Origin of the sequence: Lacicoccus alkaliphilus DSM 16010 (genome assembly GCF_900142805.1) — a bacterium.
Lineage (GTDB): Bacteria > Bacillota > Bacilli > Staphylococcales > Salinicoccaceae > Lacicoccus > Lacicoccus alkaliphilus.
Genome location: NZ_FRCF01000002.1, coordinates 841,860 through 899,530, shown reverse-complemented (window position 1 = coordinate 899,530; position 57,671 = coordinate 841,860). Strand labels below are relative to the sequence as shown.

Sequence of the window (57,671 nt, the reverse complement as noted above, 5' to 3'; positions counted from 1 at the left end):
GAAGCGGATCCCGATGTTGATTATCTGCCTCAGCTGATACATGTGAAAGATGACCTGCCGAGAAGCTATGCCGACGGATGCCACCAGCACGTGGAGAAGTCGGATGTCATCCAGTGTGAATACGGGGAGACGGAAAATCCGGACCGGACGATCGCCCTGGTCGGAGGTTCCCACAGCACCCACTGGCTGCCTGCTCTGGAAGTCTATGCACAGGAAAGCAACACGAGAATAGTGAATTACACCAAGAGCGTCTGCAGGTTCTCTGCCGAGTCTTACTTGATGACCACACCCGCTGCCCAGAGGACATGCGAAGAGTGGGTCGGGAATGTGACGAAGGAATTGGTGGAGGAGCAACCGGATCTTGTGTTCACGACGGCCGATGCCACAGAATGGGAGGGTCTTCCTGAAGGCTATGCAGAGAAATGGGCCGAGCTTGAAGAAGAAGGTGTGAAGGTTTTCGCCATCAAGGATAATCCAAGGGTCGAATATGACATCCCCGGCTGTGTAGAGCAATACGGCGAGGACAACGAAGGCTGTTATCTGGAAAATGATCTCGAAGACTTCACGGACGAGATCGATCAGCTCGATCTGAGCAACGTCTACTATGCCGATTTGACCGATAAATTCTGTGAAGACGATGTCTGTAAACCCATCATCGGCAATGTCCTCGTGTACAGGGATGACCATCATATCACGAAGACCTACTCGGAAACGCTCGCGCCGTTTGTGGGCGAGGAGATTGAGAAAGCGCTGGAGTATTTTGAGGAGTGAGAGATTGTTTTTGTTGTGGATTTCAGTTTAAATTCTCTGCAGACCGTAAGGCTGCAGGGGATTTTTTTCAGTGGGCTGTATCATGTAAAATTTTGCGTCTTCGTTATGTATTCTTGTATGATCCCACATAGTTTATTAAAAAAACTAAATATAACAAATGTTTTCAATTTGAACATTGCTTTTAAATATAATTAGTTGTACCATTAAACTATTAAAATTACAGGAGTTTTTGAATATGATGAGATATTATATAGTTTTTGTAAGCGTCTTCATATTGTTTCTCGGCGCTTGCACCGACAGTACGGCGGGGGATGCGGACAGGCATGATATCACGCTTGCGCACAACCATGCGACAGACCATCCGGTCCATGCGTCTTTAGAGCACTTCAAGGAAGAAGTCGAAACCAATTCCGACGGTGACATGCAGGTCACAATCTACGCCAATGAGCAGCTCGGCAGCGAGAGGGAAGTGATCGAGCTGACGCAGACGGGTGCGGTGGATGCGACGAAGGTCAGTGCTGCAGCACTGGAAAGTTTCCGTCCGGAGTATTCGATCTTCAACCTGCCTTATCTGTTTGAGTCAGAGGACGAATTCAAAGAGAAGATGAATGATCCGGAAATTGCGAACGTCCTTTATCAGTCTTCAGAAGACATCGGGTTCGTCGGCTTGACTTACTTCGATGCCGGCATGCGCAGCCTGTACACCGCTGACCGTGTGGTCGAGAGTACGGATGATATGGCAGGCCTCAAGGTGCGTGTTCAGCCGAGTGCTGCGAGCGTCAATATGATCGAGGCACTCGGAGGTACGGCGACGCCGATGGGCTACGGTGAAGTCTATACTGCACTGCAGTCGGGCATCATCGATGCTGCAGAGAACAACTTGACTTCACTTGTGAGCAGCCGTCACGGTGAAGTGGCGGATTACTGGATCTATACCGAGCACACGGTCGTACCGGATATGTTCATCATGAACAAGGCACTTCTCGATGAGATGTCGGATGAACACCGTGAAATCATCTATGACGCGTCGGATTCTGCGAACGAATTCCACGAAGTGGTGTGGGCTGAGGCGACGCGTGAAGCGGAAGACGTCGCCCAGAATGAAATGGGTGTCGAGTTCAGGGAAGTCGACAAGTCCTCATTCATCGAAGCATCCCAACCGCTTCACGAAGAGATGAAGCAGGATGAAACGATGGCACCGATCTATGAAATGTTCAGGGGGGAAGATGATGAAGCAAATTAAACTGACCGTGGACAAAGTGATCCTCGGTTTTGCGAGTATCGCGATCGTTGCCATGACGCTCCTTGCGGTGTGGCAGGTCATCGCGAGATACATACTGAACGACCCGAGTACGCTCAGTGAAGAGATCATCAGATACACCCTGATCTGGTTCACGCTGCTCGGTGCCGCCTATGTATTCGGACAGAATAAGCATATTACGATTTTATTCATACGTGAAAAGTTCCCATGGAAAGTGCAGCTGTTCCTGACATACCTGGCGCAGTTCGCCGTGCTTCTGACAGCGATCGTCGTCTTCATCTACGGCGGCATCAGGATAACGATGCTGACGATCCCGCAGATTGCGCCGGCGACGGGCATCTCCATGGGCTTCGTCTACTCGGCACTCCCCGTGTCGGGCGTGATCATTTTATTCTATACCGTATATAACATCATGACGATCGAGCGCACCGCGATGACAGAAGAAGAGGATGTGACAAGCGTATGAGTACAACCGTATTGGCAGGCATCATGATTTTCGGGCTGCTGCTCCTATTCCTCGTGATCGGGTTTCCGATCGCGATCGCCATCCTGCTCAGTTCATTGTTCACGCTGATGCTCATACTGCCGTTTGATACGACGGTGCTGACCGGGGCCCAGCGCCTCGTCACCGAAATGGACAGCTTCACGATGCTTGCGATCCCTTTATTCGTCCTGGCCGGGATCATCATGAACAACGGCGGCATCGCCTTCCGCTTGATCAACTTCGCAAAAGTGCTCGTCGGCAGGATGCCGGGATCGCTTGCGCACACGAATGTCGTCGGCAACATGCTCTTCGGTTCGATTGCGGGCTCGAGTGTGGCATCTGCTGCGGCGATGGGGCGCATCATGGGGCCGATGCAGACCAACAGCGGATATGATAAGAAGTATTCCGCTGCCGTCAATATCGCCTCCGCGCCGGCCGGCCTGATCATCCCGCCGACGACGATACTCATCGTCTACTCGCTCGTGAGCGGCGGGACGTCCATCGCGGCGCTCTTCATCGCAGGCTACATACCGGGCATACTGTGGGGCCTCACGACGATGATCATCGCCTACATTTATGCAAAGAAATATAAATACCCGGTGGCGGATCGGATTTCATGGCGGGATAAGGGCTTCCTCACGATCGAAGCCATTCCGAGCCTCTTTCTGATCATCATTGTGATCGGCGGCATTGTTGCCGGGATATTCACGGCGACCGAAGGTGCGGCGATCGCCGTCATCTACGCGACCGTCCTGTCCATCATCTATAAGAGCCTGAAGTTCAAAGACTTCCCGCTGATCATGAAGGAGACGGTGGAGATCACCGGCATGATCCTGCTTCTGATCACGGCATCCGGCCTGTTCTCGCTCGTCATGTCCTATACGGGACTGCCGGCGGCGATGAGCGAAGGGCTGCTCGGCATCACGGAAAACCCGATATTCATCCTGCTGCTGATGACGGTCTTCCTGCTCGCCATCGGCACATTCATGGACATCACGCCGGCGGTGCTGATCTTCACGCCGATATTCCTGCCGATCGCGATGGATATGGGCATCGACCCGATCCACTTCGGCATCATCATGACGTTCAACCTGTGCATCGGCAACATCACCCCGCCAGTCGGCTCGGCACTCTTCGTCGGAGCGAGTGTCGCAAACATCCGGGTGGAGAAGGTGATTCCGATGCTGCTGCCTTTCTTCATCGCATTGATCATCATGCTGCTGGTCATCACATTCGTACCCTGGTTCAGCATGTTCTTACCGAACCTGCTGGGCCTCAGCTGATATAAATGACAATTAGGAGAGATACAATGATAGATAAGGATTTCCTGCTCACGACAGAGACGGCGAAATGGTTATACCACGATGTGGCCAAAGACATGCCGATCATCGACTACCATAATCATCTGGATCCGAAAGAAATTTATGAAAATGAAAACTATGCCTCCATCACCGACGTATGGCTCGGCGGCGACCATTACAAATGGCGCGCCATGCGGGCGGCAGGCATCGAAGAGGAGAAGATCACGGGCGATGCGGATGAAAAGGAGAAGTTCGACGCATTCGCCGAGACACTGCCCAAGCTCTTCGGCAACCAGCTGCTGCACTGGACGCAGCTCGAGCTGAAGCACTTTTTCGGCATTGATGAATTCCTTTCCCCGAAAACGGCGGACGGCATTTTTGAGCAGACGAACCGGATGCTTTCGGATGAGGACATGAAGCCGAGAAGCATCCTGAAGCACTTGAATGTCGAGTTCCTCGGTACGACGGACGATCCTGCGGATGACTTGAAGTACCACAAGCTGCTTGCGGAAGACGAGACGTTCGATGTGAAGGTCTCGCCATCATTCCGTCCGGATAAGGCATTGGCGATCGATGCGGAAGATTATGGTGAATGGCTTGGTAAGTTGGCGTCTGCGTCGGGTGTGGACGTGGACAGTTACGAGCAGTTTCTGGAGGCGCTGGATAAGCGGCTTGAATACTTCGATGCCCATGGCTGCCGGGCGTCCGACCACGGCATCAATGAGATGTTTTATGAGGCAGCGTCGATTGATGAGGCGGCTGTTATATTTGAAAAAGTGCTCGGCGGCGGTGCCGTGAGTGAGAAGGAAGTCGCACAGTTCAAGACGTATACGCTCGTGCATCTTGCGAAGCGGTATCATGCATACGGCTGGGCGATGCAGCTGCATATCGGGCCGCTCAGGAACAACAACTCAAGGATGTTCAAGCGCACCGGTCCGGACAGCGGATTCGATTCCATCAATGACGGACTGGTAGCACAGCCTTTGAGCCGGTTCCTCGATGCGGTCGACAAAACCGATGAACTGCCGAAGACGATTTTGTACACATTGAACCCGAGGGACAACATCATCATGGCGACGATGGCAGGCAACTTCCAGTCCGGCGGGGTGGAAGGCAAAGTGCAGTTCGGCACCGCATGGTGGTTCAACGACAACCATGACGGCATGATGGACCAGATGAAGACGCTCGCGAATGCCGGTGCATTCAAGACATTCATCGGCATGCTGACGGATTCCAGGAGCATGCTGAGCTTCGTGCGCCACGAATACTTCAGAAGGATACTCTGTGAGCTGCTCGGGCAGTGGGTGGAGCAGGGCATGATCCCCAGCGATGAGGATCTTTTGAAAGCGTATGTGGAAGACATCTGCTATTTAAATGCGAAAAATTACTTCGGCCTGGAAGGCTGAGGAGGAGAGATATCAATGGAAATGAGCTTCAGATGGTACGGCAACGACGACCCTGTGACACTTGAATATATACGCCAGATCCCGCAGATGAAAGGGATCGTCTCGGCAATCTATGACATTCCTGCAGGGGAAGTGTGGCCGTATGAAGAGATCTTGAAATTGAGGGATCAGATCGCGACACATGGCATGAAGTTGAATGTCATCGAATCGGTCCCGGTGCATGAGGACATCAAGATGGGGCGCGGACGGCGCGACGAACTGATTGAAAACTACAAGGAGACGATCCGCAACTTGTCGAAAGCGGGCATCAAGACGGTTTGTTATAACTTCATGCCGGTCTTCGACTGGACGCGCACCGAGCTTGCCGCACCTTTGGACGATGGATCGAATTCACTGAAATATGACGAAGCGACGGTCAAAAACATCGACCCGCTGAGCGGCGAACTGACATTGCCGGGGTGGGACCTGTCCTATCAGACGGATGACTTGAAGGAAATCATCGATGCCTATCAGGAAATCAGTGAAGAACAACTGTTTGAAAACCTGGTCTACTTCCTTGAACGGATCATTCCGGTGGCTGAAGAGGAAGACGTGCTGATGGCCATCCATCCGGACGATCCGCCATGGGGCATCTTCGGACTGCCGCGCATCATCACGGGTGCTAGAGCTTTACGTCAGCTGTTTGAAGCGGTACCGAGCAGGCATAACGGCATCACGTTCTGCACCGGTTCCTACGGTGCAAGCCCGGATAATGACCTGTTTGAAATCATCGAACTCGCTAAAGAGCGCATCCATTTCGTCCATGCAAGGAACGTGAAATGGACGGGGGACTTATCCTTCCAGGAAACATCGCATTCCATCCATGACGGGTCGCTCGATATGGTGGGCATCGTTGATGCGCTGATTCAGGCGGGCGTTGACGCACCGATCCGTCCGGACCACGGCCGCATGATCTGGGGCGAGACGGGACGTCCGGGCTACGGTCTTTACGACCGTGCACTCGGTGCCGCTTACCTCAACGGCATCATCGATACAGTGAACAAGGCGGAATGATTAAAAATCCCTCCCTGCATATGCAGGGAGGGTTCACTTATTCAGCGGTAGGCATTGAGGTTCAGGTGGTTCACATCCAGGAACTTCGCAAGCGGCACGAGTGCTGCGCCGAGCGCACTGGAATGCTCGCCGAGCGGGGAGATGAGTATTTCCTCATAGTCGATGAATGATGAAGAGAGAGTGGGCTTCAAGTCATCCAGCAGCTCCGGGTACTGCGTGAATATGCGGCTGTTGATGACGAGTTTCCTCGGGTTGAATATGTTGATGATGTTATTCAGTCCGACCGCGAGGTCAGAAATGTAGTCTTTGATGACTGCTTTCGTCTTCTGATCCGCCATCAAGGAAGCGTAGGTCGGATGGTCATGCAGGCTGATGTTGTGATCTGCAAGTGCCTGCTTCAACACCTCATCGGAAGCATACTGTTCGAAGCATCCTTTATTGCCGCACCGGCATTCGGCACCGTTTTTCCGGATGATCATATGACCGACTTCACCCGCATAGCCGGTGAAGCCGCGGAAGACTTCATCGTTTAGGAGTATGCCGAGTCCGATGCCGCTTTGAAGCGTCACCGAGAACAGGTTCGACTGGTAGTCCGTAAAGGACTTTTCGGCAAGGACGGTCATATTCGCATTGTTGTCGACATACACGGGTACTTGATAAGTGTTTTTGAGCATGTCGATCAGCGGGGACAGTTCAAACTGTGTCGGCGGGGCATAGAGCAGTTCATGGTTTTCATTCACAATGCCATGCAGGCTGATGCCGATCCCGGCGAGCCGGTTCGGGGTATAGACCGAATTGTACTCCTTGATGATCGGACCGAGTATTTCCGGCAGTCGTGATGCGAGCTCGTCGGTGCGCCGGATGTCGAAGTCGAATATGTTGTTGTAGATCGTCATCCCCTTAAGGTTGATCAGGACGATGCGTATATGGCCGCGGTCGATATCGATGCCGATGGTGTATGTACTCATTGGATTCAGTTCAAGGTTGATCGGCCGGCGCCCCGGATGCGGGTAGTTCTCCACCGGTTTCTCGATGACGAGGGACTGGTTGATCAGGGAACTGACCTGGGAGGAGACCGTCGCCTTGTTGAGACCGGTGCGTTTTGCGATGTTCACCCGGGAGATCGACCTGCTGCGGATGATATCTTCCAGCACAAGCCGACGGTTCATGGATTTAATGTAGTTTGCATCACCTGTTACCATTGAAGGCACCTCATTTTAGTATGGTTATTGAACTAATTCTACCAAACAGAAGCACAGTGGACAAACTCATAATGAATTACAGGAGGAATAATATGAATATCAATACACAGATAGACTTGAGCGGCAAAGTAGCCGTCGTTACAGGCGGCGGCGGGGTCATCGGGTCTTATTTCTGCAGGGCACTTGCGGCAGCGGGGGCGAAAGTCGCGGTACTCGGCCGGACGCTCGAGACGTGTGAGAGTGTCGCTGAAGAGATTAAGAGCTCGGGCGGGGAAGCGATCGCCGTCAGCTGTGACGTGACGGATAAGTCATCGGTCGAAGCGGCACGTGCGACGATCAATGATGCGCTCGGCACATGCGATATACTTGTCAACGGTGCGGGCGGCAACCATCCTTCCGCCTCGACGGAAGACGAGTACCTGGATCTCGATAAACTCGATGACCCGGATGTGAAGAACTTCTTCGCACTCGACACCGACGGCATCGACTTCGTCTTCAAGCTGAACTTCCTCGGCACGCTGATCCCTTCCCAGATTTTCGGGAAAGATATGGCAACGAAAGAACATGCAACGGTCATCAATATTTCATCGATGAATGCGTTCACGCCGCTCACTAAAATACCGGCATACAGCGGGGCGAAATCGTCGGTGACGAACTTCACCCAGTGGCTGAGCGTCTATATGTCGAAAACGGGCGTCCGGGTGAACGGGATCGCGCCGGGCTTCCTTGCGACGAAGCAGAATAAAGACCTCCTCTTCGACCAGGACGGCAACCTCACCGACCGCAGCCATAAGATCATCGGTGCGACGCCGATGGGCCGCTTCGGCGAACCGGAGGAACTGCTCGGCACACTGCTTTACCTGGCGGACGAGAAAGCTTCAGGATTCGTCACGGGCATCACGATACCGGTGGACGGCGGATTCTCCGCTTATTCCGGTGTTTAATTGCAAATGAAGAACTCCCTTCAAAACGATGAGGGGAGTCTTTTTATTGTCTATAAAGTTTTACCGCTTCACTTCACTCGTTGCATCCAGCACGGTGTGCATGCCGGAGATGTCCTCGGTCAGGAAGTCGCCGCTGATCGTATGTTTGTAGAGCATGTTGCCGAGCGCATTTTTAATGGTTTCTTCGTGGCTTAGATTGTTCATCAGGCCGTGGATGATGCCTGCTGTGTATGCATCTCCGGTGCCGATTCGATCCAGGATGTCCACTTCGTAGGATTCCGTTTCAGTGATTCCGCCGTCCGTGTACATCATCCCTTTGATGATGTTTTTATTGGAATGGATGACCGTGCGCTGGGTGAAGGCGATGTGTTTGATCTTATAATGATTGCTGATCTTCTCGAGTATCGGCTTGAGGGTATCAGCATCCGGATTGCGTTCAAGGCCGTCCTTGATGTCTGTGCCGTCCTCGATCAGTTCCAGCGGTTCATAGCCGAATATGACATCGCAGTAATGGATGAACTGGGGCATCGTGCGTCTGGCTTCCTCGAAACTCCAGAGATTCCCCCTGAAGTTCAGGTCGGCACTGACGGTCATGCCCTTACTTTTAGCTGCCTTCAATGCCTCCAGCAGTATCGCCTGCAGCTCGAGGTTGAGTGCAGGGGTGATGCCGCTGAAATGAAACCAGTCGCGGCCTTCGAAGATGCTTTCGAAATCGTAATCTTCAATGCTGGACTGTTCGAAGCTCGAGTACTTCCTGTCGTAGATGACGGCGGAAGGGCGGAGGTTGAACCCCTGCTCGAGGAAGTATGTCCCCATGCGTGCACCCTGCATGTTGATGTGCTCGGTGTTGATGTTGTTGCTTTTGAGCAGGGACACTGTACGCTGGCCGAACCCGTTGTCCGGCAGGGCAGTGATCATTGAGGTGTCGATGTCTGAAGCGGCGAGACTCATGGCAACATTCATCTCGCTGCCGCCGATATTGATGTTGAACTGATTGGCGGTTTTGAAGGTGGCGGAAGTCTCCGTGCTCAACCGCATCATGATTTCACCGAAAGTAATGAATTTCATGTCTATTCTCCTTCCGTCAATTCCTGGTATCTTGCGACGAAGCTCTCCGTATTTTCTTTGACGACTTCAGGGTTTGAACCGTCATAGCCTTTTGCGAGGGCGCTGCCGATGCCGATCGCAAACGCGCCGTTCGCCATCCATTCGGACATGTTTTCTTTATTGACACCACCCGACGGCATAAGGTTTGCGTGCGGAATCGGCCCTTTGATGTCCTTGATGAATGAAGCGCCGAGCACCCCGCCCGGGAAGATTTTGATGACGTCCACACCGGATTTCATCGCAGCAGTGATTTCCGTCGCCGTGGCACAGCCCGGCAGGTAAGGGATCTGATTCAAGTTGCACAGTTCGGAGACTTCCGCATCGAAGTGCGGGCTCACGACATAGCGGGCGCCGCTGCGGATCGCTGCATCGGCGGTGCCGACGGACATGACCGTGCCTGCACCGACGCATATGCCTGGTTGTTCTGCGAAGTGCTCGATGAGTTCGCCCGCCTTCGGTGTCGTGTAGGTGATTTCAATATTCTTGATGCCGCCTTCGATGATGCCTTCAATCATTTTGACGGTATCGTCGAAACCCTGGCCCCTGACGACCGCAATGAGGTAATTCTCTTTGATCTGTTTCAATATTTCATATTTCTTCATAAATTCCACTCCTTAAAATTAATCATCTTGACGATATACACAAGAGAGTATACATTTGAATTACTACTAAAACGATTTACTAAAACGTTTTATCATTTAGGAGCATTATAACATGAAAAGAATCACTATCAAAGATGTCGCAGAGCATGCCGGCGTCTCCACCAGTACGGTTTCCCAGTACATCAACGGGCGGTACAGCTATATGGGGGAGGAGACGAAAAGAAGGATTGAGGCGTCGGTGCGGGAGCTCGGGTACCGGCCGAACTTCATGGCGCGCAATCTGAAGAAGCGGTCCACCCGGACAATCGGCATCATCGTCTCGAACATCCTACATCATTTCGCCGTGTCCGTGACCCGAAAGATTGAAGACGACTGCGATGCTGACGGCTACAGCCTTATCATATGCAACGCGGACGATGACCCGGTGAAAGAAGAAAAGTACATCAACAATCTGCTTGAGAAGCAGGTCGACGGTTTGATTATCATGCCGACTGAAGGGAATGATGCGCTATACAGAAAACTCGCCGAGCAGAAATTCCCGGTCGTCTTCATCGACCGTTTTATGGAAGGCGTGTATATACCTTCTTTTAAATTGGATAACCGGCATGCAGTGGGAATCGCTTATGATTATCTGACCAGACAGAAAGTTCAAAACTACTATTATATCGGTGCCTCCAATGCCATGGACATCACCCCGCGCACCGAGCGTCTTGAGACTTTCAAGAAGCTCGCACCCAAAGGGAAAGTCATTACGGGTGAAAATGAAGAATTGTACAACCGTATAGAGGAAGAATTCATAGTCGGACGGTCGAACGGCATCATACTCGCCAATGACTTCGCTTTGATGACCTTTTTGGAGTATGCGAAGCAGCAGGAGTTGGATTTGGTTGAATCGAACAAAATGATCGCAATAGACGACCTCCCCCTTGCCGGTGTTTATAATCCGGGCCTTCCGACCATCGCCCAGCCGATTGAGGCGATAGCTCAAAACGCCTATCGTCAGTTGATGGGAGTTATTGAAGGCGAGAGTGGTGCTGCGAAGATGGTGAATAATTTTAAGGGGAAGATTGTCGAGCGGTGAGAAGTTTGTTTATTTGTGAAAGGTTGTTTGATGGTATTCTGTTTCTTGCTTTGGTGTTTTCAGTACATTTTCTCCGGCTCCTTTTCAAATAAAGAATAAAAATTTCATGAAAATGACTGAGTAATGAATACTTATTTTGAACAACGTGGTATAATGACTTCAAATAGAAATGAATTATTACACTTATATCAATCTATTACACAATGATGATTTTCCGCTCTCCCAATTATTTGTGTCTATGGCATCAATGATGCCATACCGATATAAACTTCTGAGACCTGTCAAAAATACTTGAACCGCTTCGAAGTGTTTATCTACATAACAGGGGATGGAGGGGGAGTAATGGATTTATATAAAGTGCCGGAAAGGAAATTCAGGCCGGAGATTGAAGGGGTACGGGCGGTTGCTGCGATCCTGATTGCGATCTACCACATATGGCTCGGCAATGTCTCCGGCGGCGTGGATGTGTTTTTCGTCGTTTCAGGATTTTTGATCACCGCATCTTTACTCGGTATGTATGAACGCACAGGCAGCATCGATGTCACCGGCTATCTGCTGAAGCTCGGGAAGCGGCTGTTTCCAACCGCTTTTACGGTATTATTGTTCATTCTGATTATGAGCTTTTTATGGTTGCCGCAGTCCCAATGGAGCGATACGCTCAGGGAAATACTGGCGGCGATGTTCTACGTTGAAAACTGGATGCTTGCCTTCAACTCGGTCGATTATCTGGCGCAGAACAACGTGGCGAGCCCGGTCCAGCATTTCTGGGCGATGAGTACACAGTTCCAGTTTTATATCATCTGGACGGCGGTGCTGCTCATTGCGGTCTTCATCGCAAAGCGGCTGAAGATTGCGCCCCGCAAGTCATTATTCATCATATTGATCACGATGTTCATCGCATCCTTCGGCTACTCGGTCTATATTACCACCGTCAATCAGCCCTGGGCATATTTTGATACTTTCGCAAGGGTGTGGGAATTTGCGACCGGGGGGATTTTATTCCTGATCATCGGCAACATCGTTTTGAATAAATCGATGAGCTTCATCTTCGGATGGATCGGTTTCATCGGACTCGTCAGCTGCGGATTGATACTTCAGGTGTCCACCGTCTTCCCGGGGTATGCAGCGTTGTGGCCGGTGGCCTCGGCGGTGCTGATACTGCTGGCGGGGAATAATGGCGGTAAACTCAGTGTGTATCAAATACTCGGTTCAAAGCCTTTAGTGAAATTCGGCAGTATATCATATGGTTTTTATTTGTGGCACTGGCCTTTGCTGATACTGTACTACAACATTACAGGAAATGCGTCCGCATCGATAGTGGACGGGGTCTCGATCATTTTGATTGCGGTTGTGCTTTCATATCTCACCACCCATATCGTCGAAAAGCCGATCAGGGACAGGAAGGTGATGTCCAAGCCCAAAACTGCATTGGTGCTCGTCGGCATCGCCTCCCCAATCATCATTTTATCGGGTGTGTGGAATCACCATATCAATGAACTGCAAAACGGTGTCGCGAGTGCAGCCTACAGTGATCCCGGCGATCATCCAGGCGCAATGGTGTTTGCCCCCGGCGTCGAAGCGGATCCCGATGTTGACTATATGCCTCAGCTGATGCATGTGAAGGATGACCTGCCGAGAAGCTATGCCGACGGATGCCACCAGCACGTGGAGAAGTCGGATGTCATCCAGTGTGAATACGGGGAGACGGAAAACCCGGACCGGACGATTGCCCTGGTCGGCGGTTCCCACAGTACGCACTGGCTGCCTGCCTTGGAAGTCTATGCGGAGGAGAACGATGTGAAGATCTTGAATTACACGAAGAGCGTCTGCAGGTTCTCTGCCGAGGCATACCTGATGACCACGCCCGCTGCCCAGAGGACTTGCGAGGAGTGGGTCGGGAACGTGACGAAAGAATTGGTAGAGGAGCAACCGGATCTTGTGTTCACGACCGCGGATGCCACAGAATGGGACGGTCTCCCTGAAGGGTATGCAGAGAAATGGGCCGGGCTTGAAGAAGAAGGTGTGAATGTTTTCGCCATCAAAGACAATCCAAGGGCCGAATATGACATCCCCGGCTGTGTAGAGCAATACGGCGAGGACAACGAAGGCTGTTATATGGAAAATGATCTCGAAGACCTCACGGAAGAGATCGATCAACTGAATCTGAGCAACGTCTATTACGCCGACCTGACCGATAAATTCTGTGAAGGCGACGTGTGCAAGCCGATCATCGGCAACGTCCTGGTCTACAGGGATGACCACCATATCACGAAGACCTACTCGGAGACGCTCGCGCCGTTCGTGGGTGAGGAGATTGAGAAGGCGCTCGAATACTTTGAGGAGTGAGGAATTGGAACGAAGTGCGGGGCGGTGCATGTATGAATACAGCGCCCCGTTTTTGGTGTTCTCATTTATAACAAGTCTTCCCGGACCATCTTCAATATATCGCTGTCCGCTTTAAGGATGTCCGGCTCTGCACGGGCGGCAATGTCTTCTGCGGCGCTCTGTGCTTCAGAGATTTTCAACTGCTCGTCGATGGTCAGAATCTTCCTGTCCTCCATGACGACTTTCCCGTCGATGATGACGGTCTCGACTTCATCCCCGCGTGCGGAATAGACGAGGTTCGGGACGATGTTCCGTATGGGTTTGGTGAGCACAGGGAAGAAAGTCGGAGCGGTGAGATCGATCAGTATGATATCCGCCTTCTTGCCGGGCTTAAGGCTTCCGGTCTCATCCCCGAGACCCATGACTTTCGCCGCTTCAATCGTCGCCATCCGGAGTGACTGTGTGGCATTGAACACGCGCGAATCTTCATATTTGACCTTATTCAATATCGCTGCGAATTTCATTTCGTTGAACATGTTGTTGCTGTTGTTGCCGGGTGCCTGGTCGGAACCGAGGCACGCACTGCCGCCGGCATCGAGGAACTGCTGGACAGGCGGGACGAGCCCGTCGATGATGCCGATGCTCCCGGCGCAGTAGACCATACCGGCACCGCTCCGTGCGACACGCTCAGTTTCCGCCTGTGTCGCCTCGGTGAGGTGGACCGCAATCAGCCGCTCATCAAGGAAGCCGTGCTCATCCAGAAATTCAATGCTCCGCTTCCCGTACCGCTTGACCATCTGATCGATCTCCCGGTCACCCTGCGCAACGTGCATATGCATCTGCGTATCCAGTCTTTCTGCATGGTCTTTTATTTCACCCAGCAGTTCAAGGCTCATCATATCCGGGCCGTGGGGACCGAGGATGACGCTGATGCGTCCATCTTCTACGTTATGGTGATTGTCATACAGCGTGAGATTACGGTTCAATTTCTCTTCGCCGATGGACGGGTTGAACGGGTAGAGCTCGCCGACCGGGAGGTCACCCAGGTTGGCCGGGATTTCATTGACCATTTCAGCCACCCTTGCACGGGCACCGATCTGTTTGTAGTTGTCCACGATCAAATCCATCCTGCCGTCATAGTCGCAGAACGTCGTCGTCCCGGCACGGATGCCCTCAATGATGTTGACCATCGAACCTTTGACGGCCTCCTCCGGACGGAGATGCTTCTGGAATGGCCACAGACCTTTCTGCATCCAGTCCGACATATCCTGCGCCACACCCCTGAAAATGCTGAGGCCGGTATGGATATGCGCATCAATCAGGCCCGGCATGATCAGCTTGCCCGCGGCATCGATGTACCTTTCCGCCGTATGGTTCTCCATAATCTCTTTTGAAGTACCGACCGCTTCGATCCGGTTGTGTCTGATGGCAACGGCACCGTCTTCGATATAACCCACACCCTTACCTTCCATCGTCAGCATATGACCGCCATGGATGATGATATCGACTTTCATTTGAATCCCCCCCCTAATGATTTGAATGTACGTTTTGGGCATGCAAAACACCTTCGATTGTATACTGGGTTCATTGTATCATTTCGAAGGTGTTTCATATTGTCTTATGCAGTCAGTTTACATATGTTTATTATGCCTGTGCAGCTTTAGGTTTGTACTCTTCATCGATGATCAGGACAGGTTTGACGGTCTTACCGGAAGCGGAGTCCTGACTCGCCTGGTTGATGTCTTCAAACTTGTAGAACTCGATGAGTTTATCGAACGGGAAGCGGTTTGCCCTGTGGAGTTCGACGAGCTGCTTGATCGTCAGCTGCGGGATGGTGTTGCCCATCAGTACACCGATGATCGAACGGTTGGAAACTGAAAGCTCGGTCAGCACGTTCAGTTCGAGGTCACCTTTCTGGACGGCGATCGGTGCGATGACGCCTTCTTTCGCTAGCAGTGAGATGGCCGTCTTGATGACGGGCACAACACCCGTCGTATCCACGATATAGTTGATGCCCTGGTTGCCGGTGAGCTGATTGACTTCTTCCTCAATATCCTGGGTCTTGCTGTTGATGACATGCGTCGCACCGAGTTCGCGTGCAAGTTCAAGGCGGTCATCATGGATGTCGATGCCGATTACTTTCGTGCATCCTGCGATCTTACCGGCCATGAGTGCCGCCATGCCGACGGCGCCAGTACCAAAGACTGCGATGGTGGATCCTGCTTCAGGTTTCAAACCGTTGAACACCGTGCCTGCACCTGTCATGAAGCCGCACCCGAGCGGGCCGACAAGCCTCAAGTCCACATCGTCATCGACGACTGTGACATTCTCCTGTTTGACGATGGAATATGTGCTGAAAGCGGAGTGCATGTACGAATTGATTTTGGTGCCGTCTGGCTTCTCGAAGTAATATGTACCTTCCGAGCGCTTGCCGTCGAGATTCAGTGAGGCGAAGGAGTTACAAGACGCAGGCTTCCCTGTCAGACAGTGATTACAGTGTCCGCAATATTTATAGGACAGGACGACCTGATCCCCCGCTTTGATGTTCTTCACATAACTGCCGACTTCTTCGACGATGCCCGCGCCTTCATGCCCGAGTATCGCCGGCAGCGGGTGGGGCAGCTCCCCCGTACGTGCGACTTCATCCGAGTGGCATATGCCGGACGCCACCATCTTCACCCTGATCTCATCATCCTGGATCTCGCTGAGTTTCACTGTTTCAATCTCGTAGTCTTCACCTGTGCCGTTGACCAACGCTGATTTGATTTCCATTTGTTCTTCTCCTTTGATGTTTTATTTGGTTGTTAAACCTTCTGACACTATAGTGTAATCGTTTACATTAGTGTTGATTTTATAATAGTCTGAAAATTAAAAAATGTCAAGAGAGGCTTTCAAAAACTGGTTACATGGACTTTTATTAAATTGACACTATTGTATATTGTTAGTCAACGTGGGTATTTAATATCCATTCACTTCATTTTTAAATGTTTGTGTAATTTCAGATGAAGAGCTTTCTTATTTGAATTATGAGATATTTGAACGAATTTAAAAAAGACGATCCTTGCTCAATCTTTCGTTGGGCCAGCAGTGTAGAGTTTCACTCACCGAATGTATAGGGTGAGGCGGACTGATGAAAAGATATAGTCTTATGAAAATACATATGCATCTTTTGTATAATGATGTCATATTAAGTTTGCACCTAATCAGTAATGTAGTGACTTATTAACTCCTAAGTGCATAAATGAAATTAAATTTATGCACTTGGAAAACTTCATTGTTTATTCACACAAAGGTTAAAAAAGTATATTGTAGCACCTTATTTATAATATGAATTCTAGATAAGTATTTCTCCTCTCCAGCCAATCGACTGAGAAATTCCATTGGCTGTATTAATAAGCAACTGGGCATTTTCAAGCATCGTTCTATTTTTAGATAATAGACTTGTTGCAGTACTGATGCTCACAGCTCCAAAAATTCTTCCTGTATGATCAAATATAGGAGCGCCGATGCTTGTGACACCATCAACAACATCTTCTTCACTCTGAGAAAAACCTTTCTCTCTTATTTCCTTAATCATATTTAAATAAAAATCATTTTCCCTTTTATTATAAAAATCTAAATTATCATTTGAGGAAAGTGAATGTTCTATTGATTCATCGTCTAAATAAGCTAATATTGCTCTTGGAGCAGCTCCTATATAAAGTGGCCATTGATCGCCAACCTTCATTAACAGTATTTGCACATCATGTCCTTCAACTCTCTCAACACATAATGATTTATTATTATTTAAAACACATAGATAGGAAGAAGCGCGTGTTTTATCGGTTAAATCCTTTAAATAAGGGAGAGCTTTTTCCCCAATATTTATCCTTTCTTTTACTCTTGTTCCAAGTTGAAGAAGACGGTGACCCAGATAGTATTTCCGTGATATCTCATTAAATTCAACTATATTATCTAATAAAAAAGTCTCAAGAATTCTATAACAAGTTGCTTTATTTATACCGGTACCCTTAGATATATCCGTCAGACCAATTTCAGTATTCGATTTCTCTAAAAAGGTAATGATTTTTATGGCTTTCTCTAAAACAGCGACAGACTTAAAACTACCATTAGGACTTTGATTATTCATGCTGAACGCCCCTTTCAATATATTCAGATAATTCATTGACAAAACTATTATACCAAGTTACCATAAGGATACAATAAAATACAAACCAATGGTTCACATAATGAACCAATAATCTACTCATGTACACAAAGTGCTTCAAAATGTCCAGCTACATGTCATTTTTTACTCTTTGTAAAAATTTTAACCGTATTTTAGTAAGCGCTTTCTTTGAAGTTATTATTGATAGGCGTCTAATTATATAACAATTTTCCAGAATATCCAGCAATAAAATACTTCAAACGGTCGAATAAATAAGTATTGCTGTGAGGGTCTGGACAAGACTGAAATGTGATATCACAGTACAAAATATTAATAATTTCATCGAGATATTCCAAAATTAATGTTATTGGTAAGATGAGGTACAACTGAGCAGTATGCAAAGAACTGAGTTGCGTAACCTGAGTTAAAGATATTGAGATGTGTTTGTTGAAGTTACCAGATAACCAGATGCTTGAGCCGCTAGAATTTAAAGGAATAAAGAGAGCATCAGATTCAACAGAAGCAAAAAGTTATGGGAGTGGTCACTTATGCTGTAATGTCACTATTTTAGAAAAACATTTTAATGAAGTGAAGCATGGCGTTTCTTACAAATGTGGTTGTTGCTATCACTCATGATGTTGATAAAGGGAAGAAAGTTGTTTAAATGTTAGGTCCCGATTATTATATCATCGAATCCGTAGAATAGTTACATTTGTAATTTAGTTAAATTAAATACTGTTTCCAAATCAGGAGGTTAAAAAATGGTGAATAATCTAGAAGAAACTATATATTCAAATCAACAAATGAAAAAGATGTTGACTGATATGATGCTGATTAGAAGTTTTGAAGAGGCTGTAGAAAAGTTATTTCAAGAAGGTAAAATCCCTGGAACGATGCATCTCTGTATCGGACAAGAAGCAACAGCAGTAGGTGCATGTGCAGCTCTTACAGATGAGGATAAAATCACAAGTACTCATCGGGGTCATGGTCATAGCATCGCAAAAGGAGCTGAAATTAAGCCAATGATGGCCGAACTGTTAGGTAAGGCGACCGGTTACGGTAAAGGTAAAGGAGGTTCTATGCATATTGCTGATTTAACTATTGGGAACCTGGGAGCTAATGGAATTGTAGCTGCAGGATTACCTATAGGAACGGGTGCTGCTCTTGCATCTCAGATGAAGAAAAAAGGGTATGTTGTTTTATGTTTTTTTGGAGACGGAGCCGCAAATGAAGGAGCCTTTCATGAAGCACTGAACTTAGCTTCTATATGGAATCTGCCTGTAGTATTTTTCTGTGAAAATAATCAATATGGGATGTCTGGCCCGGTGAAAGAAATGGTGAATATTGAACATATTTCAGATAGAGCCAAGTCTTATGGCATCCCTGGATTTACTATAAATGGAAATGACGTTATTGAAGTGGCAAAAGCTACACAAGAAGCAGTCGACCGTGCCAGAAGTGGAGAAGGTCCAACATTAATAGAAGCAGAAACATATAGATGGCGTGGCCATTCAAGAAGCGATGCTAGAAAATATCGTACAAGAGAAGAAGAAAAGGACTGGAGAAATACTAAGGATCCAATTTCTAAATTTAAGGAGAGGTTAATAGAAGAAAGTATTCTTACCGAGAAGGAATTTTTAGAAATTCAAAAGACCATAGATACTGAAATTCATGAAGCAGTATCATTTGCGGAAGAGAGTCCTGAGCCTAGTTTGGATACATTGGAAGTAGACATTTATGTTTGATAAGGAGGAGAGGTAATTGAGAGAGATTACATATGCCAATGCTATAAAAGAAGCCATGGTCCAAGAAATGCGATCTAATGAAGATGTTTTTATTTTGGGTGAAGATATCGGCGTCTTTGGAGGCGCTTTCGGAGTGACGAGTGGTATGCTGGATGAATTTGGACCAGAAAGGGTAAGAAACACTCCTATTTCTGAATCTGCAATCAGCGGATGTGCGGTCGGAGCTGCAATGATGGGAATGAGGCCAATACTAGAACTTCAATTCTCTGACTTTGTCATGATTGCGCTTGATAACATTGTTAACCAAGCTGCAAAAATGCGATATATGTTTGGCGGCAAAACCCATGTTCCGATGGTTGTCCGTTTGCCAAGTGGATCGGGCTTAGGAATGGCAGCTCAACACTCCCAAAGCTTAGAAGCTTGGATGGCACATGTACCAGGTTTAATTGTTATACAGCCTTCAACCCCCTATGATGCAAAAGGTTTAATGAAAACTGCAATAAATAATGATAATCCAGTTATTTTTTATGAGCATAAAGGATTATATAATTCCAAATCAGATGTTCCTGAAGATGAATACGATATTCCCTTAGGTGTTGCGGATGTGAAAAAGGAGGGTGAGGACCTGACAGTTATTGCAACAGGTATTATGGTGCAGCGCTCATTACAAGCTGCTGAACAATTAGAAAAAGAAGGTATCAGCATTGAAGTGATCGATCCGAGGACCTTAGTTCCATTGGACAAAGAAACTATCATTGAATCTGTTATAAAAACTAACCGTGCTTTAGTTGTTTACGAGGCGGTTGAACGTAGTGGTTATGGTGCTGAAATTGCTAGTTTAATCGGTGAAAGCGAAGCCTTTGATTTTTTAGATGCGCCAATCAGCCGTCTTGGAGGCATTGCAACACCAATTCCCTATAACCCATCATTAGAAAAAGCTGCTGTTCCACAAGTGGAAGATATTATTGAAAAAGTAAAATCAATAGTACAAAAATAAAGGGGGTTATATATTTTGGCGGAAAAGCTATTGTTACCAAAAATGGGCGCAACAATGGAAGAAGGTACGATAGAAAATTGGTTGTTGGAAGAAGGGGACAAGGTAGAGGAAGGGGACGCTGTAGTTGAAGTGGCAACGGACAAGGTTACTATAGAAGTTGAAGCTGAAAACGATGGGGTTTTACTTAAAAAATTGTACGCTCCGGGAGACACTGTCCCTGTTCAACAAGCTATCGCCTTCATAGGTGATGAAGGAGAGGATGTGAGTGATCTTTTAGAAGACATTGAAAGTGAAGCATCTGCAGAGAGTGATGCTTCACAATCTGTAGCTGAAAGACCTGTTTCAGAACAAGTGAAAGAAGATATAATTGACTCAACATCAGGAGTGGAAGGGTCTGGATCTATAAGAAGAACTCCAATTGCCCGTCGACTAGCCCAACAAAATAACTTAAGTTTAGAAGATATCACTGGCAGTGGACCCATGGGACGTATTCAAAAAATAGATGTGGAAAGCCACCTTGAGAAATCTGAACAAAAAATCACACCACTTGCACAAAAAATGTCCTCTGATTACGAAGTTGAACTTTCTAAGGTTTCCGGTTCTGGAGCAAACGGTAAAATTATAAAAGATGATATTGTTTCAGCGGAAAGGGAATTGAATACCGCTAAATTGGATACATCTAAGCGAGTTCCTTTTAAGGGCATACGTAAAGTGATAGCTTCACGGATGTCTGAAAGTTTTTATACAGCACCACATGTTACGATGACTTCAGAAATTGATATGACGGAAGCTGTAGAATTGCGTAAAAAATTATTACCAGTCATAGAAGAATCAGAAAAAGTACGACTATCTTATAATGAAATTATTATAAAAGCCACAGCATCTGCTTTAGCACAAAATACAAATATTAATGTTTCTTTAGAAGATGAAAAAGAAATTGTCTATCATCAGGAGATCAACATTGGATTTGCAGTATCTGTACAGGAAGGATTAGTGGTCCCCGTCCTCCGTGAAGTGGATCAGAAAGGCCTTGGCAGATTGACAAAAGAAGCAAAAGCGATTGCTGAAAAAGCGAAAGAAGGCGTAATCACGTCAGAAGAACTAGAAGGAAGCACTTTTACTATTAGTAACTTGGGAATGTTTGCAGTCGATGGGTTTTCTCCAATCATCAATATGCCTAATGCTGCAATCTTGGGTGTTGGTCGTATCCAAGAGAAGCCAATTATTGTTGAGGGTCAAGTGGAAATCCGATCTATGATGACATTAAGTTTATCCTTTGACCACCGTATAATTAATGGTGCACCAGCTGCTCAGTTTTTAACAGACTTAAAAGGAGTCCTTGAAAATCCTTACAAATTAATGATATAGGGAGTTAAGCTTATGACGGTATATGACGTAATAATTGTAGGAGGAGGACCAGGTGGATATGTTGCTGCTGTTAGAGCTGCCAAACTTGGAAAAAAAGTAGCACTTGTAGAAGCAGATTTGCTTGGTGGAGCTTGTTTGAACAAAGGCTGCATTCCTTCTAAGACTTTACTGAATTATGCAGAAGTGATTGAGCAAGTTGATATAGCTAGAAGTTGGGGTATTAATTCAGGTTCCCTCATGCTCGATTATAAAAGGATGCTTGAGAGGAAAGATGAAATAGTTCAAACTCTGCGTAATGGAGTAGAAAGTTTACTTCATAACAATAAGGTAGATATTTATAACGGAATTGCTGAGGTTACTTCTGGACACCAAGTGGTCGTTGATGAAGATACGGAATTAAAAGGGGAAAAAATAATCATTGCTTCAGGGAGTCGACCAAGCATTCCTCCTGTAAACGGATTGGAACAGATTGATTATCATACAACAGATTCAATTTTTGAAATGAACTACATTCCAGATTCAATTGTCATAGTGGGCGGCGGTGTAATAGGAACTGAAATTGCTGATATGTTCTCATCTTTTGGTACGAAGGTCACAATTATTGAGTTAAATGAAAGAATAATACCTACAGAAGATGAAAGCGCTTCAAATCATCTTCTGAAAGCATTGAGAAAAAAAGGTGTAAAGATTTTGTTGAAACACCAAGTCAACGAGGTGAGCCAAGACACTTCGAATAAAAAGTTAGTGATATCAGATGACAGTGGGAAAACAATCACCCTCACTGCAGATGAATTGTTAATTGCAACAGGACGTTCACCCAACACAGATTTAATAAAACAACTTGAATTAGATATGAATGGTCATTTTATTAAAACAAATGAATATTTAGAAACTAGTATAAAAGGGATTTTTGCAATAGGAGATGTAATTGGAAACTATCAGTTGGCACATGTGGCTAGCAGTGAGGCATTGACTGCAGTTGCGAACCTTGATAAGCCACAAATAAAGGCTAACTACTCAGTCATACCAAGATGTATTTATACATCCCCTCAAGTCGCCACAGTAGGAATGATTGAAGGAGAATTAAGAAAAAGAAACATTAAATACAGGGTCTATACCTTTAATTTTGACAGAAATGGAATGGCTTTAGTTACAGGTAAAACCGAGGGATTTTCAAAAATTATGATCGACGAAAAGTATGGTGAGATACTGGGTGTTGTGATGGTTGGAGACCATGCCACTGAGATTATCAGTCAATCATCCTCTTATATGTATTTAGAAGGCACAATTGACGAGTTGGCAAAGATGATTCAACCGCATCCCTCACTATCTGAAGTGTTGATGGAATCTGCAAATTCACTTATTGGTAAAGGTATTCATTCAAATTAAATCACTCACTAAACAATTTTAAATGCTTACTTTAATAGATAGAAGTTGAAGACCCTCTTCGTAATAAGGTTGAAGTGAACATTCTAGAGGAGGAATATCTTTAAAGAATCAGTAATCTGTGCGAAGCGAATTATCTCAATATTCAGATGAAAGTTGGTTGGATTGATGTTTGACATAGAAGGGAAAAAAGTAATTCTTACAGGAGGTGTAAAAGGGATAGGGCTTTCTATAGTAGAAGCTTTCTATAATGCAGGAACGGAAATTGCAGTGATAGATGTCAGCGATGATATATACAGTATTCATGAAGCACTTAATAATGATGGTAGCAGATTGCATTATATACAAACTGATTTGACCAATTCGGATTTATTAAAGGAAGCTTATGAAACCGCATTAGCCAGGTTGGATGGGAAAGTGGATATTCTTATAAACAATGCTGGGATGATACTCAGGAAACCTGCAATGGAATTTCCTTTAGATGTATGGCATAAAATCTACGATTTAAATGTAACATCCCTTTTTGAACTATCAAGGTTGGCAGCCGTGAATATGATAAAACAAAGATCTGGAAAGATAATAAATATGGCTTCAATTGCAGCAGTGGCAGGTTCATATAATAATGCCCCATATTCCGCAAGTAAAGGAGCGGTTTTACAATTGACCAAATCTTTATCTAATGAATGGGCTGAATATGGTATTCAAGTAAATGCTATTGCTCCTGGAGTAATAAAGACAGAGATGAATCAAGAGGTCATGGATGACCCAGAAAGACTAGCTCAATTTAATGATAGAATTCCTGCAAAAAGATTGGGAACACCCGAAGAGGTCGCTGGAACAGCACTGTTTCTAGCCTCGTCAGCATCAGATTATATCACAGGTGCCTTAATACCTGTAGATGGTGGTTTTTTAGGCAGATGAATGAAAACCTTACACTAATGAGGGCTTCATGCATAACAGTAATTAAGTAATCAATCGACCATCCAATATATGTAATTGCATCTGATGTCATTCCTTATAATCATAAAACATGATCGATGAGCGAAACAAATGCTTTAAGGTATGAGTGAAATTTGATCTCCCGCTAGAGTCTGACGAGAACACATGGTCATTAAGGTGTTATAAGAATTAACTTAAGAACCTGGGCTTTTTCTTATTAAAGGGGGTGAACTTACTGTAAGGCCGTCTCAATATTCTGAGAAACTTTAAATTTAAATTAAAAATAGCAGGAGGTATACTTATGAATTTATCTAAGAAAAATTTACTGTCATTACTTTTCCTTGGAACCCTGATACTCGCAGCGTGTGGTAATGGAGATGAGAATGAAGGCGAAGATTCTGCAGCCGAGTCAGATTCTAACGGCGAGTCAGTTGAGATAAGAATGGCAAACCTGGTTAGTGAAACGAATTATCAAAATCAAGGTGCCCTTATGTTAAATGATGAATTTGAAGAAGCCAGTGATGGGGATATTACAATGGAAATTCACTCTGGTGCGTCACTTGCTACTAGTGACGAAGCTCTAATTGATCTTTTAGAGAGTGGATCTATAGAAATGACATCAGTTTCAGCTTATTCGGTGGCAAGTCCGACAGGAATTGACGGGTTTGCAATATTCGATGTTCCTTATTTGTTTGATGACCGTGAAGAATATTATGAGTTAGTAGATGGTGAATATGGTGAAGAGTTAATTTCGTCAGTTGAGGAGAATGAGAACCTGAATAATGTTAAAGTATTAGGGTTTTTAGACCAGGGTTTTTATGGGGTGCTTAGTGCAAATGATGCTATCGAAGAACCTGAAGATATGCAAGGCTTAACAATTAGAAGTTCCCCGGCACCCCTGCAATTGTCAACCCTTGAAGCTCTGGGAGCCAATCCAACTCCTTTAGCGTATGGTGAAATCTACACTGGACTTCAACAAGGTACTATTGAAGGTGTGTCAACATCAACTCCACTATTTTACGCTGATAACTTTCATGAAGCGGCTGATCATGTAACATTAACTAATCAGATTATACTTGCTCATGTGTTGTTGGTTAATGAAGACTTTTATGATGGGCTTTCTGAGGAGAATAGAGAAACCTTTGACCAGGTGACTGAAGAATATCTGGCATTCTATAGAGATTATATCCTTGATGTAGAAGCTGAAACACTAGAAGGTTTTGAAGAAGAAGGTATAGAGATTGTTGAGCTAACTTCTGAGCAGAGAGAAAGATTTGAAGAAGAAACTGATACTGTTATCGAAGAGAATATGGAGATAGTTGGACAGGAAAATTATGATCGTGCATTAGAGCTATTAGGAAAGCAATAGAGTAAGCACATTAACAGTGAGCATTATACTTTATTGGATGATAATTCATAATCGATTGTAAGGGCTTTGTTAGAAGAGCTGCCCGATAAGTAGGGGAGCTCTTCTAATTAATAATATGTTGGAGCAATTATTGTGCATATTCTAAGCAATTTGATTAAGTGTGAGGTGATTCTTTGAAGAAAACAACTAAAAAACCTATAGAAGCGTACGTCAGTTTACTACTATTAGCGGTGATGACGGTTATTATGTTTGCAGAAGTAATAGCAAGATATATTTTCAATTCCTCCATATCCTGGTCATCAGAATTGGTGCGTTATTTATTTATTTGGTTCATTTTTATCAGTGCAAGTTATGCTGTGGTGGAGAAAGCACATATTAGAATTGAGTCCATCCCAATGATTATACCTACTAAAATCAGACCATATACTAATTTAATTGGTAAATTTATATGGGCTTCTTTATCAATATTTGTAGCATATATAGGCTTACAATATTCACTTACCGTTTGGAACAGTACATCGCCTGCTTTGCAATGGTCGATGGGACTAATGTATTTAGGAATCCCAATTGGATATTTTTTAATGACGTTGAGACTTATAAAGCAACTGATAGTTGAAATACGTAGTTTAAAGTCAAGTAACTTATAATTTTTGTAAAGAGGTGATATTTTCATGACTACTCTTTTGATTATAGTAATTTTAGTATTTTTAGTTGCATTGATACTGAATATTCCAATCGCATTTACCTTGGTATTCGCTGGATTTGCTGTACTGATATATAGTGGTGGCGTTCCATTATCTTTCTTTATACAAACTAGTTTTGGAGCTAGTGATTCATTTCCTCTTTTGGCAATCCCATTTTTTATTTTAGCTGGTGAAATTATGAGTACAGGCGGGATAGCCAAGAGATTAATAGATTTTGTCCGGAGTTTGGTCGGTTCACTTACCGGCGGAATTGGCATGATAACAATCATTACCAGTTTCATTTTCGCAGCAATATCTGGTTCAGGAGCAGCTACTGTTGCCGCTATAGGCGGAATTATGATTCCTTACATGGTGAAATACGGGTATCCTAAACCATATGCTGCAACCTTATCAGCGAATGCCGGAGCGCTTGGACCTATCATTCCCCCAAGTATCGTATTTATTATATACGGCGTAATGGCTGGTGTATCTATAGGTGACTTGTTCATTGCTGGTATTATCCCCGGTATGTTATTGGCGGTTTTTTTATTAATTATAAACTATGTGTATAATAAAAAGGAAAAATTTGAAGAGAACTTTAAGCCTTTGAAAGAGGAGATCAAAACTACCGAAGAAGATGTAGAAGTAGTGGTAGAGAATGTTGAGGTGGCTGACGAGAACGTTGATGTAGTCGTAGAGAAAAGAAGCTTTTGGTCTTCTTTGAATGAGGCGAAGTATGCCTTGCTGGCTCCAATCATTATACTTGGTGGTATTTATGGAGGCATAGTCACTCCAACTGAAGCAGCTGTAATAGCTGTTGTGTATAGTTTGCTGGTAAGCGTGGTTATTTATAGAGAGTTATCTCTCACACAGCTTTCAGAAGTATTCATGAGAGCATCTTTAACATCTGGAATAATAATGATTTTTGTTGGTACTGCATCATTCTTTGGTCGTATGCTTGCTTTAGACCAAGTACCTCTGGCACTTGCCAATTCCCTTGCGAGTGTGACTACGAATACTATTATAATCATGTTACTTATAAATGTATTTCTTCTGCTCGTTGGTATGTTCATGGAAACGGTGGCAGCAATCTTGCTGTTTGTACCATTACTATTGCCTATCGTCATACCTCTAGGAGTGGATCCAGTTCATTTCGGTATAATAGTTTGTGTTAATTTAGCATTAGGATTAGTTACACCGCCATTTGGCTTAAACCTTTTTATCGCATCAGATATCGCTGACATTAGTTTTGAACGGACGTTTAAATATTTTATACCGTTTTTCAGCGTATTACTTTTAGCGTTACTATTGATAACTTTTATCCCACAATTAAGTTTATTCTTGCCAAATCTAATGGCAGATTAGATTTAATAGAATTTCTTCAAGAGTATTTATTTAATTTTATATGACAAAATGTAAGCCCAAAGTATAGAATATTAGTGTTATAAATTGACTTGAGAACTCTTCACAAGTCCTTTATACATATATTTATTGGATTTATATCGAAAGGAGGAGGATGATAATTGGAAGATATATTAATCCTCAACTCTTACTCTCTTTCGCAATCTAATTGCATCAATTTACGATAAATATCAATTGAATGGATAGCCATTAAATCAATAATGATAAATCGCAATCTTATGATGATCTTTTCCCCTCATTTCGAGAGAAGGTATCCAAGCTTTGAGCCTGGATATCTTTATTATGTGAATTTGGGATAGTATCACCTTGTTCGACGTGATAGACTATCCATTTTCCACTCCATGACCTCATTTTAAATACTCCAGGTTCAGCATATTTAAAAGTGAATGTCGATTATTCAATTTTTAAGTATTATTTGTAGAAGATCTTCAATCTTAATGGAGCAAACCAGTTGTATAAAGTTTGATAGTTAAAATTTGTCTTATGGCATAAATCCATATACTTTGAATTTAATTTATAAGAGTCGTTCATATTAGCCATAATGAGAACTTTTAAAGAATGAAAGTTTAACTAACACTAACTTTGATGATAGCCTTGCTCGCATCGATCATTTGCCAGTGAGTTTATTCCCTATGTGTAGGTTATGCATACAGGCAGTGGGTAGATAATAGTATAACGATGAAAGCGGGGTGGGAGACATGGACATGCGTGAGATGAAGCGGATATTCTCAAGCAGCGAAGGGATGATTCTGACATTCATATTCACCCTGATGTTCATCGTCACGAACCTCATCATGGTGGACGTGGGCGGTGTCCAGGACCTGATGACCGGGCACAATCAGACGCCGTTCTTCATCCTGATACTGCTCGTCATACTGGCATACCTCTTTAAAAATTCAAGGGTCGAAATAAACCCGTCAAGGGCCATGTTTCTCGTCATTTGGAACTTATATGTTTTGAGCATCTTCATAAGCATGTTCGCGAACCGTGATTTCGTATGGGCGGAAACGATTGTACTGGTGATGCTCTCGGTGATGTTTTTCTTCAGACTGCCGAAGACACTGCTGATCATCATGACGGTTTCAGCGCTTATCAGCCTGCCGGCACTGCTTTTCCAGCCGATTCTATTGAATGAATCCGGGGCGACACTGGTCCTCATCTATACTGCGGGGCTGATCTTCCTGCCGAAGACCAACATGGCCATGTTGTATTACGGCCTGCCTGCACTGGCACTGCTTTTGGTGACGACACACAGCCGGACGGCGATTGCGGTGTTTGCACTGGTGACGGTGATCCAGTTGACCTTCATCAATGTGTATAAGAGGGATAAACGGCATCGGAGCCGATTCCTGATCGGGCTCGCAGCTGTAACGTTGCTGCCGCTCATCGTCTTTTTCAGGCCTTTGCTCAGCCACTTCACTCGGGACGGCCTCGGGATGGACGGTGCAGACTGGAACCGGATCACCAATGGCAGGTACGACCCGTGGATGACGATTTTGGATAACGTCACCTGGCTCGGGGAGGGGCGCGGGTATATCGATTTCACGTCGCTCCTCCACGCGCATAATATATTCTTCGATACGCTCGGGAGATACGGCATCATCACCACTGTGCTGTTTACGGTGCTGATCATCGGCGTATTGGTCATCTCCATGAAGTCGGTGCGGACATTCAACATCGGGCTTTATATCCTCACCTTCGTTCTGATTGGTATGACCGAGTACAATTACCTGTTCATGTTCGTCTATTTCAGCCCGGTGATACTGTTCTTCGTGATTGTGAGTCATCTGCTTGATCAGAGTGGGGAAAGAGAACGAATCGCTTATAAAATGGAATTATGGAATAAAGACACCCATGCCCCTTAGGTGTGGGTGTCTTTGGGTGACGTAAAAAAGACACTGGTATGTTTATGTTGTAATCATTTTAAGACTGCAGTGCTGTTTAATTTGATGTCAGGGCATGTTACACTGTTCATATCCATATAGTGGTAATTAATCTAAATATACACAACAACAGGAAGGACGGTTTCATGTCAGGTTTTACAAAAGTGATCTTATGGACTTTCGGGGTCGTTGCTGTACTTGGAGTGGTTGGTGCAGCTGTCATCGCAATGAACTTCTCGGAAGTGAAGCATGGCGTTCAGAATGCACTCGGCCAGTCTGATGAAGAAGAGTCGGATGTGCCTGAAGAGGACCCGGAACTTGCGGCACTGGCGGACTCCGATTCCGATGAAGGATTTAAAGTCTCCGATGATGAATCGGATGACGGCCTGCCGAGTGAGCGGCAGTTCGCTGACGATCTCCACCATATGACACACCAGAAGGTCACAGCATCACAGAAGTGGGGTCATCTTGAAATCACCGATGAACGGATTGAAGAGATGTACGAAACAGCCGAAGCATCGGATTATACATACAGGGATTTCTATATGAGGGCGCTTGAAGCATGGATGGAAGGCGACTTCTCGAATGCCGTGCAGGTGCACAACACCATATGGAATGAACAGAATGGCAATGTCGGCAAGGCCAGGGGCCTGATGACAGAGGAAGAAGAACGGGAATACAAAGAGAGACATTTTGAATGAGCAGGTCACCGGCCTGCTTTTTTATTTTGGGCGGTGAGGGTATCTCACTCAGCGACCGGGATCTTTATTGGAAGAAATCGTTTGAAAACTTCCGATGAGGGATATAGTGGGTCTAAAGTATGTTTGAAGGTGGAATGAAAAATGTATGATGTAATCGTCATCGGCGGCGGACCCGCCGGTATGAGTGCCGCACTGAATTTCGGGCGGGGACTGAAGGAGACCCTCGTCATCGATGCGGGTGAACCGAGGAACAAGGTGGAGGAGGTATCGAACGGATTCCTCACCCAGGATGATATCAGCCCGCATGAATTCAGGGAAAATGCACGGAAAGATGTATTGAAGTATGACACCGTGGCCCTCACCCAGGACCGGGTGACGGATATCGAGAAGGACGGGGAAATATTCACCGTTACAACAGAGTCGGATGAATTCAAGAGCCGGCAGGTGCTGCTTGCGGCAGGGCTCAGGGAGGAAACGCCGGATATTGAGAATTTTGATGCGTTCTACGGTACCTCCGCATTCTACTGCCCGTGGTGTGACGGTTATGAACTGAAGGGTAAGCGGCTTGCGGTCATGGCGGATGAAGATTCCACAAGCAACCTGGTCATGCTGATCGCGAACTGGAGCAGGGACCTCATCATATGCACGGACGGTAAAAGCCTGCTGAATGATGAGGATAAGGCCATGCTTAAAGAGAAAGGTTTTGACTACAACGAGTCGCCCATCTCCAGGATGAAGGGCCGCGACGGCAAACTGGAGGCACTTGAATTCGAGGATGGGACGACCGAAACAGTTGAAGGTATGTTCGCCAGGATGAACTGGGACACTGATTTTGATTTCCTCGAGACGCTGGATCCGGACAGGGAAGACGGCGGCGGACTCAGGACCAACCCGCTGAGTGAGACTTCAGTCCAGGGACTTTTTGCGGCCGGCGAAACGAAGACCAGCGTCGCAAGCCAGCAGATCAATGCCGCCGCGAGCGGCGCTGATGTTGCGAAAAGCATGATGATCGGGCTGATGAAGGAAGAGTTTAAAAAACTATAAAGATGATGTGAAAGGGGGCCGGTTTCGCCCTCTTTTATAATTGTCTTATGAATGCTTGAAGTGCAGGAAGTTGCTCATATGGTTTTCCATCGCGGCTTTCGCACCTTCCACATCCTGCTGCTTGATCGCCGTTAGTATATCGCCGGTCCGTTCGGTGATGTAGTGTTTATTCTCTATATGCCATTCCATGTTCGAATCGAGGTAGGATTTCGTGATGGCATTGATGATGTTTTTAGCAAGCGGATTTTGTGTACACTCGGCGATGGCCATATGGAACTTCAAGTCAAGGTCGAGTGTTTCCTGCAGGCTGCAGTTGGCGGGCGACTGCATCAATCTGCCGATCTCCTCAAGCTTCTCTATGTTCTCCTTCGTCCGCTTCTCTGCGGCGAGCCCGGCACATGGTATCTCGATCATCTTCCGGATCTCAAGCAGATCTTCTGATTTAAGTTCATTGAAGGTGAGGGAGAAGCTGATGATCTCATACATATTCTTCATCAATTTATCCTCATACGATTCCGTGACGAAATAGCCGCCGTTGCGCCCTTTAACGGTTTTGACGAGGCCTGATTCCTGGAGGTGCTTCAGTGCTTCGTTGACTGTTGGCTTGCTCACTTGCAGCGTTTCCGACAGCTTCTCAAGCGAGGGGAGTTTATCTCCTGGGTTCAATCTCTTCTTCATGATTTCCGCCTTGAAATGGTCGGCGATCTGTTCAGGTATGGACTTCACTTCTATATGCTCCATAAAATTCTGCATAGTCTCATCTCTCTTCTTTATATTTAAATGGTAAAGTTTATTGTCTTTTAGTATAGTTAACCATATTGTATTATTCTAAATATACCAAATAAACAAAATAATGAAAGGGGTTTCATATAGTGAGTACACTTATAAAAGATAAATTCGACTTGCTTGATGAGAAAATGGAGGCAGGAGGCTTCGATGCCTTCATCATCTACGGCCGGGGTGTCGTGACGCAGTACGGCTACCTGTATTACTTTGCGAACTACTATCCGGTGCTTCGTCCGGGTTTCGTTGTGAAGGTGAAGGGTGAGGAACCGATCGTATTCTATACGACGCGTGCGGACCGCTACCTCGCAAAAGAGAAGGGGACGATTAAGGATGTCAGGTTTGCAGGCATCGGGGACGTCGTTGACAGCAAGAACGGCATACTCGGTGAAATCACTTCCTACATCAATGAACAGGGTGCCAAGCGTACGGGTGTATGCGGACTTGAAACGCTGATGACGCACAATGAAGCACAGTTCCTGAAGGATAATATAGAGGGCGACGTCGTCGACGGCACAAACGTCATCCAGGAAATGAAAGCGCTTAAGTGGGAAGAGGAGCAGGAAGCGGTGCGTGAGACATTCCGTATCGCGGAGGAAAGCCATGCGGCATTTGAAGCGAACATTGCACCGGGCAAGCCGTTCGCTGAAGTGGCGGCGGAAGTCGATAAGATTGCGCGTGCCAACGGCTGCATCTCGACTCTGATCTTTTTGGAGGACGGGCCTTACTTCCTGAGGAAGCCGACGCTCGATACAGTCGGGGAGTCGGGGCTTGTCACAGCATTCACCGAAATCGTCGGACCGAATGGCACATGGGTGGAGAAGGGCAGTTTATTTGGGGTCGGCGAACTGACGGAAGGGGAGAAAGCCGTCGGGGAAGCTTGCGTCGCTGCGATGGAGGCGGTGCGGGATACGATGAAACCGGGTGTGAAAGTATCCGAGCTTGCACGGGTCATCAGTGAGCAGTCGACGCATCTCGATGTCAATCCGGGCATCTGGCATGGCCACGGCGTCGGCGTCGACCATGATATACCGATCATCCGGGAGGATTCGGATGCGGTCATCGAACCGGGCATGGTGCTGAGCGTCCATCCGAACATCTCGAATAAGGATGAAACGGTCGGCGCGAGCATTGCGGATGTATTCCTTGTCCATGACGATCACGCCGAATCTTTGAGCGGCGGCAATTACGATATCACGTATTTATAAGGAGGAAAACCAATGGGGTATGTAATAGGAATAGATGTAGGGGGCACATTCACGGATCTGCTTTTGATGGATTCATCGACAGGGAAGCAGACGATCAATAAAACCTCTACGATTGTGGAGGATCCGTCCGTCGGTGTGATGAACGGGCTAAAAGGTTTTGCCGAAATGCTGGATATGACGGTGAACGAATTGTTGTCACAAACGTCACTCATCGTCCACGGTACGACGGTGACGACGAATGCGGTGCTGACGAACAACGGCTCGAAGACCGCACTCGTCACGACGGAAGGGTTCAGGGACGTGCTGCAGATGCGGCGCGGTGTCCGGAGCCGGGACAACCTCTTCAACAATAAATATGAAGCACCGCCGGCGCTCGTGCCGAGGGATCTCCGAGTCGGCGTCTCCGAGCGCATGGACAAAGGCGGCGGTGTCATGACGGCGGTTGATGAAAAGCAGGTCGTCGCCATCGCCGAGAAACTGAAGTCCGAAAAAGTCGAGGCCGTGGCGATTTCATTCATGCATTCCTATGCGAATGATGCACATGAGCAGGCAGTGAAAAGCATCATCGAGAAGCATCTGCCGGAGGCATTCACCACCGTCTCTACGGAAGTCGTACCGATCCTCCGTCTGTACGACCGGACGAGCACCGCAGTGATGAATGCTTATGCAGGTCCGATACTCAACCAGTACATCACCAACCTGGTGGATAAGCTTCAGGATTATGATTTCAACGGGAACCTCTTGATCATGCAGTCAAACGGCGGCGTCAATAATGCGGGTACGGTCAAGAAACTACCGGCGACGACGTTGTTGTCCGGTCCTGCAGCGGGTCCTGTAGCGGGCGGCAAGTTCGCGGAATCCAGCGGCTATGAAAATGCGATTGTCGTCGATATGGGCGGCACTTCGTTTGAAGCATCCATTGTGCGTGACGGAAAGGTGTCCATCCGTAAGACAGGCGAAATCAATAAAAACTCGATCTCACTGCCGATGGCTGATATTCATACGATCGGCTCCGGTGGCGGGAGCATTGCGCGCGTCAACGACGGCGGACTTTTGAAGGTTGGGCCGGAAAGTGCCGGTGCGACACCGGGTCCGGTCAGCTATGGCAGAGGCGGTGTGGAGCCGACGACGAGTGATGCGGATCTTGTGCTCGGTTATTTGAACGACGGCTATTTCCTTGGCGGCTCAATGCGCCTTGATAAGGAGGCTGCGCGGGATGCTATTGAAGAGAGAATTGCCGAACCAACGGGAATTACGACGGAGAAAGCTGCATTCGGCATTTATTCGATATCGAATTTGAATATGGCAAGCGGCATCAAGGATGTCACAGTGGAGAACGGCTATGATCCTAGGGAGTTTCCTCTGGTGGTTGCAGGCGGTGCGGGACCTGTCCATGCAGCCATGATCGCCCGTGAGCTTGGCATCAAGGAAATCATCGTACCGAGATTTTCGTCGGTGTTGTGTGCGGTTGGCATGCTGTCATCAATGCTTAGACATGATTATCTTAGGAGCCACTACAGCAAGTGGTCGGAAGTCGATCATAAGTCGCTGTACAGCGTCATAGAGGATGATGTACAGGAAGGGAAGAAACTCCTCAGCGCAGAAGGTGTGCCGGAAAATGAGCAAATCGTCATCGTTGGCCTTGATTTAAGGTATATCGGGCAGCATTTCGAAGTGACAGTGGAGTTCGACATCAGCCTGCTGTTAAATGCGCAGCGTGCGGATGTGGAGGAATTATTCCATGAAGAACACCGGAGGCTGTACGGATTTGACCTCCGCGGTAATGAAATGGAACTGATGAACATCCGTGTCTCATGCCAGGGGGAACATACGAAGTTCTCGATACAGGAAATTCATGATGCGGACAAGGAAGCATCCGGTTATCTCAAAAATACGCGTGAAATGTACGATCCTGTACGACATGAATTCGTGGAAGCGAACGTCTATGACGGCGAGGAGATGGGTGCGGGCTGCACAGTCGATGGTCCTGCCATCATTGAACTTGTCACAACGACGATTGTCGTGCCTGATCAATATCAGGTGAAAACGGAGCGTAATGGCAACTTTTTAATGACGGATAAAGGGGAGTGATCAGTATGGATCAGATATTAGTATCAGTATTGTCCAACCGTTTGAAATCAATCTGCGGCCAGATGGGTGTCACCATCGAGAAAAGTGCACACTCGCCGCTGCTTGTGGAAGGGCGCGATTTCTCACTCGGTTTATACGCAGCGGACGGTACACTCATCGAACAGACCGAATACATTCCGATACTCGGCTATGCTACAGTGCCGGGAGTGAAAGCCATCGTTGAATACTTCAAGGATGACGTTAAAGAAGGGGATGTATTCCTCCATAACGATACGTATACAGGCGGTAACCAGAACTCAGACTGGAAAGTCGTGAAGCCCGTGTTTTATGAAGGGGAGCTTGTCGCATGGACGGCGATCATCGCCCACCAGGCCGATGTCGGCGGTGCGGTACCGGGCTCATACAACCCGTATGCGACCGACCTCTGGCAGGAAGGTCTCCGGATCACTCCGCTGAAAATCATCGAAAGCAGCAAAAAGCGCCAGGATGTCTGGGACCTCGTCTTCGGCAACGTCAGGCTGCCCGTTGTGGCGGATGACGTCACTGCGATGATCGGGGGCTGTGCCGTCGGCGAGCGGGAACTCATCGCCATCTATGACAAGTACGGTGTGGAGACATTGAATGAAGCGGTCGCTGAAATATTCAAGTCGACCGAGGAAATTGCAAAGAAAATCATCGAGGATATCCCGAACGGGGTGTATACGAGCAGTATCCTCACATACGACGACGGGTTCGACCATGATAAAGAGATGAACATCGATGTCACCATCACGGTGGAGAATGAAAAGATGACATTTGATTTCGCGGGCACACATCCTCAGACGAAGGGCTACGTCAATGCTCCGCTGCCGGTCACGATTTCATCGGTGATGATCGCTTTCTTCATGCTGAGCGATCAGGATCTGCCGCATAATGATGCGATTCATAACTGCATCGACATCACCGTGCCGGAAGGTACGATGCTGAATCCGAAGTTCCCGGCGGCATCAGGTTTCGGCAACCATCTGAGCGACCAGATCGTGACGGTCGTCATGATGGCATTGTCCGAAGTGCTGCCCGAGCGCGTCACGGCAGGATGGAATCCGCTCCTTTGCGGCATCATCAACGGCAAGGATCCGGATACGGAAGCACCGTTCGTCGATATTTTATTGAACGGCTCGAAAGGAGGCAGCGGTGGCACATACGGTGCGAACGGCTTCGACCATATCGGCCTGATTGCCTCAGGCGGTGCCCTGGCGGCACAGGACCCTGAAATGTTCGAGATCACCATGCCGCTTACGCTCCATAAGTATGAATATGCCACGGACTCCGCAGGTGCCGGCCAATGGCGCGGCGGCTACGGCGTCGAGACAGTGTTCGAAGTGAATGCCGACAACACCCAGCTCAGCATATTCGGTGACGGCAAATACGAAGCCTCCGCAGGCAAAGGACTCCTCGGCGGCACCGACGGCGGGCTGAACTCGATCAAGATCGAGTACCCGGACGGCACGGTCTATGACTCCGAAGTGAAAGACCTCGTCTCCGATATCCCGGCAGGAACGGTCTACACCCAGATCGCCGGAGGCGGCGGTGGCTACGGCGACCCGAAGGAGCGGGATAAAGAAGCGGTCATGGAAGAGCTGAAGACCGGATTGATATCTGCAGAGTCTGCGAAGGAACATTATGGGGTGGAGATTGAGAGCACGAGTTGCACTTCAGGTGAGAAGATGAAGATGAGATGATATAAGTTTTTAGGAAATATCATTCTCAAGAAAAATAGCGTTGAATTATTCTAGGTAATCAAAATAATATATTTTATGAGGAACACCCTTGAAGTCGTACAGTCAGTTTTACTTCAAGGGTGTGGATTTGATGAGATGCTTAATGGAACTGTTTTTTAATACACTCGAAATAACTCTTAAATATACTCCTATAGACATGAGTTAATTAATAACTAGAAATTATCTAATGTATATCTCACTAGATAATTTTCATCTAGTCTAGCTTGTTGGAAAATTTTTATTAAATAGTCTTGTTCTGATATATCTTTGGTATTTAACAGCCCAATGAGATGACTCTTAATTTCAGGAGTACTATTATTCATAATGAAATATAGCTTCTCCAAAACTTCTTCTTCATTATACCTAATCAACTCTACTAAGCACCTAATCGAAAAAATTCTAATATTTTTTTCTGAAGAGTTGGTTTTAAGTGAAGCAAAATGTAAAATATATTTAAATATAGCTTCGTTCAAGGTATCAAAATTATTATAATGCAAGTATCTTTCTAAAGACTTGAGTGCTTGAATAGTTTCATATTCATCAAATTCAATAGTGAAAAACAAACTATCTAAAATTAATTGATCATCTTTTTCTAAACTAGATAAAGTTAATGTATATACGAACTCTAACAATCTTACTGAGTCATTTGTAAATAAGCTAGAACCTGAAGTATTTAGTATCAAATCTTTATTTTCTTTAAGAGAATTTATAAAATCAGTATTATAGTTAATGTTCTGATTAAGAAATATGACTAAATATAAACTTTCAATCTTAAAATCAGAAGTTTGTTTAGGTGCAAACAAAGTTTCTTTTATAGTATCCATCATTCTTAATTGTATTGAATTAGAAATTTCTATTGAAGTATTTAATAATAAATTTCTGAGAAAAGAGTAAGGTCTATCTGAGTAACCATAAATAACTCCATCTTGTCCTTGTTCTTGATTCATCTTATTGATAGATTCCAGGGTTTCCATTATATAACCTTCCACTTGGTTCTGAGATAGGTCTCTAGAGTTAATTAAAATATCCTGTTGAAAAAAGTCAGTGTAATTCTCTACAAGGAACTGCTTCAAATCAGATAAATCAATATTTGTACTATAGTAATATTTAACGATGAACTCATCAAAATGATAATAATCTCTCAATGAATTTATGTCTAAGAAGTTAAGAATGAAATTTTTAACTTTTATATTAAGTTGTTTAGTAGCTTTGTCATAGTCAATTAAAGCAAGAACTCTACAAACTTCTATATACCATCTTTTAATATTATAATCAAAGAATTTCAACAAGGTAGTTATTAGGGTTTCAACATCCAGCCTTAAGGTATTTTCCGATAAAGTTGATAAGATTATATTTCCCAAAGGTACTATTTTATTCTCATCTTCAATCCAAGTATTGATGTCTTCAAATAATTTATTTGAAAAGGACTTATACAAATCATTATCAAAAAGATAACCAAAGTTCTTAAGAAGTATTAATTTCCTAACAAATACATCTGTCGCATTAGTACTATGTTCTATAGACCTGATAATGTTAGAGATATCTGAACTGGTAAGAATTGCCTCATTAAAATTGTACCGTCTTCTTAATCGACTTAATGATTTATCGTCTTTAGAAAGTATTAAAAGTTTTATTAAATTTAAATAATTGCTATTAGATCCGTACTCATAATTTATAAGGTTTATGTAATCAATAATTTGATTTTTGACTGAATCCATATTAATTATAGAGACATTCATCATCGCAACAATAAAACTGTTACTAATCGCATTGATTAAGTGATTATCATTCCTGAAGGTCTGGGAGTAAGGGGATGAATTCTGGGCATCATAGTAGCGTCTTGAAATATCTTGATAAAGAGATTCTTTTTGGCGATCAATATACGGATAAAATAATGGTTCAGTACTTTCATTTATTAATTTTTGTCCTTCATTTTCAGCAGATATTTGGTTATGAAGTCTATCGAAATCATTTAAGACATTCCTTAAATCAATAGCTATATCAAGCTTGAACCAATTTGGCACCTGAATATTATCATGGCACATTGCCAGTGCAGCTCTCAAGTGGTCTATTGTGCTAGCAAAGTCTGATAACAGATAACTATTTAAAGCCAAAATTCTTTTTTTAATGATATTATGAAACTCTTCTGCATGATAAGAAAGAATAATTTCTTCTAAACTTCTTAGCTTATTAGGATGGAAACTTGCTTCTCCTAAGATGATTTTTAATAAATCGACAGCATTCTTCTTCTGTATGCGATTTAAAGTGGATTCTTTAGCATTATATTGGGGTCTTGTATAAAAATACGAGTGCAAGTATTCTGTAATAAAGTCGAAGTCTTTAATAGTGGAACGAGAAATTTTATAATCAGGATATTCTTTATCTATTGAGTTTTCTTCGGTATATCCGCTTAATAAACTATCTGTATAAATATATTCATTGATTACATCACTAACAAGACTCTCTATAGTTACTTCAATAATGTCTTCGTTTTTATCTACCTCAATAAATTTTTGACTTACATCAGGTCCCATATTTATTAGTTCTTTTTGTAAATATGTTGGCTCAGAACATTGATCTTTTGAAAAAATATATATCATTTTCTTCTTTAATAATTTAGCTCTTTTAATCTCTTCCGCAACACCTTGATTAATTCCGGATCTATTATCAATAAGTATAAGGACTACGTCAGAGTCTTGAATTTCTCTTAAATAAGCATTTTTTGTATTTGTGCTCGAAGCCCCTGCTTTTTCGAAAGCGTATACATCGAAATAATTCGTTTTTTCAAGGCAATCCCAAATAGCTGTACGTATGTGTACAAAATCCCCATCCATACGTGAACTCAAAAATACTTTAATTTTCTTCTTCAAAGAATCACTCCCAATATCTATACAATTAGATTTATTTAAGATGCAAAATTTTCATAAATAAGTGCTTATTTAAAAGTTTACTTAGCACAACAATAAACTCCAATTAGTGGTGCATGTAATATAACTCACAATTCACAAAATTACATAGAAATATATGAGTCATTCTGTTAAATGCTTTAAAATAAACCTTCCAATTCATTTATTCTAGAAGATTTAATTATTAATCCTAAATTATTTGGGATTCTAGAGATGGGTACCGCCGTATCAGAAGTTGGAATATCTATAATTTCTATTTCTCCTGTAATAGTATGTTGAGGACCAGCATATAAAATGACTAATAAAAAAATGCGTGTTTGTCCCATGTAGGTGTTTCCTTGTCTATCTTGATAGCTGCCCTCGTTTAGCAAAAATACTGGTGAGCCACTGGAACCAGGAAAACATGCAGCATCAATCATAAATTCTTCTTTCCCATCATAATTATTATAAGGGTGAGTAGCAGTTATCCCTTTTCTGAAAATGGGTTTATTATTAACGCGATCCCAAATCCCATTAGGATAGCCCATCATTATTACATCCTCCAAAGCCTTTAAATCTTTTAGTTGAGAATTTGTAGGTATTAGTGATTTATCTAAGGGTATAAAGAATAATTCATTTCCGCTAGTGTGAGCATAATTAATTAAAGGCATGATGGACATAACACATAAATCGACTTCAGGATTAGGATGGTTTTTCCAGTGAGATTCAAAATTCTGTATTTCTAAATGATAATGATCAGTATCTTTGGGATAACCTGACGGATTGGATTTCGTAAAAATGAGTTTTCCATTTGAGCTATCTTATATAACATGTTTATTTGTTATTACTACAGGCATGTAACTGCCATTTTCTTCATTCTCTTTAAATTTAAAGAAGTAACCAGTCCCTGTACTTATCATTCCATTGATATGCTCACATTCAATTCTTATCGTAGAATATTGCAGTTGTTCAGTGATAGACATCTCCATAATGGTTATCCTCCATATCAAATTTTATAATTAAAGATAAGAAATCATTATAAAATAAGCTCTCTAAAATAGAAAAAATATATAGCGAAGAGTTTTTTGACTTTCTCTGTTTTTATATTTTGATATTCTCCCTGTCATCTTAGAAATGACTTTTGTGATATCGATTATCTGAATATTGTCCATAGACATCAAATTTCCTAATAAGCGAGCTTTAGATATCAATTACAGAAAGCTTATCTACTAATAACGAACAGAGCTTATTTTACAGACTATTTTAGTTTACTTTGCACCATGCTGGCCGGTGAGATGGTCGTTATATTTTGAGATTTGAATGGTTGCCGCAAATTATTCTGATAATATTGTCTCTATTCTAACAGATTCTGCTTCTTCGCTGAATGGTGTACTTTCGAAATGGGAGAAATGGATATCAAGCTTGAAGTAAAGGTTTTTTTTGATGATAGTGAAAAATTGACGTACGAGGCGACCGATACAGAATTAGAGCAGCCGTATTCATAAAGTTCTATTGTAGAAATGTGAGTAAGAGAAATACGCACCGGAATCCTTACGACCGGTGGCGAAGACTTCCATCTCTATACATTCACAAAACCCCATTTGAAATCGACGATGCTCGGTATAGGATGAGGATTGACGCCGGGTCTCCATCACCCGGAAATAACATTCAACCGGGAACATCTGCCAGTTGCAACTGAAATTGTCACAAGTGCATTGTTGAAGACCTAGGAACATTTGAAGAGATAGAGTAAAACATTTTAATCTAAGACTGTGAAACTACAAAGATATTATCATCAAAAAGCCCTGATCCAATGCAAAGGATTAGGGCTTTTTCAATTGATCAGCTTAAAATGAAGCTTTGATAATATGATGATCAGAGATAATGTATTATTAGGGTATATATTAGTATTGTATCGAATCAAAGTTTTTTCTGACGAAGCGTTTAGTTAAAAATAATATGGCACCGTAAGCAAGAAAACGAATATAAGAAGCGTCAGTCTTTTTTTATGTGATTATAAATGGTGAAAAAAGGAGCACGAAAAGATGACGGAATATGGCAGACTGCATGAGTCAAACGGATGTTACATTTTAAGGTTTGAAAAGTTTACCCTACATCATCCTGAAGAAGTTTTCTCTACTCTTACAGATCCTGATCACTTCGCTGAATGGTATCCTTTCGCAACCGGAGAGATGGATCAAAGATCGGTGGCAAGATTGCTTTCAATGATGGGGAAGGGTCGACATACAGTGCGACAATTACAGAACTAGAGAAGCCATATTCCTTTGGCTCCCGTGAAGTTGATGATCAAGTGAATATTTCATTGAAGGAGGAGGATAGATGCAGAATCATCTTCACTCATACTTTTGATGATAATGCAGCTGAGCTTCGTGAGTACTACAGTGAGGCGTTTAACAGATAGAGTTGAAGGAATATTGTTGACATACTTAGAAATGCACAAAGAGAAGTTTTATGATGGAAAGGTTCTGATTTCAAGTATGTCAGCAGGCACCGTCTATAACCAGATTATTGGGCATATTAATATGAATCTGTGAAACTGCAGATGAAAAATTTAAAAAGCTCTAATTTATTGTGTGGGATTAGAGTTTTTTAAGTGAACAGTTTAATAGACGATGAGGGTGAGGTAATATTCTTGTTAAGTAACGTTTTCTATGTATATAGAAAGGGCTTTAACTTATGAAGAATTTTAAATCGCAACATGTTTTCACCGGAATCATTGCTGCCTTGTTGACAGCCTTCTCAGGTATGGTGATTATCCAAGCCTCCAACGACTTGGGATTGAGTTAGTCACAGCTTTATTCATGGATTGCTTCCATATATATTATGGGTGGTGTAATCAGTCTGGTATTGACATTAAAGTACAGGATGCCTTTGATCGGTGCACATTCTTTGGCGACCGCAATTTTCTTGATTCCGATTATGCAGGGCTTCAACATCAATGAAATGGTCGGAGGATATTTGATGGCCGGTCTGCTGCTTCTGGTGATCAGTCAATTGAAATTCATCAGGGATTTCATCATTTCCATACCGAATTACATTATAGAAGCGATGCTTGCCGGGATAGTGGTCAATTATATGCTCAGTTCAATATTGGAGCTGTCAGCTTATGTATTGATCCTGGCAGCATCGGTCATCGCTTATTTTCTGGTGCAGGTATACATAAAAAATATCCCGGGGTTCTTTGGTGGGTTGGCCGTTGTCTTTATATCAAGTCTGTTTATTGGATTTGAAAGTTTTGAGGTCGATCAAGTGGTCTTTTCAGTGGCGTTCATAGAGCCGCAGATTGATCTGGTGACCATCACCGTGATTTCGCTGCCGGTGGCTGTGATGATACTGGGCAATGAAGTTTCCATTTCCTTAAGTGCCCTGAAGAAGAATGGCTATGAAGTGCCTTTTCAGCAAGGGGTATTATCTTCAGGCATCGGGACGTCCATCGTGAACATGTTCGGCGGGCACGCGGCGGGGATCGGCGGTATGTCGACGACGATCTGCAGCAATGAGGAGGCCGGGGTTAAAGGTGAGAGATATAAAAGTGCAGTGGTGGCCGGCAGTCTGATTGTACTTTTCGGATTACTTGCCCCTTTGATGATCAATCTGATGAGGGCCATCCAGGGAGAGTTGATATCCATCATCGTCATACTTACACTGCTCGGGATTTTATTGAATTGCTTCAAAAGTTTAATGGGTCTGAAATCCAGAACGAGTATCATCATCATGATTTCGTTTGTCATTTCAGCTGCAAATATCAATGTTTACATTTTGTCGGCGCCTTTATTGAGTTTGATTGTGGGCTATATTTTATATGGTTTCTTTATAAAAGGGAAAATTCAGGGATGACTGTGGATTTCAATCAGTTGAGGTTTTTGTATATGTTTTAATATGTTAGGTTAAGTAGGGGAAACAGACGCTTTAACAAGTGGTTGAACAAATGTACTGAAAGGGAAATTAGATGAAAACTAATCATGATTTGAATCATCTGCTGCACTCATTGGACAGGCAGACATACGGCAGATATAAACAGATTAAAGGGATATACGACTTCGGCGGGTTCCGTCTCGCCGTCGATCATGTGCAGGTCGACCCCTTTGCGCCGCCTTCCAAAATGCGCATCATCATCGACCGGAAAACCATCGGCATACTGGATGATCTGCTTGAATCCAAGCCTGAGCGGATCGCCGCTTCCGATTTTCTGATACGCACTTTCGATAGAAAGATTGGTCAGCTCAATAAGAAATCGAAAGGGCAGGGGACCAACGGCAAAGTATTCATCGACCGCTGCGGCCAGGAGATGTTCGAGCGGACCGCTGTCGTGATCGGTGATGAAGAAATCGAGGTCCGGATCGAAGCGGGCCTCCCTGCTGCAGGCCGGAAGATACTCGGTAAGGCGGCCGCCTCCATATTCAGTGAGATGATGCCTGAAGCGGTGGAGTCTTTATTATACAAAAACCTTAATCAACAGGGTTTGAAAGACCAGATCATTCTGATGCTTGACCAGGAGCATATACTGGAAGTGATGAAGGAGCAGAATTTGATCGCATTCGTTGCGGACGGTTCAGTACTGCCTCGGGAGAGCGGGGTGTCGGATAGGCCGATGCAGGGTGCGGTGCCTTTCGAGAGTCCGGAAAGTCTGGAGACGGAGATTGAATTACCGAGTGGAGACAAAGTCACGGGGATGGGCCTCCCTGAAGGGATCACACTGATCGTCGGCGGGGGCTACCACGGTAAATCGACGCTCCTTGAGGCATTGGAGCGCGGGGTGTATCACCATATTGAAGGCGACGGCAGGGAACTCGTTCTCACGCGTCCGGACGCGGTGAAAATCCGTGCAGAAGACGGGCGCAGTGTGTCGGGTGTCGATATTGCCCCGTTCATCAACAACCTGCCGGGCGGCAAGGATACACACAAGTTTTCAACGGCAAATGCCAGCGGCAGCACTTCACAGGCGGCAAACGTAATGGAGGCATTGGAGGCGGGATCTTCACTGATGCTCATCGATGAGGATACATCTGCCACCAACTTCATGATCCGGGACGCCCGCATGCAGAAGCTGATCGCCCCGGACAAGGAGCCGATCACACCATTCTCTGATAAAATCCGGGCGCTGTATGGGGAGAAGGGTGTGTCCACCATACTCATCGTCGGCGGGTCCGGTGACTACTTTGAAGCGGCCGACCATGTGCTGATGATGGATGAGTACCGGCTGAAGGATGTGACCAGGGAAGCGAAGACCATTGCAGACACCGACGGTTACAGAAGGCCGGATACTTCCCATAAAGCGTTCGGAGTGCTGTCTGAGCGGACACCGCTTAAAAAGAGCTTTGCCAAAAGGGGTAAGGATGGCAGACTGAAATCAAAAGGGCTCCACACCATCCTCTACGGCAAAGAATCCATTGACATCTCCGGACTGGAACAGCTCACGGATACAAGTCAGACGAATGCAATCACTGCGATGATCGAATACTTCAAGGACGAAGTGCTGGATGATAGGGTGACGATATCTGAAGCGGCCGATAAAATATATGCTCGTATTGAAAAAGGAGGTCTCGATGCCATATCACCGTTCGGCGGCCATCCGGGCAATATGGCATTGCCGAGGAAGCAGGAATTCATTGCTGCGGTGAACAGGTATAGAGGGTTGAAGGTGAAGTAACATTATAAATTGAAAGTAGTGACAGGCTCCGGTATAAATTTTAAAACCGGAACCTGTTTATATTTTCAGTTTTTGATGAATGTTTTGTTATAATGTGTTCAACTAAAAGATAAAGAGGTTTTCCATATGGACCTGCTTGAAAGAATCGATCCTTACCTGACTTCTGATGATAAAGTGGTGCGTCATTTTGCACTTAATGCAGTCGGCACTTTCCCTTCCACAAAACCGGAGTGGCCGGCGAGGCTTTTGAAGGAAGTAATAGAGAAGCCGGAGAAAGCTTCGGATTATGCTACTGCAATAGGAGATATGACATTTTCCAACGAAGATGTTCCTTTATTGATGGAAGCGATGAAAAGCGCGCCCGGATTCATCGCGCTCTCACTCAAAAGAGTTGCTGAAGGATTGCCGCTTGATGTGAAAATTGAAAACCGTGAAGTGCTCCAATCTGTATTTTCAATGGAGGAATGGGTTTTTTCACCCAGGTGGCTGAAGCGTCACAGGATGAACTCGAACAAATGCTTGAAAACCATTTGAAGGAAATGGAGTCGCTCGAACACTATGATCAGCGACCGTACAACAGGGCAAAAGCGATGGCATATAGGCAGGCGAAGGAAGGCTGGGTTGATCCGGAAGATTTGCGGCACACCATCCGAGAGCAGAAATCGCCACCTTATTTTGATTTTAAAGGCATGATCGCCGTCTACAAAGCCGGTCCGATCAAAGATGAGAGCATGATTGAAGAATTGGCATCACTGCTGCTCCGTGATGAGGATATTTTACTGGAGGAGCTGAAGGATGCACTCGTCGGGTTCCAGTCGGGCCGGGTCGTCGAGGCGGTCGAACCACTGGCTGCAGGTCTTGCTCCCATATACCAGATTGAAGACCCATACCGCAGGTGCAATCGAAGCACTCAAACACCTGTATTGGACGATCGAGGACACCGATATGAAATCTGTCGCCATCAGAGGGCTCGCTGAGCAGCTGACAGCAGAAGGCCGCCCTGAAATTGAAGACTATATGACTTATGAATACAAGGGACAGATCTTTGACATGGACGAAATGGCTTACGGCTATTTTAAAGTCATGGGGTATGATCACCCTGAACTTGAAGACTGGAAAATCAGCGCACTTCAGAAGCTGGGGCGGTAGGACCATAGACTATCCTCCGAATTGGATGCCTTTATCCCTAAAGTTCGTGCACCGGTCACCTCGCCAAAGGTGGGAGGCAATGAGCCATGCCTTTGCGGCAGCGGGCAGAAATATAAAAATGACATGGCATCTGAGAATGCAACCCAAGCACACGGCGAGTGGTCTATCCACTTGAACTTCAGAATTTCTTGCAATTTATTATAACATCGTTTATCAGTCACCAGGACAGCTCCAATCATTACATCATATAAAAGGCGGGGCGGAATGATCATGAAGCGTATTAAACCGGAACATATTTTCACCGGCATCATTGCTGCCCTTCTGACATCCTTTTCAGGCATGGTGATCATCGAATCCGCCCGGGATCTGGGGTTGAGTGAGTTACAGCTTTTTTCATGGATGTCTTCCATATACGTCATGGGCGGATTGATCAGTCTGGTCTTGACGCTCAAATACAGGATGCCGCTGATCGGTGCGCATTCTCTGGCGACGGCGATCTACCTGATACCGGTGATGCAGGGGTTCAGCATCAATGAGATGGTGGGCGGGTATTTGATCGCCGGCCTGCTGCTCCTTGTGATCAGCCAATTGAAATTTCTGAGGGATTTCATCACCTCCATTCCGAACTACATCATAGAGGCGATGCTTGCAGGGATAGTGGTGAATTATATACTGAGCTCGATATTGGATTTATCCAGCTATGTATTGGTCCTGGCAGCATCGGTTCTCGCTTATTTTCTGGTGCAGGTATACCTCAAGAACATCCCGGGGTTCTTTGGCGGGCTGGCAGTGGTTTTCATAACCGCTCTGTTTATTGGTTTTGAAAGCTTTGAGGTTGATCAAGTGGTCTTTGCGGTGGCGTTCATGGAGCCCAAGATTGATATGGTGACCATCACCGTGATTTCGATTCCGGTTGCCGTGATGATTCTGAGCAATGAAGTGTCCATCTCCTTAAGTGCCTTGAAGAAGAACGGTTATGAAGTGCCTTTTCAGCAAGTGGTGCTGTCTTCAGGCATCGGTGTATCCATCGTCAGTATGTTCGGTGGCCATGCGGCCGGGATCGGCGGCATGTCGACGACGATCTGCAGTAATGCGGAGGCCGGGGTTAAGAGTGAGCGGTACAAAAGCGCGGTGGTGGCGGGCATTTTGATTGTACTTTTTGGACTGCTGGCCCCTCTGATGATCACCCTGATGATCGCGATCCCCGGTGAACTGATCTCCATCATCGTCATACTCACTTTACTCGGCATCTTACTCAGCTGCTTCAAAAGCCTGATGAACTTGAAATCAAAAGCGAGTATTTTGATCATGCTGGTTTCATTCGTCATCTCGGCGGTGAACATCAATATCTACATCTTGTCGGCGCCCCTGTTGAGTTTGATTGTCGGTACGATTTTATACGCTGTATTTTTGAAGAAAACGGACTGAAGATAAGTTTTTCTCCCCTGAAGCATCAGGGGTGTTTTTCAATCATTTCATGAATGCGCTTACATAAAAGCTTGTTTATTTATAATTTTGGTTATATGATAAAATTACACCAAAATTTTAGGAGGTAGAACATGTCCAAGCAGATTTTCGAAGTGGATTTGACTAAAAAGATGCATGAGCAGAAGCGCCCCGGCCACAATCGCTGGCATCCCGACATCCCCGCAGCCTTTTCCGTAGATCCTGGTGAGACATTCAAGCTCGAATGCCTCGATTGGACGGACGGTCAGATTTCAAACAATGATGACCCGTCTGACATCAGGGATGTGAATTTGAAGCGCGTCCACGTCCTGAGCGGTCCGGTCCATGTCAATGGTGTGGAACCCGGGGACCTGCTCGTAGTCGACATTTTGGATATCGGCACCTTCAGTGCACATGAATGGGGCTTCAACGGCATTTTCGCAAAAGAGAATGGCGGCAGTTTCCTGGTCGATCATTACCCGGATGCAGCAAAATCCATATGGGACTTCGAAGGCATTTATGCCACGAGCCGACATGTACCCAATGTCAGGTTTGCCGGCATCATCCATCCCGGCCTGATCGGCGTCGCCCCTTCACAGGAACTTCTGGATGAATGGAACCGCAGGGAAAAGAAATTGGTGGATACGGATCCTGAGCGCGTGCCGCCGCTTGCGGAACTCCCTGACGAGGACTCGGTCGTCCTTGGCACCTTGACGGGGGAGGACTTCGACAGGGTGGCAAGGGAAGGCGCACGGACGGTGCCTCCAAGGGAGAACGGCGGCAACTGTGACATCAAGAACCTGTCAAAGGGCTCGAGAATTTATTTCCCTGTATTTGTGGACGGGGCGAACCTGTCGGTCGGAGATCTGCACTTTTCTCAAGGGGACGGTGAGATCACATTCTGCGGCGGCATTGAAATGCCGGGATGGATCGAGCTGAAAGTGGATGTCATCAAAGGCGGCATGAAGAAACATAAGATTGAGCGGAATCCTGCCTTCCAGCCGGGACCCGTCATGCCGCACTATAATGAATACCTCGTGTTCGAAGGCATTTCAGTGAATGAATTTTCCGGCGGCCAGACATACCTGGATGCGAATACGGCATACAGGAACGCCTGCCTCAATGCCATCGAATTTCTGAAGACATGCGGATTCACCGGTGAGCAGGCGTATATGCTGCTCGGCACCGCACCGGTCCAGGGCAACATCGGCGGCATCGTCGATATACCGAATGCCTGCTGTACATTGTCCTTGCCAAAAGAAATATTTGACGACAACATCATTCCGAAGTTGGATGATTAGATGCCCAAGTATACTTTCACATGCACGACTTGCGGTGAATATGACGTATGGAAATCGATGTCGGCAGATCTGGCAAATGATTTCTGCCCGGAATGCGGTGCGGGGACAATAAGGAAATATGATGGCTTTCAAGTCGGCAGGATGGATACGAAATTGAAGAAACGCGTCGAGGGCGGCATGACGCCGAAAGTGGTGAAGAAGGAAGCATTGCCGCAAAGTAATATAAAGGAGCTGAACGCCAACCCACGGCCGTGGATGGTGTAGTCAAGCGGCCATATGGAGCATATCAGCTTTGAAGGTCGGTGAACTGGTGATGATAGGAGACGCCCGGGCAGATGACCGGGCGTTTTTTTGATGTGCCATAATCCTGATGCATGGGTGATTTGTGAATCAGGTTGAACTTAGTGACTTTAAATTTGAATTATATAAATCACTGTGTTTACTATTACAGTAGATTATAAAAATATTTAAAAATATGAGGAGGATGCAGAATGACAAGACCGGAAATTGAATTTACACATTTCGAAGAGTTTGAAGCCGAGCAAATCCCAGGCTCCACCAAAGGAAGGACACAAAGAGTCATTTCAAAAGATGAAGAGACGGGTGATTTTGTCAGGGTATCGGAGTTCCCTCCGGGAGTGGACACTTCCGAAGAGGGTGTGCAGGTTCATGATTATTGGGAAGAGCTGTATATCATAGAGGGGTCGGTGATAGATCTCGAGTTGAATAAGGAATTCACCGCCGGTATGGTTGCTTCAAGACCGCCTGGTATGAAGCATGGTCCGTGGAAGTCACCGAATGGCTGCAAGATGTTTGAAGTGGTTTATTACAAGTAATACTGCTGATCTAAAGATGAAATCGCATAATAGTATGTCTCCGGGAGAGAGCCGGGGCATACTTTTTTTGTGTGTTCAATGTTTGGGGAGCAGACGAGGTGAGGCTTCAAGCAACGGGGGATTGAATCTGGATAATGATTTTTCAGAAAAATTCAATGAAAGCCTTTACATGAAACAATGTATAAAATATAATGTATACATAATACATTAGGAGTGATGACTTGAATTTATACGCAATTGGTTATGCAGGAAGAAACAAGGACAAAACGTGGGAGCATATTGAAGAGCTGAAAAAAATCGGTGTTCCCGAGCCGAAAAGTGTACCGGAGCTTTACCATTTGAACCCTGAGCTGCTTAATTACAGCGATAAGATTCATATCATCGGGGACGAGACGAGCGGTGAAGTGGAGATTGTACTGATTGCAGATGCAGATGGAAATATCGAGGTCACTGTTGGAAGCGATCACACAGACAGGGGTCTTGAAACCATTTCAATTCAAAAATCAAAGCAGATCTGTCCCAAACCATTGGCTGAAGAAACGATCAAATTCAACGATATTGAAGATGAATGGGATGATCTTGAGTTATTCAGCTACGTGAAAAATGATGGTGAATGGGTCGAATACCAGTCGGGCAATGTTTCAGCCATCATCCCTTTGGAGGAAATCAAAACCTTCCTGAAGGAGAATGGTGTTGAATTGAAAGACGCCACTGTATTCTGCGGCACAGTACCGCTTAAAGATGGTTTCATTTTCGGAGATGCATTCAAATGTGGTCTTAAAAGCAATAAATTGAACAAGACGATCGAAATCGAATATGAAATAAATAAGTTGAAGGAGTAAACGATGAGAGTAGTTATATTTCAATATGACGTATATTACGGTGACGTGGAAAAGAACCTGAATAAAGTCAAATCATTATTCGAGGCAGCGGATCTGCAGGAAGATGATGTGGTGGTGCTTCCTGAAATGTGGACATCGGGTTATGACCTTGAAAATATAGATGTTCATGCCGCGAACGAACTGGAGCCGATCAAAACTGAGATTTCCGGACTTGCCGGGAAGTACTCAGTCAACGTAGTTGCTGGTTCGATTCCGAATAAGGTCGATGGCGAAGTATACAATACGGCATTTTACGTAGATAAGAGCGGTGAACAACGACACCAATATTCAAAAATGCACCTTGTTCCGATGTTGAATGAACCTGCATTTCTGGCAGGAGGGAAAGACACTTCTGAAACTTTTGATCTATTGGGCGAAAATGCCGGTTTGGTCATATGTTATGATCTGCGCTTCCCTGAATTGTTCAGGGACCTTGTACTTCAGGAAGCGAAAGTCATTTTTGTAGTCGCTGAATGGCCGTTGGCCAGGAAAGATCATTGGCTGACCCTGCTTCGTGCGAGGGCGATAGAGAACCAATGTTATATCGTTGCTTCCAACAGCATCGGTACACAGGATAATGGTACAACATTTGCGGGCAACAGCGTTGTATATAATCCTTTCGGCGAAGCATTGGTCCAGGGGTCTACGGATGAGGAAGAGATTCTGAAAGCGGAAATTGATTTGGATTATATCGACGAAGTCAGGAAAGATATACCGATTTTTGACAGTCGCAGAAAAGAGATGTACAAATTCTTATAAACAAAAATTAGGGGGAGTTAAAATGAAGAAAATTTATGGATTATTATTGATCATGGTTCTCGCATTAGCCGCATGTGGTGGAGACGATGCAGGTGAAGATAATGGGGAGTCAAACGGTGATGCTGAAAACGGTACAGAACAAAGGACGATAAAACTGGCCCATACAGGTTCCGAGGAACACCAGTATCATATAGCAGCATCAGAATTCAAGGAGATCCTTGAATCCAACGAAGATGTCGATATGACGGTGGAAATCCACCCGAATGCATCTTTGGGCTCTGAAGGCGATGCGATAGAGCAGGTCATTGGTGGATCGCTCGAAATGACGACTGTAGCTGCCGACAGTAACCTCGCAAACACGATTCCTGAAATGAATGTTTTTGGCATCCCGTATATCTTTGAGGATAAAGAGCATGCATATAATGCCCTCGATGGAGAAGAAGGACAAGAACTTCTGGACCTTGCTGAAGAGAATGGCATGAAAGGCCTCGGTTATTGGGAGGTTGGCATGAGACACATGACGAATGACTCAAGGGAAATCGTTGAGCCGGAAGATATGGAAGGGCTGAGTATACGTGTGCAGCCGGCAGATGTTTGGGAGCAGCATATGAGGGCGCTTGGAGCGAATCCAACACCTGTAGACTTCAATGAATTGTATTCTGCACTTGACCAGGGTGTGGTTGATGGTCAGGAAAACCCGCTGCCGACAATTGATTCCATGAACTTTTATGAGGTGCAGGATTATGTGTCCTTGACCGGCCATACTTACTCTCCTGCAGCCACTATGATGAACCTTGATTTCTATGAAAGTTTATCCGATGTCGAAGTGGAAGCGATCGAAAGTGCCTTTGCTGAAGCAAGAGATTATCAAAGAAACTTCCTTGATGAAAGAGAAGATGAAATCACTGCCATGTTGGAAGAAGAAGGCATCACCATCACTGAACCGAACAGAGATGCATTCAGAGAAGCAACTTCAGATGTAGCAGAAGCAGTTTCAGATGAAGTGCCGGAAGAGATAGTTGAAGGCTTAAGAAATGCTGACTGACAGGTTGTGAGAAAATGATAAACAAAATAGACGTAACTCTTTCAAAGATATTGGAAACAGTAATGGTCATCACTTTGCTGGTAACCGTTATTGTCACTTTCATCCAAGTGGTGTTCAGGTACTTCCTTCAGATAAGCCTGCCCTGGTCCCAGGAATTTCTTATGCTCTGCTTCGTCTATAGTGTGTTTTCCGGGGCAGCTTATCTGGTAAGTAAAAATGAGCATCTGGTGGTGGATCTGTTCGATAAGCTGCCAAAGAAGCTGGATGGATTTCTAAGCATATTGGAGTGTCTCATAGCTATATTTGTATTGGGTGTCTTTGTCTATTATGGTTTTGAATTGGTCCAACTGAACCTTGATACGGGACAGACATTATCATCCCTGCCTATTCAAAGAGCATACTTATATATGGCCGTACCGGTATTTTCCATCATGATGATCTACTTTTATGTCAGGAGGCTGATTAAATTATGCTTTGGTTGGGTCTGATAATACTTCTGTTTATTTTGATAATAGCCAGGGTGCCGGTGGCATTCGCCATGGCCTTCATATCGGTGGTGGGAATTGCAGCTAATGATTTCAGCCTGCTTTCAAACGTGCCGCGGAATATTTTCAGCGGAGTGAACAGTTTCACGCTCGTCGCGATTCCTTTATTCATCCTGGCGGGAGAAATCATGGCAAAGGGCGGTATTTCCCAACGTCTGATAGACTTTTCAAAAATCATTGTAGGACCTATCCCCGGTGGACTGGCTTTAGTGGTCATCATAAGCAGTGTGTTCTTTTCTGCCTTGACGGGCACAGCTATCGCAGCTGCAGCAGCAATCGGCGGCATGCTGATACCGACTATGCTGAAAGAAGGTTATGATCAGGGTTTCACCACTTCCCTGATTGCGACCTCCTCAACCATAGGGCCGATCATACCTCCGAGTATCGTTTTGATTTTATACGGAGTGATAGCAAGTGTATCAATCAGCGATCTCTTCATAACGGGTATACTTCCCGGCGTCCTGATGGCACTGGGGCTAGCAGCATACAGCATCATCATAGGCAAGAAGCATGGCTATGTGATAAAAGGTAACAAAGTAAGTTTCAAGACATTCATGCTTTCCTTGAAGGATGCGATATTGGCTTTATTGATGCCGGTCATTATAATAGGCGGTATCATATCAGGAATATTCACTGCGACAGAGTCCGGGGTGATTGCTGTTTTCTATGCTTTGATCATCTCCATCTTTGTCTATAAAGAAATATCCGTCAAGGATTTATGGAATGTACTGAAAAACAGTGCCGGAACAACAGCGGGTATTATTTTCCTGATTGCATCAGCCTCCGTCTTCATCTGGTATATCAACTATGAGAGCATACCGGGTCAACTGATGGACTTGATGGGCTTTGCTGCAGATAATCCGATTCTTTTATTGCTGATCATAAACATCATCCTGCTACTAGCGGGTACATTCATCGATACAATCAGTGCCGTGACGATATTCACACCATTATTTGCACCGATGGTATTGGCAGTCGGAATCGATCCGGTACATTTCGGAATCATACTGGCAGTCAACCTGACCATCGGAATGGTCACCCCGCCACTTGGTGTATGTTTGTTTGTAGTATCATCCATTGCTAAACAGAAAGTGCCGATAATGTTCAAGCATTTATTCCCTCAAGTGGGTATACTCATAGCCGTATTGGTGATTGTGACTTATATGCCGGGACTGATCATGTTCCCTGTTGAATGGATGTCACGATAATATTTGAGCAAAGGACGTTGGCATATGGGGAGTTTTAAAATTAAGGAAATCAAGAGAAAGACTTTGAAGGATACCATTTATGCATCTTTGAAGGAAATCATTCTCAATAACAATTTTCCATCTGACGACTTTATTACTGAAAGTTCCCTGGCGGAACAGTTGAATGTTTCAAGAACCCCTTTAAGGGAAGCGATGCAGGACCTGGTCAGCGAGAATCTGATCGAGTTCAAACCCAGAAAAGGTTATAAAATCAAAACACATTCCCTTGAAGAAGTTGAACAGATTTTCCTGTTGAGGTATGTCATTGAAAAAGAGATCATCGATCCATTGTTCGATAATCTCACGCCGGAAAAAATCGAAGGCTTAAAAAGAATTTTAGTTAAGCAGGAAGAAACAGTAGTTGAAGAAGATGGATATCGGTTTATGCTGGTAGATAAAAAATTTCACAGAGAGATGTTCCTCATCTCGGAATATAACATTTTTTTGGAGTCATACGACTTGTTCCACAACCTGACTATTCTTATCGGTGCACAGGCCATCAGGAAGAAGGGAAGGATGGCCGAAGTCATAAAAGAACACCGTGAGATAATCAAGATGTTGGAAAATAGGGATAAAGCAGGTATGACCGAAGCAATAAAAACACATCTTGACCGAACCAAGAGTATGTATACGGATATGCTCGCTTCAGATGAATGAAAACATGAAAGCAGGCCCACAGTTTAGTGGAGGCCTGCTTTCTTTTGTCCCTTGATATAGAACGATCCGGAGTGATATAAATTACGCCGCCTGCTTACACGCTTCTGCACATTTGAAGCACGCTTCCGCACATTTCTGGCAGTGGTCGTGGTCATGTTTCCTGCACTCGTTGCCGCATGCCTCGCAGATTGTGGCACATACGCCGGCGAGTTCCTTTACGAATGGGGAGTTCCTTGTTGCGGCCTGTTCAACATATGCACACATATCCGCACATTCACGGTCCAGTCTGATGCAGTCGGCCATCATCTTCACGTCTTCTTCCTGCAGGCATGCATCAAAGCAGTGGTTGCACGCCTCCATGCATTCATGCAGTGCATCAATCAGCTGTTGATGTTGTTCATGCGCCATTTCAAGACCTCCTAAAGAATGATATTCATGATACGGTTTCCCGAATCCCCGATTTTAAAACCAATGGTGTGAATAAAAGGATCCATGGAGGTTTCATTCACCGTCTACCAGCTGTGGCCCGAGGCCGATTTCTGCAGGTTCTCGGCATAGCTCAAAGAGATATTGACGGCACTTTGTGCCTCGAGATATCCCCACTGGCTGCCGAACGCGGGCTCACCGGTCATCTGAAGGATGCTCTTGATGTCATTCGGGCTGAGCGCGGGGCTCGCCTCAAGCATCAGCGCGATGACGCCTGCGCAGATCGGTGTCGCCATGGACGTGCCTGACATCTGGATGTAGTGGTCATCGATGATCTGTTCAGCAAGTTCCGTCTCCGCGGCTGAACCGGGTGCACGCAGTGAGATGATGTCGGTGCCGGGTGCATAGATGTCGGGTTTCACGAACTGGTCGATGGTCGGCCCGCGGCTTGAGAATTCCGCGATCGTATCATCCGAACGGTCGACGGTATCCTGGTCGTCGGCTGCACCGACGGTGATGATGAACGGGTTGATGGCGGGCGTGCCGATCGTGGACGGGGCGGGCCCGCTGTTGCCTGCCGCGGCACAGACGATGAGTCCGCTGTGCCACGCCTGCTGGGCTGCAACGGACAGCGGGTCATCCCTGAAGGATTCGTAGGCTTCGGCGCCGAGTGATAATGAAAGGATGTCTATATTGTGCGCATCCCTGTGGTCCATGCACCATTCGATGCCTTCGATGATGGTGGACAGGCTGCCGCCGCCCGCGCCGTCGAGGACTTTGACGCCGACGAGTGATGCTTCCGGCGCGGGGCCTGTGTACGTGCCGCCGGACATGGCGCCGTTGCCCGCGGCGTCGCCGGCGCAATGTGTGCCGTGGCCGTCGTCGTCATAAGGCTCGGTCTCCCCGTTGATCAGGTCATGGAAGGCGATGATGCGGTCTTCCGGCGTCGTCAGGTCCGCATGCGGGTGGATGCCGGTGTCGAGCACTGCAATCGTCACGCCTTTCCCGCTCAGCTGGTGCTGCTCCCTGATGCGCCTCGAGCCGATCTGATCATCCGTGATGTCGAGGTAGGCCTGGACCGGCCGGTCGTAATATATCTTATCCACTGCGTGGTGGTGTCTGACCTCCTTGATCTTTTCGGGGGTGAGGGCGCCTTTCACACTGTTGATGATGCGTATTTCCGCATTCATATGGCCGAGGCCGTCCGCGTTGCATGTGCGGATCAGGTCCTCTTTCTCATCTTCCCCCGATGTTTTCCTGCATTTGATGATCACCGGGATTTCTTCAGGCATCGCCTCCGCCGCCCGGTAATCCTGCTTCCTTATATTCCTGAGCTGTGCGACGAGGCCTGGATCGAGCTTGCCGTCGTTCTCTTCAAACCATACTCTCTGTCTTTTGCTCATATGATCGTCCTCCCTTTCATATATTCATCATGTGCCAAGGGCTGTGGCATCAATGTGCATTCAATATTCCATTACCTTTATGGCGTGAATCAAACATTCCCCCCCCTCCTGTAATATGCAGATCGATCACGATTGTAAGCGGTCAAAAGAATATTCAAAAAGCATTGAAATGATATTGTAATCGTTTTCATTATAATATATAATTATACGGAATTAAAATATCAGGGGGTTCTTTATGAAGCAACGGAAATTTCATTTTACTGTTTTAATGTTGGCACTTCTGTTCGTCCTTGCAGCCTGTACGGATGATGCGGACGTGGAGGACGACGCACAGGAGGACGGCGCCGGGGAGGCGGA

The 57,671-nt window shown here is 45.4% G+C and carries 50 protein-coding genes and 1 pseudogene (2 of these 51 cut by a window edge); 40 read left to right on the top strand and 11 right to left on the bottom strand.

What is annotated here, in order from left to right; all coding sequences use genetic code 11:
* The 6 genes from BUA12_RS04670 to uxuA form a co-directional block, all read left to right on the top strand.
* Positions 1-771, top strand: the end of a protein-coding gene (locus BUA12_RS04670; RefSeq protein ID WP_072708809.1) for an acyltransferase family protein. Its footprint begins 1,233 nt before the window's first position; 771 of the gene's 2,004 nt are visible here — the last part of the coding sequence; its start codon lies beyond the left edge, outside the window; it ends in the stop codon at positions 769-771.
* Positions 772-1,006: 235 nt separating this feature from the next.
* Positions 1,007-2,014, top strand: a complete 1,008-nt coding sequence (locus BUA12_RS04665) for a TRAP transporter substrate-binding protein (RefSeq protein ID WP_072708807.1) — start codon at positions 1,007-1,009, stop codon at positions 2,012-2,014.
* The gene (locus tag BUA12_RS04660) at positions 2,001-2,498 is read left to right on the top strand and encodes a TRAP transporter small permease (protein WP_072708805.1); all 498 of its coding nucleotides are present in this window, start codon (positions 2,001-2,003) and stop codon (positions 2,496-2,498) included. Before BUA12_RS04665 ends, BUA12_RS04660 begins: the two co-directional genes overlap by 14 nt.
* Positions 2,495-3,799 (top strand): TRAP transporter large permease, encoded by a 1,305-nt coding sequence (locus tag BUA12_RS04655; RefSeq protein WP_072708803.1) that lies wholly within the window; start codon positions 2,495-2,497, stop codon positions 3,797-3,799. Before BUA12_RS04660 ends, BUA12_RS04655 begins: the two co-directional genes overlap by 4 nt.
* A gap of 26 nt (positions 3,800-3,825) precedes the next feature.
* The gene (gene uxaC, locus BUA12_RS04650; RefSeq protein WP_072708800.1) at positions 3,826-5,223 is read left to right on the top strand and encodes a glucuronate isomerase; all 1,398 of its coding nucleotides are present in this window, start codon (positions 3,826-3,828) and stop codon (positions 5,221-5,223) included.
* A gap of 15 nt (positions 5,224-5,238) precedes the next feature.
* Positions 5,239-6,276, top strand: a complete 1,038-nt coding sequence (uxuA, locus tag BUA12_RS04645) for a mannonate dehydratase (protein ID WP_072708798.1) — start codon at positions 5,239-5,241, stop codon at positions 6,274-6,276.
* A 41-nt stretch (positions 6,277-6,317) separates the two neighbouring features.
* On the opposite strand, the gene BUA12_RS04640 is transcribed toward uxuA, so the two are convergent.
* On the bottom strand, positions 6,318-7,478 hold the full coding sequence (locus tag BUA12_RS04640) for an ROK family transcriptional regulator (protein WP_072708796.1): 1,161 nt from the start codon (positions 7,476-7,478) through the stop codon (positions 6,318-6,320).
* A 92-nt stretch (positions 7,479-7,570) separates the two neighbouring features.
* Between BUA12_RS04640 and BUA12_RS04635 the strand changes: the two genes are divergently transcribed.
* Positions 7,571-8,422 (top strand): SDR family oxidoreductase, encoded by an 852-nt coding sequence (locus BUA12_RS04635; protein ID WP_072708794.1) that lies wholly within the window; start codon positions 7,571-7,573, stop codon positions 8,420-8,422.
* 60 nt (positions 8,423-8,482) lie between these two features.
* Here BUA12_RS04635 and BUA12_RS04630 read toward each other — a convergent pair whose 3' ends face one another.
* Together BUA12_RS04630 and BUA12_RS04625 are read right to left on the bottom strand one after the other, a co-directional pair.
* On the bottom strand, positions 8,483-9,490 hold the full coding sequence (locus BUA12_RS04630) for a sugar kinase (protein WP_072708792.1): 1,008 nt from the start codon (positions 9,488-9,490) through the stop codon (positions 8,483-8,485).
* A 2-nt stretch (positions 9,491-9,492) separates the two neighbouring features.
* A complete protein-coding gene (locus BUA12_RS04625) occupies positions 9,493-10,131 on the bottom strand; it encodes a bifunctional 2-keto-4-hydroxyglutarate aldolase/2-keto-3-deoxy-6-phosphogluconate aldolase (protein WP_072708790.1) in 639 nt (212 codons plus the stop codon).
* Between the two features lie 112 nt (positions 10,132-10,243).
* On the opposite strand from BUA12_RS04625, the gene BUA12_RS04620 reads away from it, so the two are divergent.
* Together BUA12_RS04620 and BUA12_RS04615 are read left to right on the top strand one after the other, a co-directional pair.
* Positions 10,244-11,212, top strand: a complete 969-nt coding sequence (locus tag BUA12_RS04620) for a LacI family DNA-binding transcriptional regulator (protein WP_072708788.1) — start codon at positions 10,244-10,246, stop codon at positions 11,210-11,212.
* A gap of 342 nt (positions 11,213-11,554) precedes the next feature.
* Positions 11,555-13,558: an acyltransferase family protein gene (locus BUA12_RS04615; RefSeq protein ID WP_072708786.1), complete on the top strand. Its 2,004-nt coding sequence runs from the start codon at positions 11,555-11,557 to the stop codon at positions 13,556-13,558.
* Positions 13,559-13,623: 65 nt separating this feature from the next.
* Here the strand turns inward: BUA12_RS04615 and BUA12_RS04610 are convergent, their stop codons facing one another.
* From BUA12_RS04610 to BUA12_RS04600, 3 genes are all read right to left on the bottom strand, one after another.
* A complete protein-coding gene (locus tag BUA12_RS04610; RefSeq protein ID WP_072708784.1) occupies positions 13,624-15,051 on the bottom strand; it encodes an amidohydrolase family protein in 1,428 nt (475 codons plus the stop codon).
* A gap of 130 nt (positions 15,052-15,181) precedes the next feature.
* Entirely contained in the window at positions 15,182-16,309 is a 1,128-nt protein-coding gene (locus BUA12_RS04605) for an NAD(P)-dependent alcohol dehydrogenase (protein ID WP_072708782.1), read from the bottom strand.
* Positions 16,310-16,871: 562 nt separating this feature from the next.
* Positions 16,872-17,666, bottom strand: coding sequence for an IclR family transcriptional regulator (locus tag BUA12_RS04600; RefSeq protein WP_072708780.1), 795 nt, complete (start codon positions 17,664-17,666; stop codon positions 16,872-16,874).
* 821 nt (positions 17,667-18,487) lie between these two features.
* On the opposite strand from BUA12_RS04600, the gene BUA12_RS04595 reads away from it, so the two are divergent.
* The 11 genes from BUA12_RS04595 (at position 18,488) to BUA12_RS04545 (ending at position 31,221) form a co-directional block, all read left to right on the top strand.
* Entirely contained in the window at positions 18,488-19,429 is a 942-nt protein-coding gene (locus BUA12_RS04595) for a thiamine pyrophosphate-dependent dehydrogenase E1 component subunit alpha (protein WP_415735772.1), read from the top strand.
* A gap of 16 nt (positions 19,430-19,445) precedes the next feature.
* Complete coding sequence (locus tag BUA12_RS04590) at positions 19,446-20,426, top strand: alpha-ketoacid dehydrogenase subunit beta (protein WP_072708776.1); 981 nt, start codon at positions 19,446-19,448, stop codon at positions 20,424-20,426.
* A gap of 15 nt (positions 20,427-20,441) precedes the next feature.
* On the top strand, positions 20,442-21,794 hold the full coding sequence (locus BUA12_RS04585; protein ID WP_072708774.1) for a dihydrolipoamide acetyltransferase family protein: 1,353 nt from the start codon (positions 20,442-20,444) through the stop codon (positions 21,792-21,794).
* Positions 21,795-21,806: 12 nt separating this feature from the next.
* Complete coding sequence (gene lpdA, locus BUA12_RS04580) at positions 21,807-23,183, top strand: dihydrolipoyl dehydrogenase (protein ID WP_072708772.1); 1,377 nt, start codon at positions 21,807-21,809, stop codon at positions 23,181-23,183.
* Positions 23,184-23,348: 165 nt separating this feature from the next.
* Positions 23,349-24,101, top strand: a complete 753-nt coding sequence (locus BUA12_RS04575) for an SDR family NAD(P)-dependent oxidoreductase (RefSeq protein WP_072708769.1) — start codon at positions 23,349-23,351, stop codon at positions 24,099-24,101.
* Positions 24,102-24,420: 319 nt separating this feature from the next.
* The gene (locus BUA12_RS04570) at positions 24,421-25,488 is read left to right on the top strand and encodes a TRAP transporter substrate-binding protein (protein ID WP_072708766.1); all 1,068 of its coding nucleotides are present in this window, start codon (positions 24,421-24,423) and stop codon (positions 25,486-25,488) included.
* A 173-nt stretch (positions 25,489-25,661) separates the two neighbouring features.
* Positions 25,662-26,135 carry a TRAP transporter small permease gene (locus BUA12_RS04565; RefSeq protein ID WP_072708763.1) on the top strand — a complete coding sequence of 158 codons (474 nt, stop codon included), beginning with the start codon at positions 25,662-25,664 and terminating at the stop codon, positions 26,133-26,135.
* A gap of 24 nt (positions 26,136-26,159) precedes the next feature.
* Positions 26,160-27,536, top strand: a complete 1,377-nt coding sequence (locus BUA12_RS04560; protein ID WP_072708760.1) for a TRAP transporter large permease — start codon at positions 26,160-26,162, stop codon at positions 27,534-27,536.
* A gap of 761 nt (positions 27,537-28,297) precedes the next feature.
* Complete coding sequence (locus BUA12_RS04555; protein WP_072708757.1) at positions 28,298-29,458, top strand: O-antigen ligase family protein; 1,161 nt, start codon at positions 28,298-28,300, stop codon at positions 29,456-29,458.
* 164 nt (positions 29,459-29,622) lie between these two features.
* Positions 29,623-30,177 (top strand): DUF6241 domain-containing protein, encoded by a 555-nt coding sequence (locus BUA12_RS04550; RefSeq protein WP_072708754.1) that lies wholly within the window; start codon positions 29,623-29,625, stop codon positions 30,175-30,177.
* 141 nt (positions 30,178-30,318) lie between these two features.
* The gene (locus BUA12_RS04545; protein ID WP_072708751.1) at positions 30,319-31,221 is read left to right on the top strand and encodes an NAD(P)/FAD-dependent oxidoreductase; all 903 of its coding nucleotides are present in this window, start codon (positions 30,319-30,321) and stop codon (positions 31,219-31,221) included.
* Between the two features lie 45 nt (positions 31,222-31,266).
* Here BUA12_RS04545 and BUA12_RS04540 read toward each other — a convergent pair whose 3' ends face one another.
* A complete protein-coding gene (locus BUA12_RS04540) occupies positions 31,267-31,974 on the bottom strand; it encodes a FadR/GntR family transcriptional regulator (protein ID WP_072708748.1) in 708 nt (235 codons plus the stop codon).
* Between the two features lie 119 nt (positions 31,975-32,093).
* Here BUA12_RS04540 and BUA12_RS04535 point away from each other — a divergent pair, with 119 nt between their 5' ends.
* The 3 genes from BUA12_RS04535 to BUA12_RS04525 are packed head-to-tail and all read left to right on the top strand — an operon-like array spanning position 32,094 to position 37,024.
* Positions 32,094-33,212 carry a M24 family metallopeptidase gene (locus BUA12_RS04535; RefSeq protein WP_245772744.1) on the top strand — a complete coding sequence of 373 codons (1,119 nt, stop codon included), beginning with the start codon at positions 32,094-32,096 and terminating at the stop codon, positions 33,210-33,212.
* 12 nt (positions 33,213-33,224) lie between these two features.
* A complete protein-coding gene (locus BUA12_RS04530; protein WP_072708746.1) occupies positions 33,225-35,303 on the top strand; it encodes a hydantoinase/oxoprolinase family protein in 2,079 nt (692 codons plus the stop codon).
* Positions 35,304-35,308: 5 nt separating this feature from the next.
* Positions 35,309-37,024 carry a hydantoinase B/oxoprolinase family protein gene (locus tag BUA12_RS04525; RefSeq protein ID WP_072708743.1) on the top strand — a complete coding sequence of 572 codons (1,716 nt, stop codon included), beginning with the start codon at positions 35,309-35,311 and terminating at the stop codon, positions 37,022-37,024.
* A gap of 212 nt (positions 37,025-37,236) precedes the next feature.
* On the opposite strand, the gene BUA12_RS04520 is transcribed toward BUA12_RS04525, so the two are convergent.
* Entirely contained in the window at positions 37,237-39,933 is a 2,697-nt protein-coding gene (locus BUA12_RS04520) for a DUF4062 domain-containing protein (RefSeq protein WP_072708740.1), read from the bottom strand.
* Positions 39,934-40,109: 176 nt separating this feature from the next.
* Positions 40,110-40,688, bottom strand: coding sequence for a S1 family peptidase (locus tag BUA12_RS13145; protein ID WP_281248121.1), 579 nt, complete (start codon positions 40,686-40,688; stop codon positions 40,110-40,112).
* A 2,083-nt stretch (positions 40,689-42,771) separates the two neighbouring features.
* On the opposite strand from BUA12_RS13145, the pseudogene BUA12_RS04505 reads away from it, so the two are divergent.
* The 16 genes and pseudogenes from BUA12_RS04505 to BUA12_RS04430 all read left to right on the top strand — a co-directional run.
* A pseudogene (locus BUA12_RS04505) lies at positions 42,772-43,806 on the top strand (benzoate/H(+) symporter BenE family transporter); the annotation flags it as partial.
* A gap of 112 nt (positions 43,807-43,918) precedes the next feature.
* Positions 43,919-45,619, top strand: a complete 1,701-nt coding sequence (locus BUA12_RS04500; RefSeq protein WP_072708734.1) for an ABC-ATPase domain-containing protein — start codon at positions 43,919-43,921, stop codon at positions 45,617-45,619.
* Positions 45,620-45,745: 126 nt separating this feature from the next.
* Complete coding sequence (locus BUA12_RS04495; RefSeq protein ID WP_072708730.1) at positions 45,746-46,153, top strand: hypothetical protein; 408 nt, start codon at positions 45,746-45,748, stop codon at positions 46,151-46,153.
* On the top strand, positions 46,084-46,596 hold the full coding sequence (locus BUA12_RS04490; RefSeq protein WP_178138219.1) for a hypothetical protein: 513 nt from the start codon (positions 46,084-46,086) through the stop codon (positions 46,594-46,596). Before BUA12_RS04495 ends, BUA12_RS04490 begins: the two co-directional genes overlap by 70 nt.
* Positions 46,565-46,768 (top strand): hypothetical protein, encoded by a 204-nt coding sequence (locus BUA12_RS04485; protein ID WP_072708724.1) that lies wholly within the window; start codon positions 46,565-46,567, stop codon positions 46,766-46,768. The genes BUA12_RS04490 and BUA12_RS04485 overlap by 32 nt, the downstream gene beginning before the upstream one ends.
* A 69-nt stretch (positions 46,769-46,837) precedes the next feature.
* A complete protein-coding gene (locus tag BUA12_RS13290; protein WP_353961323.1) occupies positions 46,838-46,972 on the top strand; it encodes an SEC-C metal-binding domain-containing protein in 135 nt (44 codons plus the stop codon).
* A 66-nt stretch (positions 46,973-47,038) separates the two neighbouring features.
* Positions 47,039-48,196 carry a benzoate/H(+) symporter BenE family transporter gene (locus BUA12_RS04475; RefSeq protein WP_178138218.1) on the top strand — a complete coding sequence of 386 codons (1,158 nt, stop codon included), beginning with the start codon at positions 47,039-47,041 and terminating at the stop codon, positions 48,194-48,196.
* 131 nt (positions 48,197-48,327) lie between these two features.
* Positions 48,328-49,515, top strand: a complete 1,188-nt coding sequence (fmdA, locus tag BUA12_RS04470; RefSeq protein WP_072708715.1) for a formamidase — start codon at positions 48,328-48,330, stop codon at positions 49,513-49,515.
* A complete protein-coding gene (locus tag BUA12_RS04465; RefSeq protein WP_072708713.1) occupies positions 49,516-49,779 on the top strand; it encodes an FmdB family zinc ribbon protein in 264 nt (87 codons plus the stop codon).
* A gap of 227 nt (positions 49,780-50,006) precedes the next feature.
* On the top strand, positions 50,007-50,351 hold the full coding sequence (locus BUA12_RS04460) for a cupin domain-containing protein (RefSeq protein WP_072708710.1): 345 nt from the start codon (positions 50,007-50,009) through the stop codon (positions 50,349-50,351).
* A gap of 221 nt (positions 50,352-50,572) precedes the next feature.
* The gene (locus tag BUA12_RS04455; protein ID WP_245772742.1) at positions 50,573-51,193 is read left to right on the top strand and encodes a DUF2848 family protein; all 621 of its coding nucleotides are present in this window, start codon (positions 50,573-50,575) and stop codon (positions 51,191-51,193) included.
* A 3-nt stretch (positions 51,194-51,196) separates the two neighbouring features.
* On the top strand, positions 51,197-51,991 hold the full coding sequence (locus BUA12_RS04450) for a carbon-nitrogen family hydrolase (RefSeq protein WP_072708705.1): 795 nt from the start codon (positions 51,197-51,199) through the stop codon (positions 51,989-51,991).
* A 22-nt stretch (positions 51,992-52,013) separates the two neighbouring features.
* A complete protein-coding gene (locus BUA12_RS04445; protein ID WP_072708702.1) occupies positions 52,014-53,036 on the top strand; it encodes a DctP family TRAP transporter solute-binding subunit in 1,023 nt (340 codons plus the stop codon).
* A 14-nt stretch (positions 53,037-53,050) separates the two neighbouring features.
* Positions 53,051-53,524 carry a TRAP transporter small permease gene (locus BUA12_RS04440; RefSeq protein WP_084669887.1) on the top strand — a complete coding sequence of 158 codons (474 nt, stop codon included), beginning with the start codon at positions 53,051-53,053 and terminating at the stop codon, positions 53,522-53,524.
* Entirely contained in the window at positions 53,506-54,789 is a 1,284-nt protein-coding gene (locus BUA12_RS04435) for a TRAP transporter large permease (protein WP_072708699.1), read from the top strand. Before BUA12_RS04440 ends, BUA12_RS04435 begins: the two co-directional genes overlap by 19 nt.
* 24 nt (positions 54,790-54,813) lie before the next feature.
* The gene (locus BUA12_RS04430) at positions 54,814-55,485 is read left to right on the top strand and encodes a GntR family transcriptional regulator (protein ID WP_072708696.1); all 672 of its coding nucleotides are present in this window, start codon (positions 54,814-54,816) and stop codon (positions 55,483-55,485) included.
* 81 nt (positions 55,486-55,566) lie between these two features.
* Here the strand turns inward: BUA12_RS04430 and BUA12_RS04425 are convergent, their stop codons facing one another.
* Both BUA12_RS04425 and BUA12_RS04420 read right to left on the bottom strand, forming a co-directional pair.
* Positions 55,567-55,893: a four-helix bundle copper-binding protein gene (locus tag BUA12_RS04425; RefSeq protein ID WP_072708693.1), complete on the bottom strand. Its 327-nt coding sequence runs from the start codon at positions 55,891-55,893 to the stop codon at positions 55,567-55,569.
* A 104-nt stretch (positions 55,894-55,997) separates the two neighbouring features.
* Positions 55,998-57,314, bottom strand: a complete 1,317-nt coding sequence (locus tag BUA12_RS04420) for a S8 family peptidase (protein WP_072708690.1) — start codon at positions 57,312-57,314, stop codon at positions 55,998-56,000.
* Positions 57,315-57,549: 235 nt separating this feature from the next.
* Here BUA12_RS04420 and BUA12_RS04415 point away from each other — a divergent pair, with 235 nt between their 5' ends.
* A protein-coding gene (locus BUA12_RS04415) for an ABC transporter substrate-binding protein (protein ID WP_072708687.1) crosses the window boundary here: on the top strand, positions 57,550-57,671 show its beginning. 1,567 nt of this gene lie beyond the right edge of the window; only the first 122 of its 1,689 coding nucleotides appear in the window; its start codon is at positions 57,550-57,552; its stop codon lies off the right edge, out of view.

What these genes read in the sequence shown, in the direction of transcription:
- uxaC (WP_072708800.1), top strand. Translation starts at nt 3,826, where the DNA reads ATGATAGATAAGGATTTCCTGCTCACGACAGAGACGGCGAAATGGTTA.
- BUA12_RS04460 (WP_072708710.1), top strand. Translation starts at nt 50,007, where the DNA reads ATGACAAGACCGGAAATTGAATTTACACATTTCGAAGAGTTTGAAGCC.
- BUA12_RS04525 (WP_072708743.1), top strand. Translation starts at nt 35,309, where the DNA reads ATGGATCAGATATTAGTATCAGTATTGTCCAACCGTTTGAAATCAATC.
- BUA12_RS04630 (WP_072708792.1), bottom strand. Translation starts at nt 9,490, where the DNA reads ATGAAATTCATTACTTTCGGTGAAATCATGATGCGGTTGAGCACGGAG.
- BUA12_RS04430 (WP_072708696.1), top strand. Translation starts at nt 54,814, where the DNA reads ATGGGGAGTTTTAAAATTAAGGAAATCAAGAGAAAGACTTTGAAGGAT.
- BUA12_RS04465 (WP_072708713.1), top strand. Translation starts at nt 49,516, where the DNA reads ATGCCCAAGTATACTTTCACATGCACGACTTGCGGTGAATATGACGTA.
- BUA12_RS04445 (WP_072708702.1), top strand. Translation starts at nt 52,014, where the DNA reads ATGAAGAAAATTTATGGATTATTATTGATCATGGTTCTCGCATTAGCC.
- BUA12_RS04635 (WP_072708794.1), top strand. Translation starts at nt 7,571, where the DNA reads ATGAATATCAATACACAGATAGACTTGAGCGGCAAAGTAGCCGTCGTT.
- BUA12_RS04575 (WP_072708769.1), top strand. Translation starts at nt 23,349, where the DNA reads ATGTTTGACATAGAAGGGAAAAAAGTAATTCTTACAGGAGGTGTAAAA.
- BUA12_RS04665 (WP_072708807.1), top strand. Translation starts at nt 1,007, where the DNA reads ATGATGAGATATTATATAGTTTTTGTAAGCGTCTTCATATTGTTTCTC.
- BUA12_RS04595 (WP_415735772.1), top strand. Translation starts at nt 18,488, where the DNA reads ATGAAAAAGATGTTGACTGATATGATGCTGATTAGAAGTTTTGAAGAG.
- BUA12_RS04555 (WP_072708757.1), top strand. Translation starts at nt 28,298, where the DNA reads ATGCGTGAGATGAAGCGGATATTCTCAAGCAGCGAAGGGATGATTCTG.
- BUA12_RS04615 (WP_072708786.1), top strand. Translation starts at nt 11,555, where the DNA reads ATGGATTTATATAAAGTGCCGGAAAGGAAATTCAGGCCGGAGATTGAA.
- BUA12_RS04540 (WP_072708748.1), bottom strand. Translation starts at nt 31,974, where the DNA reads ATGCAGAATTTTATGGAGCATATAGAAGTGAAGTCCATACCTGAACAG.
- BUA12_RS04530 (WP_072708746.1), top strand. Translation starts at nt 33,225, where the DNA reads ATGGGGTATGTAATAGGAATAGATGTAGGGGGCACATTCACGGATCTG.
- BUA12_RS04500 (WP_072708734.1), top strand. Translation starts at nt 43,919, where the DNA reads ATGAAAACTAATCATGATTTGAATCATCTGCTGCACTCATTGGACAGG.
- BUA12_RS04570 (WP_072708766.1), top strand. Translation starts at nt 24,421, where the DNA reads ATGAATTTATCTAAGAAAAATTTACTGTCATTACTTTTCCTTGGAACC.
- BUA12_RS04435 (WP_072708699.1), top strand. Translation starts at nt 53,506, where the DNA reads ATGCTTTGGTTGGGTCTGATAATACTTCTGTTTATTTTGATAATAGCC.
- BUA12_RS04485 (WP_072708724.1), top strand. Translation starts at nt 46,565, where the DNA reads ATGAAATCTGTCGCCATCAGAGGGCTCGCTGAGCAGCTGACAGCAGAA.
- BUA12_RS04625 (WP_072708790.1), bottom strand. Translation starts at nt 10,131, where the DNA reads ATGAAGAAATATGAAATATTGAAACAGATCAAAGAGAATTACCTCATT.
- BUA12_RS04490 (WP_178138219.1), top strand. Translation starts at nt 46,084, where the DNA reads ATGGGTTTTTTCACCCAGGTGGCTGAAGCGTCACAGGATGAACTCGAA.
- BUA12_RS04605 (WP_072708782.1), bottom strand. Translation starts at nt 16,309, where the DNA reads ATGGAAATCAAATCAGCGTTGGTCAACGGCACAGGTGAAGACTACGAG.
- fmdA (WP_072708715.1), top strand. Translation starts at nt 48,328, where the DNA reads ATGTCCAAGCAGATTTTCGAAGTGGATTTGACTAAAAAGATGCATGAG.
- BUA12_RS04475 (WP_178138218.1), top strand. Translation starts at nt 47,039, where the DNA reads ATGAAGCGTATTAAACCGGAACATATTTTCACCGGCATCATTGCTGCC.
- lpdA (WP_072708772.1), top strand. Translation starts at nt 21,807, where the DNA reads ATGACGGTATATGACGTAATAATTGTAGGAGGAGGACCAGGTGGATAT.
- BUA12_RS04425 (WP_072708693.1), bottom strand. Translation starts at nt 55,893, where the DNA reads ATGGCGCATGAACAACATCAACAGCTGATTGATGCACTGCATGAATGC.
- BUA12_RS04640 (WP_072708796.1), bottom strand. Translation starts at nt 7,478, where the DNA reads ATGGTAACAGGTGATGCAAACTACATTAAATCCATGAACCGTCGGCTT.
- BUA12_RS04440 (WP_084669887.1), top strand. Translation starts at nt 53,051, where the DNA reads ATGATAAACAAAATAGACGTAACTCTTTCAAAGATATTGGAAACAGTA.
- BUA12_RS04450 (WP_072708705.1), top strand. Translation starts at nt 51,197, where the DNA reads ATGAGAGTAGTTATATTTCAATATGACGTATATTACGGTGACGTGGAA.
- uxuA (WP_072708798.1), top strand. Translation starts at nt 5,239, where the DNA reads ATGGAAATGAGCTTCAGATGGTACGGCAACGACGACCCTGTGACACTT.
- BUA12_RS04660 (WP_072708805.1), top strand. Translation starts at nt 2,001, where the DNA reads ATGAAGCAAATTAAACTGACCGTGGACAAAGTGATCCTCGGTTTTGCG.
- BUA12_RS04620 (WP_072708788.1), top strand. Translation starts at nt 10,244, where the DNA reads ATGAAAAGAATCACTATCAAAGATGTCGCAGAGCATGCCGGCGTCTCC.
- BUA12_RS04655 (WP_072708803.1), top strand. Translation starts at nt 2,495, where the DNA reads ATGAGTACAACCGTATTGGCAGGCATCATGATTTTCGGGCTGCTGCTC.
- BUA12_RS04560 (WP_072708760.1), top strand. Translation starts at nt 26,160, where the DNA reads ATGACTACTCTTTTGATTATAGTAATTTTAGTATTTTTAGTTGCATTG.
- BUA12_RS04495 (WP_072708730.1), top strand. Translation starts at nt 45,746, where the DNA reads ATGGACCTGCTTGAAAGAATCGATCCTTACCTGACTTCTGATGATAAA.
- BUA12_RS04600 (WP_072708780.1), bottom strand. Translation starts at nt 17,666, where the DNA reads ATGAATAATCAAAGTCCTAATGGTAGTTTTAAGTCTGTCGCTGTTTTA.
- BUA12_RS04420 (WP_072708690.1), bottom strand. Translation starts at nt 57,314, where the DNA reads ATGAGCAAAAGACAGAGAGTATGGTTTGAAGAGAACGACGGCAAGCTC.
- BUA12_RS04610 (WP_072708784.1), bottom strand. Translation starts at nt 15,051, where the DNA reads ATGAAAGTCGATATCATCATCCATGGCGGTCATATGCTGACGATGGAA.
- BUA12_RS04550 (WP_072708754.1), top strand. Translation starts at nt 29,623, where the DNA reads ATGTCAGGTTTTACAAAAGTGATCTTATGGACTTTCGGGGTCGTTGCT.
- BUA12_RS04545 (WP_072708751.1), top strand. Translation starts at nt 30,319, where the DNA reads ATGTATGATGTAATCGTCATCGGCGGCGGACCCGCCGGTATGAGTGCC.